We start from the raw sequence: 57,443 nt of genomic DNA on the forward strand, positions 1-57,443 counted from the left end.
ACTTCGTCGCCGGGGCTCCTCGTAATGACAGCGGGGGCAAGTTCATCAGGAGGAGACCCAGCGACGCGGCAATCTGGGGCTTTGGGAGCAGAAGATTACTTCGTCGCTTAGGCTCCTCGTAATGACAGCGAGGACAAGTTCATCAGGAGGAGCCTCAGCGACGCGGCAATCTCGGGGTTGGGAGTAGAGATTACTTCGTCGCCCGGGCTCCTCGTAATGACAGCGGGGGCAAGCTCTTCAGGAGGAATCTCGGCGACGTGGCAATCTCAGGGTTGGGAGTAGAAATTACCACGTCGCTCAGGCTCTTCATAATGGACCGGCAGGAGCGAGTTGTTCATCAACAGAAGAACGGGCCAGCACCCATTATTCCAGGTGGCGATCAGGGCAGCTTGCCTCGCTCGCTGAGATAGGCCGCCTCGGCTTCCGTGAGTTCCACCTCGTCATAGCCGTCCAACATGGGTCGCAAGTGGTGCCAGAAGGAGCCACCGATGGTAAGCAGGTAGGCGTGCACCACCACGAAGGCGAGTATGGCGTAGGCGGCGAGCAGGTGAATTGCTGCCACCCAGCCGAGGGCGTCGGCATTACTGGCCGGATCGGCCCAGAGGTTATAAGTGAGATAGGCAACCCCGGTGATCCAGACCGCGGGGAAGAGCACCAGCTTCAGGGCCAGGTAGGCGAGCGCCTGAAGCGGATTGTGTTTGCGCCAGAACGCCTTGCGGTAGGGGTGACGCTCGCCCTTGAAGATCCCGTAGGCATAAAAGCGAGCCACCGCCCACAGACCCTGTGTGGTGGGCAGGTAGTGGCGCCAGGCACCGGTCGTAAAATGCCAGAAGATGGCCAGCAGCCACAAGACAATGAGCGCGATGGCGGACCAGGAGTGTAAACCCGCCGCGGCTTCGAAGGTGATCGTGTGGTGGAGACCGTGGACGGCCAGTCCGGTGAACAACAGGGTCATGATCAGCAGCATCTGCGTCCAATGCCAGAAGCGCTCGAAGCGGCTAAAGACCATTACGCGGCGTCGGGTCATGTTGCCCTCCTCCGGGCAGCCGAAATGAGGCGCAGCAAAGTGTGCAGTAGAACAGCGGCCAGTGACCCTCCCACGAGCAACAGACCAATCCAGTCCGTCCAGCGCCCGTCACGGCCCGGCAGATAGAAGCCGCCCAGGTCGGCCAGGCGGCCGTTGTCACTGTGGCACGCGGCGCAAGCGAGGGCCTCCTCCTTCGGAGCCACCATGTGGGTTGTGGGCCAGTACGAATAGGTCTCGATAAAACCGTGCTCGCCGCTGTAGGGGATGTCGTTCTTTTCCATGCCGCGGGCGATGGCCCGGCCGAAATCGTAGTTACCCCAGAAGGCGTCCGGGTCATCTCCCCAGAGGTGCATGTAGACCAGCGTATTCTTGCCTTTGTCGTACGGCTGCACGCTGTGCATTCGTTTGAAGGGCCAGATGCGCGCCCCGGGGTCGTTGGCCGCACCCTCGAAGCGATTGATGGGAATGGGGGCGTCATCCGGGTCGAAGCGGGTATCGATGGTGGTATAGATCATGCGCCCATCGAACCAGGCGTAGCGGGGAACGATGTTTTCATCGTACTCGAAGCTCCCCTTGATGGTTTTGTAGGTGGCGCGGTGTTCGCCATTGCCCTGGGTATAGTTCTTCTCCTTGTAAGCCACCCCATCGCGGGTGCGACCGGCGGTGCGCCAGTCCCAGAAGGTCATGGTTGCGACCCCGCCACGGGCCATGGCGGGGATGTGACACGTCTGGCACGCCACCCGATCCACATGGTCGTTGAGCTTGAGCCCTGCGGCCTCGGTGTTGGCATGGGGCGCCGTGCCGTGGCACGACTCACAAGTAGCCACATCACGGCGCATACCGGGCTTGCCGGTCCCTCCGGTGTCACGTGCCACCACGTTATAGCGGCTACCGGCCCAGAGATGCTTTTCAGTCACATGGCATTGGGTGCAGGGGAAATTGAGCCCTTCGGCGTCCATGTGCACGTCCAGGGCGCGGGGCGGTGCGCCGAGGGAGGAGTCGAGGTCGCCATGCTTGACGCCATCACCACCACCACCGAAGAAGTGACAGACACCGCAATTCTCGCGCCCCGGCTGGCCCACGTCCTGTGCCACGCGAGCCCAGTCGAAAGGCTCCTTCCCTTCGAACATGATGGAGCAGGCCTCGTTGCCCTTGGTGGGCGGAGGCCGGTAGTAGCTGCCGGTGCGATCATGGCAGATGAGGCAATCGATGTTTTCGGCGCGGGTAAAGTCGAATTGGTTGTTCTCCCAGTTGTAACCGGTGTGACACTGGGCACACATCCCTTCATTGCCGCGTGCGTTGGTGCAGAAATTGTTCACCAGATGCCGCTTGCCCAGCAGCTGGTCGGTCTCGGGATGGCGGTACTCCCAGGTCCAGTGGATGGACTCCATGAACTGATCATCCGCCTCGGTATGGCATTCGAGACAGGCGCGGGTCACATCGGGACCGCTTGTGAACGGCCCCTGCAATTGCTCGAATTTGCTGTGGTCGGCCGTAGAACCGGCATCGGTGCGTCGGGAGGCGGAGAGTGAACCTTCGCTATGGAAGGTCATGTCAGAGTCGACACCACTTTCTTCATCGGTAGTAGCAGACAGCGGGAGCGGTAAAAATGCCAGTAGTAACACCGGCCACAGGGCAAGGCACGGCAACTTGCCTGGTGATTGCGAAGCAAAAAATGCTGAGAAATCTATCCGGAAAACCTGCACCGGTTGGGCCTCTCTTCCTGTAATTAATTACCTTAACTTGGAAATAGTTTTAACTGCACTCCATTGCTTCTATTATCGCACATCCGAACAGTCTGGGATCCACGTTGCGATACTCAGTGATTGCCAAGCAGGCGCTTTTCTGCAGAAACGGCCAGTTGGGCAAGCCGGGCGAGGATCCGCTGGCGGATAGCTTGTGTGCGGGAGAGGGCCATGCCGGCCACATCCAGCAACCCGTAGGGATCGGCCTCATCGAAATCACCGTTAATGGCGTGTTTTGCCATATTGTCCTCCACAACCGGCACACCGAAGGGCCAGGGGGCTTCCCTCAGGTTGAGCCGGATGGCCATCAAGAGCTGACTCACATCTCTGACACGTTCGTCGATGCGATCTTTGAGGGCATTATTACGTGATGAACCATAGCTGAGCAGCAGCTCGAGAATCGTTGAATGCATATGCAGTGACCGGAGCTTGGGCAGGACTTCGTCCGTGCGACGGAGTGCAACGCGCAGCCGGCCGACCTCCTCCTGGAACTGACCAGGCGTACTTATGCTCAGGTAAGCAAGACCGATTGCCAGTCTCTGTGAAGGTGCATGGACCGACTGCTGCAGCTTCCTGGCTGTCTTCTCCTCTTCACTCTCGAGTTCCCGGCACTCCCTGTGAATACTTTCGAGATCAACCTTTCCTTCAGGCAGGGGGATTTTCGCACTTACCAGAACCTCACGGGCATTGGCCTCGATCAGCTGTCGTTCGATCTCGAAGTAGTGCTGCAAGCTAACGCGATTGCCGACCTGCTCCTCTTTTGAGCGCACCGCTGCATCCCGGAGCTTCTCCCGCAGCATTGCTGCGCTTCCCTCGGGAAGGAGCTGGTGGAGCGGTACGGGTGCTCGATGAAGGTCCAGAAAGTAACTACGAAGCAGGCGTTCGGCGTTGGTCGGTTCGGCAACGATGGGCGTGAGCCGGTCAGGGGTTATCGGCGTAAGCAGCGTACTGCGATAATGCAAATAGCTGGTCCTCCGGCTCAGGCCTTCGAAGCCCGAGACGAGTTGGCGTGCTGGCCGTTCATCGGTGTAACGGGCCTTTTGAGGGTTCTTCTCGATCCGTTCGATCCGTTTGAGGTCAGTAGGGCGGGAACTGTCCACGCCGGCCGGTCCATCCTTTAACACCTTGCGAATTTTCGTCTGAAACTGCTCCGCCTGCTCACGGGCCAGTGACAGCGCGGCGACCGGCAAGCGTTCCGTCAGCTCTCGCTTGTCGATCCAGTTGCGCTCCTCTTGCTCCGCGGCCGCATCGAGGGCCATTTCCAACAGATGCTGCATGGATAGAGTGCTGCGGAACACTTCGCTGCCGCTAAGCCGCGCCTGAATCCTGTCCGAACGAAACTGCAGTAACTCGAGGGGACCGGAAGAGACGGCGGTGACTATTCTCAGAAGGCCGCGGTGGAGATCACGGGAGAGGGCGAGAAGCTTCCACCCGATATGACCAAGCAGGGCGGCAGGTCCCGAGTGCTTTTTCAGCTTTTCCATCAGATGGTCCAGCTCATCCTTGCCGAAGACCGCCTGTCGGAGGCGCTGATCGCTGGCGCGAACGAACTGGGTGCGCCGAGCCGCCTGATTCCGGCCCAGATATCCAAGCTCGCGCCCAAGCACCCCGGCTAATTGCCGGACGGTAAGTCCTCCGATGAGGGTGAGTCCCAACTGGAGCGTGGGTCGCCTTGCCGGGATCTCCGGAAGGGCCCCGAAGTTCAACGTAATTCTGGCACTGCAGTCGACGGCGATGTTTGGGGGTACAGGCGCGTCAATCTGCCTACAGACCTCACTCAAGAGTTCATCCAGATGAGGCGCTTGGCCCGGCTTCAGGGTTATCGCCGAGACCGTGCGGCCACCGGGCAGCAATGGCTTGATGAGTAGCGCAATGAACGCAGCGCCGATCAATCCCGGCAGTGTATGGAACAGCAGCCCCGCCAGGCCATACGTCCCGTAGAAATCGAGATTGAAAACCAGATGGTAAATCAGGGCAGCGGATAGCGACGCCAATACCAACAAATGGACCAGCCACAGAGTGCCCACCAACAGTGCCGCACCCGTGATGTTCATGCGATAGCGGAATCCGGCCGGTTTCGAAATCGCGCTGTCGGGCGCCTTTTGTTCTTTTTCCAACGTGGAGTTTCGAGGCCGGGATTCGAGCTTGGCAACGGCGCCTGTTGTGGCGATAGCCGCTAACAACCGTTGACCATCCTCGAGCCTCTCGACGGTCTTCAGCACACGAGGCTTCCCGGAAAACAGTGTCTCGATGTCCGTCGCGGAGCGGCGAAACAGCCGGGACAGGCGGATCTTTACCTCATCGGGATCCTTGCCGTCGCTGATTTGACCGTCGAACAGTACTCTGTAGCTTTCTGCCACCATGGCCCTTCGTCTGGTTGGCGTTCGCCGACCTGCAAACATATGACGCCCGGAAACCGGGGAAATGAAACTGGGTCACAGTTTCTCTATTTTTTACGATCTTTTTGTGAGGGGCCCAATTGGGTCCCTGCGGCATTGTAGGTGACATCAAATTCCGCCACTGCTGCTTCAAAATCGCCCTCGGCACCGATGCGGTCCCAAAAGTCCCGAAAATCCTGTTGGGCATTTTCAAGACGGAACCGCATCTTGTTGGCCTTGCCGGCAAGGAACAGCTCAATGTTGGCAGTGACGGTTTCCACATAGTCGAGCGCAACATCAAGGGCCCGGCTCTCGATGTCCTCGGGCAGGTAGAGATAAATGCCGTGGGCGTAGGCGGACATGATCAGGCCCGGATCGAGCCGCCCGGCGTAACTGCGGGCGACCGCACGCTGATCGCGCTGCAGGTGGACGTAAAAGACGTCGCGTGGGTAATCCCGCTCCAGGCGCCCCAGAAACCAGGCCAGCCGGTTGTCCGACTCGATGTGCCTGGGTGGGTAGTTCAGGCGTTCCGGGCCGAAACAGGCGACCCGGGTCTCATGGCCGCTGCTGTAATTCGTAATGTGCCGGCAGGCCCGCTCGAAGGTGGTCGAGCCGCAGCGGCCGGTACTGAGTACAAAGACGTTCACGTAGCCACCTCCTCGCCGCGATGTTCGGGGAACGACCCATGATGATGGTGACGCAGAAGCGATTCCCAGGCAGCCCGATCACGAACGTAGCTGACGATCTCCCTCTTAATGGCGTCCAGCCGTTGACGGCGGTGCTTCTTTGATGCAATCAATGCATGGCCGTCCGCACCCGGCCCGAAATTGTGTTCGATATTGTCAAAGAAGCGCCGGAACTGCCGTCTCGCCGCCGCCAGTTCACTCCTGCTGTGCCACCAGTTGCCCGCATCGTCGAACCGGGCCCGTGCCTCGGCAAGCCTCGCCTGGATAGCCCGGCGTTTGTCGGCATAAAACCGTTGCATGCGCTCCTCGACGGACGCGATCACCTCCCCTACTTTTCGGTCCGACAGAGGCGTTCCGGGATAGCCGAGTGCAATCAGCTCACTCACCGTAAAAAGCAAGACGTCACCAAAGAATTGCCTCTCGAACTCCCCGGACAGATCGACACAGCCCTGCCCCCGTTCGACCCCGGGCCGAAACTCCGACTGCTCATCGACGGTGCGGGTGTGCAAAAGGGGCAGATTGGTGGCCACAAACTGGTTACCAAGCTCGGCCTGGAGCAGCCGGCCCAGGGTAGGGCCTGCCATGCGCAGCTTGAGATCGGCAAACGGAATGAAATACCTGAGCGCTTCAGTGGTCAGCACGTAGTTACCGGTGTAGACGGTCCGGGCGGGTGCCGCCGTCGCCACGGCATCCGAATAGCCGAAGTCAGTCGAGCGCGTGGGGTGCTCACCATCGAAGAAACGATCCAGTCGACCGGCAAACTCGGCCAGGCCGGCGAGGTGATCATGGACTCCCTCGAGGGCACACCGATAGGCATAGGCGCCCTCCTCACCCTGAAAACCGAACAGCCCGGCCATGTCATGGTAGGCCGCGTCTCCGCCATTTTGCGCAGCCGCATGAAAACCACAGGACCGGTCGGGGTCTGCCGAGGCCATGCCGTTCAGAAAGGCGATGATGTCGACGAGAAAATTGCCGGCCATCACCGCCGGGGAGACCGGCGGGTCGCCGACCACCTTGCCGGTGGCAACCTGGATATCGCATTCCGTGAACAGGCGATCCAGGGCATGAAAGTAATTGAGAGCCGGGAGGTCCTCGTCTCCCCCCGGGCGCGTGACCCGTATCCTGAATTGTTCATCACTGTCCACGAAGAGGAACAGCGCCTGGTCGGGCCCGGACCTGCCGGCGGCAAACAGACAGGCCAGATTGCGCGTAACGGAGGCGCCCTTGTGGTGCATGCCGGTCCGGAAGGGCTCCCCCAGGATGGAGACGAGCCGGGTCCGCTCGGACACTGAAAGAGTGCCGAGGAGCCGTCGCTGCTCATCGGCACCGAAGTAGATTCCTTTGAGTCCCCGATGCGCGATTGCTTCTACGATTTCCCGGTTGCGGTCGATGATGGATGCATCTTTGGAGTCATCAGCCACCACTGCGACGATCTTCTTGAAGCGTCCGTCAAAGCCTCCGTAGCCGAACGCCCGGCACTGGGACAACAGGCTTTCGAGCACATTGTGAAGGTGCCGGGGCCGGTCAGCGACCGGGATGATCACGAAAAACCGATGCCGGCGGTCGACTCCGCGCTGCTCGATCAGTCTCTCCAGTTCGCGAAAGGCGTGTTGATAGTTTCCCAGCGTTTCGTGGTCCGGTCCGTCGGACCAGATCGCTCGCTCGATCAAAGGCAGACTGGATTCGTACAGTGTGATGAGGGCCCCGGGATCCGGCCAGCCTTCCGTCTCGGCGTGCAACCGCTGCCACCGCTCCCCCAGCTTCCGAATAGCGGGGTCGCTAACGAACTGATCAAGCAGAGTGCCAAGTGCCCGAGGAGTCCGCATCAGCCATCAACGCCTCGAGCTGTAGGCGGGAAAGGCGTCCCGATCAATGATGATTTCAATGAGATTGATCCCTGCATCGAAGTCCAGGGCGCCGAACGCCTCATCGATATCCGCCTCGCGGCGAATGCACTGATAGGCTACGCCGAAAGCCGCCGCCAGTTGCGCGTAGTCGGGATTGGTGAAATCGCAGTCGATGAAGCGATCTTCATACCGCTGGTGCTGGTTCTTGCGGATCAAGCCGAGGGTGCCGTTATTAAACAAGATCACGGTCAGCGGGATACGGTAGTTGACCGCCGTCATCAGCTCCATGCAACACATCTGGAAACCCCCATCTCCGAGGATGGCGAAGGTCTGCCGTTGTGAGGCAAGCCGGGCGCCGATCGCGGCGGGGATGGCGTGGCCGAGCGACGAAATCCCGGAATTGGGGTGATAGCTGGTGGTACGGGAGGCATCCAGCAGGTTCTGAGCAAAGATGATGTTGTCGTCGAAGATCTGGTTTTCGTCCGTGAAGCGTTCGTTAAAGCGGCTGAAAAACTGTTCCACCAGGGGGAATTGGTCACCGAAAAGAGTGGACATCGCATTGCTGTGAATCTCATTTGGCCGCCGACCCGGTGCCGATAAGGCCGGGGACGTGCGGCCCCGCAGCCGGGCCAGGATACCCTCGAGCGAGTCCCCGATATCCCCGACCACCGCGACATCGGCCCGAAACACCTTCTCAATCTGCTCGGGATTGCGGTCGACCTGAACGATCTTCCGGTTGTCCAGCAACTGTCCATCCCAGAGATAACTGGTGCGTTCGTTGAAGGTGGCACCGAGCACCAGAAGCAGGTCGGCGTGCTCGACGATGTACTCGTAGGCCCGGCCGCTGGAGGTGACGCCGAGCGTACCGAGCGACCATTCGGAATGTTCATCGATAATGCCCTTGCCCTTGAGCGTGGTCGCCACCGGGATAGAGAGCGCCTGACTGAGTTGCGCAACGGCCTCATGCGAACCGGCCTGAATGCAGCCGTAGCCGGCTACGACCACCGGATTGCGGGCAGCAAGCAGCCGCTGGACCACATCATCCAGCAGTGGATCATCGCGACGCCTGGGCGAGGTGTGCCTTGTGGTCCGTATGGTGTCCAGCAGTTCCAGGTCGATAAACTCCTGCTGCACATTGAACGGGAAACTCAGAAGGACCGGTCCAGGACAGTCGGAGAGCAAGGCGTTGCTCGCCTGATTGAGGACACTGGGCAGATAATCGACCCGCTCCACCAGCCGGTGGTATCGGGTAATACCGCGGAACAGCGTCCCCTGATCGATGGCCCCGCCCTCGCCGGAACTCTCCTGGAGCCCCCCCTTGCCGAAGACCTCGGTAGAGGACTCGCCGGTAATGATCAACACCGGCTGGCGGTCGGCATAGGCATTGGCGATCCCGGTCACCAGATTGGTGGCGCCCGGGCCTGCTGTGGTGATACAGGCACCCATGCCGCCGGAGACGCGGGCATAGCCACCGGCCATGAAGGCGGCACCCTGCTCGTGTTTGGCAAGGATGCTCTTGATGGAGGAGTCGTACAGGCAGTCGTAGACCGGCAGAATATGGGCGCCCGGCATGCCGAAGACGCATTCGATGCCGAGCCGTTCCATGTACCGTACGATGAATTCGCTGACCTGAACTTTCATAGGAAAAAGGAGACGTTGGTATATCCGGAGGAGATACAGAAGGTTTCTGAGGTTTGGGGCCCCTTTTTGCCATTGCACGCCCAAAACTACAAGCGAAAACGACACCACAACGTCGGGGTTCCTAGAAAAACCATGCACTCGGGGTGGTTCTTTACCGGTCCTGACGGACGCGATTCACGGAACTACAGCCGGATGGCTTGGTCCAACAAGCTGCCGCGGCCATTACGACCTGTCAAGCATTCTGTTCGGCGCCTCTTCTGACCTTCATACCGGACAGGACACTGAATGCTTTCCGTGAGTATCGGCCCCTTCGCTACCTCCTTCGATCGTCTCCTGCCCGTGGTAGCCGTGCTCGTCGCTTTGACGGTCGGTGCTCTGCTGGGCCGTCGCCGCGGTGTCGCGACTGGCGGTACGCTGCTCAACCTGGTGTGGATCGGGATAGTGGTGGCGCGGATTGGTTTCGTGTTGCGCTACATGGATGAATACCGCGACGATTGGCTGGGCGCACTGGATATCCGTGACGGCGGCTTCGACGTCGCCAGCGGCCTGGTCGCGGCACTTGCTGCTGCCGCATGGATCCTCTGGCGGACACCGGCTGTTCGGAAACCGCTCGGGGCCGCATTGCTGGCCGGCGGGCTGAGCTGGGGCTCCATCGCAGGCGTGGTAACGCTGATCGAGACCCAGTCGCGCGCGATGCCGCAGGTGACACTGCAGACCCTGGGCGGTGCGCGCACTGATCTGCAGGCGCTCTCCGCAAACTCTGGTCAGCCCATGGTGGTTAATCTATGGGCAACCTGGTGCCCCCCCTGCCGGCGTGAGATGCCGGTTCTGGAGGCTGCGCAACAAGAACACCCCGACATCAACTTCGTGTTCGCCAACCAGGGTGAAGGAGCGGCACAGATCCAGCAGTTCATCGACGAGTCCTCACTGACGCTCGACAACGTCGTGCTCGATCGAGGGGGCGCTCTGGGCCAGACCGTCGGCTCGATGGCATTGCCGACGACCCTCTTCTACGATGCCGACGGGCGGCTCGTCAACAGCCATACCGGCGAACTGTCGCGAGCGACCCTGGCCAGAGGCCTCCGGCGATTCGACAACCAATGAGCGAACTATTTTGCTAAATGGCGCGATGCCACCGGACCCACTCGGGTATGTCGCGGGTACCCGCTGATATCTATGCCTTGATGTAGTGCCAGCCATTCTGCAGCCGGTCCACAATGTGATCCACCGCAGAAGAAGCGCGCACTATCCCCTCTATCAGTTGGACCCGCTCTCCCTGCCGCTCAATACGGGCAATGGTATTACCGCAAGCAAACAGTCGCAGATCGGGATGCGCACTGATGAGTTCGCGCACACGGCCGGCATCAGCGGAGCGGTCGGAGCGCAGTAGGTCCAGGGCCTCGGAGTGGGCCACCAGCTCCACCCGGTGATAGCCCTCCGCCAGCAGGTTTTCCACCCGGTCCAGCGCAGCTCGCTGACGCGCCGGATCGGCATCCATGATATGAACAATGACCTGGTCAGATTGGCCCTGGCTGGTTTCGGCAGAGGACGGAACACCCACCACCGTTTCAGGGCCCATGACTCGACCGGCAAAAAAACCCACCATCAGCAGAATCATGGCCGCGGCTACTGCGAATCGGCGACGTCGCCTTTGGGGCGGGTACTTCTCCCTGTAGGGTGGCTCGGCGTCATCCCAGGCGTGGGCGACCAGGTCGCGGGTGATCGCCAGACGCGAGTGCGCGCCACGCAACTCGGGCTCGTTTGCCAACCGTTCCAGCAGGATGGCGCGCTCATCACCGTCCAACTCCCCGTCCAGCAGGGCATTGATGCTGATCTCGTCGAGTTCGCTCAGGCTCTTCATTTCACACTCCGTAGACGGGCGGATTCCGTCGTCTCCTGGTGCAGGTTTAAAAGTCGGGACTGCAGGGCGCGACGGGCACGACAGAGTCGACTCATCACCGTTCCCACCGGGACAGACAGCACACCGGCCACTTCCGCATAGCTCAGTCCTTCCAGGTCCACCAGCGACACGACCTGGCGCTGACCGTCAGGAAGATCAGCTACGGCCGCACGCACCAGCGCGCTGATCTGGCCGCTGTTACGCAACTGCGCAGGACCCGGATCTCCCGCAGGAAGTCGGTGCTTCTCCTCTTCATCCAGCTGCTCCGGTCGCCGGCGGCGCAAGTGTTCGCGCCAGCAGCTGTGCAGCACGGCAAACAGCCACCCGTTGAAGCGCTCCGGATCCCGGACCTGATGCGCCTTCTGCAACGCCCGGGTCAGGGTTTCCTGGGCCAGGTCATCGGCGAGCGCGGGGTCCCCGGTCCAGGCCAGCGCCATGCGATAAAGCCGCTGCCGGCTCTCCGCCAGCTGTTGCTGCGCCTGCCTGGCCCCGCAGAACCAGTCGAACACACTCATCTTGCTGTTTCTCCTCCTTTGCGGACGCCTGGGACGCCTCGTCACAGCCCCGTTTGGCAGGGGCTTGCGGGAAAGATGCACGAACGAGGGAATAAATTCCATGGCGGTGGCATCTCCCTGCCTGAGGCCGTCACCAGGACGGCCCGCCAACCAAAGGAGCAATACCCATGAAAATCCTGAGCACGGTACTTATCGCCGCCGCCCTCATCACCCTTGCCGGCCCCGCCGCCGCCGAACGCTATGGTGAGCAAAAAGTGGTCTATCACGTCAACGACTTCGCCAGAGCCAACGCCGCCCTGCGTAATATCGGCAATCATCTGGATGCCACCGGCGATGACCGCACCGATATTGTCGTAGTCACCCACAGCGGGGGTATCAATTTCCTCCTGGACAATGCCCAGGACAAGAAAGGAAACACCTTCGAAATGGATGTTCTCAATTTGTCCAAACGTGGTGTCGAATTCCGCGTTTGTGCCAACACCCTGAGCGCCCGCAATCTGGACGAGGGCGACTACTCGATGCTCGAAGAGGTCATCGAGGTGGTTCCCTCCGGTGTTGCCGAAGTGGCACATCTTCAGCAACAGGGCTATGTCCTTCTAAAACCATAGCTCGGCCAACTGGGCCACCTTCCAACGGAGACGTCGAAGTACCTGGCCTCGGGCACCTGTCGGCCGAGCCATTTCGGCCGATAAGCTGAATGGCTCGGCTGCCGACATCTACGGCTTGCTGACAGGATCGCCCAGCAGCGGATTGTAACGTGTGTCGAAGGTCCCGCCCTGACTGATGTGGCCGTCGACGTTTTCCGGTTGCGCCACGGCATCGACCGGCTCGCCCTCTTCATTGACCAACTCACCATCGCGATTCACGCTTGCAATGCCCGTTGGCGTGATCCCGACGCCATCCAGTCCCCAGGGGCGACTCTGAATGATCTCTCCTACGGGGATCGGGTCGCCATTGGCGTCTTTCACCCGCCCGTCGGAGCGGAATGTGAAGGGGGCCGCGTCCGGCCCGATACCGAACGTATTCTTGCCAAGGTTAAAGCTCTGATCGAGCACGATACGTCGGTAGGCGGCGATGTTGTCGTGCATGGTCTCCGGCATCGGGTACCAGATGCTTCCCTTGATATAGTCTTCGCCCGATTCGGCATCGCGATAGAGGTAGGCCCGGCGATCGGCATAATGGCGCATGATGCGCGTCCGGTCAGCCAGGATCGCCCGGCGCTCGCTGGCTGCGATCTCCTTGAGGCGTTCATCATCGAAGATAAGGTCCAGAGGTGATCCCAGGGCAAGCTCCTTCTCCAGCTTTTCGTTGCGGGCATAAGCGAGAAGCTCCTTCTTGATCTCCGCCGGCATGACGCCAAACAGATCGGCACCGACTACCGACCAGTAGAAATACTCCAGCTCACCCTTGTCGAGGTTGATGTTGCGATAGTCGCGCAGCCGCGTGCGCTCCGGGTGGGCGGATGCATAATCGCCGTAATCCATCTCGCCCCAACCCTCGGCGCCGGGCAGCTTGCGCTGGAAAGACCAGACGCTGTCAATCGTATTGCCGACGGCCGAGTGGCAGCCGAGACACTGCAGGAGCTCTTCGGTGCTTTGCGGGCGCAGCTCGCCCTCACGATCTTCAATATAGGCGGCCAGAATCCAGCCCGACTTGTTGTCGATCCAGCCTTGCCACTGTTGTCCCAGGATGCGACCGGCCGATTCCTCCTTGGGGCCGATATCATCCAGGCCCACTTCCTTCCATTTGTAAAGGTAACGAACCTCCTTGACCCGCTTGGAACGGGTACCGGGAAATTCGTAGTCCACCTTCGATGTCCGTACCCCGTCAAGACGGTCACCCACTTCACCATCAGCGGCCAGATCGACGTAGTGCAGGGGGTGGGCGAACTCGGTCTCCACGGGATAGAAGCCACGCCGGATCGGCACTGCCGAGGCATCGCCGAGATATCGCTCGCGCTTGAGTTCCCGGTTTTTGATGTTGCGCTCCAGCAGATCCAGGTTGCGGCGCAGGACTTCGATATCGACCTTTTCACCCCTGGTCATGAAGATGCGCGGCAACCGGATATAGATGCCGCTAACGGAGCCGCCCAGGGGCGTAAAGATGGCATAGGGAAAGAAATCGACGGCGCGCCAGCCTGTATAGCCGTGTTTCTCATCACGCACAAAGCCTTCGGCATCGATATAGCCGTGGCGGCCCTCTTCGCTCGGGTCATCACCCCGGGCCGGATAGAGGTGGTCCGGATTCAGTGCGGGCAACAGGCGCAGCGGGCTATCCGGATTGCTGCGATTGTTCCAACTGTCATCACCGTTCGGGCGCGCCGCACGGTAACCCGCCCGCCAGTTATCGGAGCGCACATAGCGCAGGTTATCGCCAGCGCCCGATCGCGGAATCGAAATCTCGTCGTCCCGCAAACGCGCAACCAGACGATCGGGAAAAATCACATTATCCCACAGGACCTTATTGAGATTGGGCGAAGGAAAGCTGTAGAGCACCTGTGTCTCGATACTCTCGCCCAGCGGCCAGGCATTTCCGTGGTTGCGCCGTGCCAAGTCGGTGGTGTGGCAGTATTTGCAGGCGTTCTGTGTGCCGTAACTCGTTTCGATCCAGCATTGCGGGGGAATCGACGGCTCTTCGTTATGGCTCGGCTTGTAACGGGTTCCGGTAAATCTCTCGAAACCGGCCGGCGACTTTCCCTCTTTCAGCGCGGTCTCGTACTCGATCACCTGCGGTATCAACCCGGTGGTCTTCCGCAGGCGATCAAATCCATCATCCGCAACGGCTACTGCAGACACAACCAAGCCAACGACTCCGATCACTACCGCCCATCGCCAGTACATCCGGATCCCTCCCATCATCTCCCCGTCACCACCTACTATAGCCTCCGCAGAACACCGCATCGGCCGGGAGGCCGGGAGGCCGGCCTAGAGGCGGGCAGCGAACGAGGTGTTTGGGGCCGGGCTATTAACGGCTATCCGGATGCAAAAACGGCGGGATAACCCGCCGTTTTCGTAGTCTTTTGCTCTGAGTGTGGATCAGCTCAGAAGCGGAAGCCCAGCTTCGCACCGTAGGTGGTAGCGTCACCGGTCTTGTCTCCCTCGACCACGAAGTTCATCAGGCCAAGGTTGAAATTCATTCCGACGAAAACCTTACTCTCGCTGAAATCCTCTTTCCCGAGCTCGAGTCCTTCAACACCGATGATGTCGTTCGGGGTGCTGGTTACCCAAACCTGACCGATACCCGCATAGGGAGTCGCCATCGTGAAGCCCTTGGAGACGGTCAGTTCCAGTCCCTTGGTCTCCAGATCGAGCTGGTCGACGCCAACCAGGCTGGAGTAGGTACCACGCACGGCCACTGCCGGGGTGGCAATACCGCCCTCAAGGAGGGCGTAGCGAACTTCGGCGCCCAACAGTTTGATATTGGTACTCGGCACCGCTGCATAAGAGGCGCCCACATCGATACCGAAGGGGAGCCCCTTGTGGGCATGCAATTTGGCAATCGGCAGCGTGTCGAAGTCATCGTTACCGCTCATCGCCGACTCAAATACTTCCGGATTTTCCAGCTTGGTCGCGGTCACTTCCATGCCGACATCGAAACCGGTGGTGCCGGTGGATTCAGCAGGGGTCAGCGCTTTGTAACTCAGCGCCGCGCCCAGGTCTTCCGACATTTTCCGGAAATCGTCCTGGGCTAGCTCCTGTAACTGGTCGAGATCGTCAGCGCCTGCCGAGCCAGCCACAGCCAGCAGGGACACGGCAAACAGTGTCGCTTTGTTCATTTCAAGATTCCTCCAAAAAACCCCAAGCCCCGCGGCTTCGCGGGAATACAGCGGATTGTCGGCGCAGGGTGGAAAATGGCACTTCGCAGAGAAGCAGGCGTGCAAGCCTTTCATCTTCCCACAAGATGAAAGGCTTGCGCCGATATTATCCCCGGTCGCATACGACACTAACAAGAAAAATGAGAAAACTGAGAACCAGTATACAGTTCTCAGGGAAAGGGCGGTTGTCAATCACCTGAAAACTCACTGCGAAGCAGCCTGGAACAGCGCAACTCCCTGGCTAACAGTTTCCCGCCGTAGACAAACTTCATTGCTTGGTAACCCGACTGTCAGCTCAGCGTAACACTAACTCGAAATACTGCGTGCGGCTTTCGATAAGCGCTTATCAGCGTTTTAACCAGGAGAAAAAACCATGCAGAAGTCTTTACACAACGGCCTGATCGCCGCCGCCGTCGCCTTTGGTCTCAGCGGGACCGCTGCTGCCGAAATGACCGTCTACGGGAAAATCCATGTCTCTGCCGGCGCCATCTCGGAAGATGACGGCATCAGCGACAGCGATTCCACTGCGGTTACCTCCCACGCCTCGCGTCTCGGTGTCAAAGCGAGCAAACCGCTGGACAACGGCATGACCATGAAGGGCCAGATGGAGTTCCAGGTGGATACCGTCGGTGACAGTGCCAAATCCTCCGAGGACCTGATCAAGGCACGCAACACCTACGTCGGCCTGCAGGGCGGCTTCGGCGAGGTGCGTGTCGGCTATCACGACACTCCACACAAGATGGCCACCAGCAAGTTGGACCCGCTCGGCGACACCTACGCCGACTACAACAACGTAGTTGAAACCGATACCCGGGCTAAGAACAGCATTCTGTATCTCAACAGCTTCAACGGCTTCTCTGTCGGCCTGGCCTATGCCGGCGGTGACGATGCTGTGGAGGAAGAGAACGAGAATGACCGCGTCTCCGCCATGCTCAGCTACAAGGGCGGTCCCCTCTATCTGACTGCGGCCGTGGAGGATATCAACGACGTGGACGTCGTAACCGACCCCGACGCTACGGAGACTTCTACCAAGTTCGGCGCCGGCTTCACCTTCGGTGCAGCCAAGCTGGGGCTGGTCTACGACCTTGAAGAGCGCGCAGGCGGCGATGAGGACAGCGCCATGTTTGTCAGCGGCCAGTTGAAGGTGAACGAAAAAGGGAGCATCAAGGCCTCCTACGGCATTCTCGACTACGAGGATAACGCCAAAGAGGACCCCACCTTCTACGCCGTGGCCTACGACCACAAGATGGACAAGGCCGCCAGTCTTTATCTGCTCTTGACCAGCGGCGATGATGGTGGCTTGGCCAAAAAGGGCAAGCTGGAAGGCGACGGCAGCGCTGCCGTGATCGGCGCAGTCTACAAATTCTAGACCGCGCCCGTCTCACCTGAGGAGCATGCACCCCGTCCCGGGGGGCATACGGCACGGCGGCAGGGAAGCTGCTTCCGCTTTATGCTTTTTCCCGCATCGAACGAATCGTCCAATAATCAGAAGCGGCCACGGTAACCGGCATAGACATACCGTACACCGGGGTCCGACGTCGCGCCATGGGACACCATGTTGTCGGGCACATCACGATCCAGAATATTATCGACACCCATGAAGAGGGTGTGCGATGCCGCAAGCCGATAATCAAGTCGCAGGTCCACAGTCGCAAAATCACTGTAGTAGGGTTCATCGGCGTTATCGCCACTGTGCAGGTAGTCATCGATGTACTTGCCACGCAGCCGCCATATGGCCGCGCCGGTGCGCAGGTTGCCGGTCACTTTCACCGTCCGCTCGGCGCGGCCGGTGAGTGACTCGTGGGTATCGGCATCCTCGGCATCCACATATTCCATGGAACCATCCATCCACCAGAAGGTCGCGGGCCGCACATTCCAGGTCAGTTCCGCGCCGCGGATGCGGGCACTATTAATGTTGGTATAGGACTCGATCCACTCGTCGACCACTTCTCCCCTCGGAGTCGTCGTATAGGTCTTCAACACATCATAACTCTGGATCAGGTCATCGGCATCGGTCTGGTAGAGCGCCAGCTCCACATTGCCTCGCCGGAAACTGCGGGCCACCGCCATCTCGACACTCCGGGAGGTCTCCGCATCCAGGTCCGGATTACCCACCCGGGTCTTTTTCTGCAGCAGCAAATCCGCATAGAGTTCCATCATGGTCGGGGCGCGGAATGCTTCGCCGTAACCGGCACGCAGGGTCCACGGACCGGGACGCCAGGCGAGCGTAACATTGGGGCTGGTAGCGCTGCCGAAGTCGCTATAGTCATCCTGGCGGGCACCCATCGTCAGCCCCACCTCATTGGTCAGCATCCACTGGTCCTGCAGGAAGACACTGTGCACATCCCGCGTCTCTTCGCCGCCGATAGCGGTGGAGTCGAAACTTTCCCCAAGGAAGCCGTAACCCACATTGAAGGTGTGCGCGGCGTGCGGCCAGAAGGTGTACTGGGCCTGCGCTTCATCCTTGGTCGAGGTGGTATCGTCCCAATCGGTTGCGCTCTTTTGCGAGGTGGAATCGGCCACGCCATGGCCCACGTTCAGTGCGGCAATCCCGCTGCCCACCAGCCCATCGTAGCCGGCGGTGAGATGATAGCGCTCCTCGGTCTCTATGCGGGCCAATTCGATGTCTTGCTTGGCGTCATAACCGACCCCCTCGTCATCCTGTTCTGCGTACTCCGCGCCCCAGGTGAGCTCATCGGCATCATTGAGGGCGTAACGGCCGCGATAAGCGAGGTTATTGCGCTCCTCCTCCCGCATATCAGTCTCGATGCTCTCCGGGTCGGTGCGGAAGTCGCCGCGGGAACGACTCTCGAAACTGACGCGGTGCCCGGTGGTGTCGCCACCCCAATTAATGAAACCGCCGGCGATGCCGGTTTCGCGTTGCCCGTCGTCGGTCTGTCCCACGGTGAGATCCATACCCGAGCGGGTACCCTCCTGCGGCTTGGCAGTGATGATGTTGATCACACCCCCCATGGCTTCGGAGCCGTAGAGGGCCGACATTGGCCCGCGTACGATCTCGATACGCTCGATATCCTCCACCTGGATGTTGGTGATCACGCTACCGCTCGCCTTGTCGGTGCGCCGCAGCCCATCCACCAGGATCAGGGTTTGGCCAGAGCTCATGCCCCGCACCGAGATCTGCGTCTCGTTGCCGCGCTCCATCACTTCCACGCCAGTGGCGTATTTCAAAACCTCGGTGACACTGTTGCCGGAATAGGACTCGATCTCCTCACGGTCGATCACCTCTACCGAGGCGTTGACGTCCTCGATGGGTTGCTCGGTGCGGGTCGCTGTTACGACGATACGCGGCACATCCTCGTCAGCCGCAACGGGTGAACCGTAACCGGTCACCAGTAATACCGGTGAAATAAGCAACAGATGCCGACATTTCATGCTCTTCCTCTCCCTTTTTATTTTTCATATTGGTATCCAGGGCATCGCCCGGCCTGCATTTCACCGGACCTTGAAAGGCGCGTCAATTTGTGGCATCTCACCTGTTTCGACCGGTTATTTCGCATAGATCCCGGAAGGAAACACACGTCATCCAAATCTCATCATTTCGGGAAGAAGAAAGGACGGCAGGCTGCCTTGTTGAGCCAAAAGTAAGGGTTCAAACCCTCATGAACCAATGGTGCACCTTCTGACTGTCAGCCATCCACACACCATCTGCTGTGGCAAATGCCTCTCCGGCCCGGCTTGCACAGGTGATGCAATACATCCCGTTCATGCAGGCCCGCAGGTTACGATGAGCACCCGCGCCCGCTTCCGTCCCAGGGAGCACAGACGGTGCGGGATTTCCGCCCTGTACCATGCCGCGTCACCTGCCGACAGGTCGTCGACCCGGTCCGCCATCCACAGGCGGACCCGACCGGAGAGGACATAGAGCAGTTCATCGCCACTGTGTGTCGCCGTCGGTGGCTCATCCCCGTCTACTCCCGAGAGCAGTGGCGGGTGGGTGACGAAAGCCGACAGGCCGGTGCGGCTCCCCTCCGGGCTTCCGGTAAGGAACTCAACGACCGCGGCATCAGTCGCCGAAGAGAGAGGTTGGCTTGAGCCGGCCCGGACAATGCGAAGACCGCTGTCCGATACCGTATCGCCCAGCAGTTCCCCGATTCCCATCCCGAACGCTGCCGCCAGACGCGAGGCGCTGGAGATAGAGGGCTCGCAAAGGCCGCGCTCCAGCTTTGAAAGGTAGCTCTTGGTCAGGCCCGAGAGCTCGGCCAACCGGTCGAGGCTCATCCCGGACGCGCCCCTCAGACCCGCCAGTCGGGCAGCGAGCTGCCCTGCCTCGGGAGTGCTATGGACAAGGTGTTTTGTCTTTGGCTTCATATCCAATCCAGGGCAACCGCCTACTTTGAAGCGAGCGGTGTAAGTCTTTGACAGCAGGTCGTCGGCAGCACGCCGCCAGGGATGGCGGTGTTAGACAGTGCCGGAGCACACTTGTCGAGGGATGCTGCCGTCGAGCGCAGTGTATGACACAACGTGTCCTATAGGATATCATTCTTACATTCCCCACTCGACATGGAGCACGCCGGGATGAACGCATCTTCTGGACCGCCGCAGGTGGCGGTCGTCCGCCACATGGCCTTCGAGGATCCGGGTCTCTTTGCGGAGGTCTTGGCCGCCCGCGGGTTTGCCTCTTTCACCATGGATGCGGGAGTCGACGATCTGGCCGCACTGGAAGAGGCCGATCTCGCCGTGGTGTTGGGCGGCCCCATCGGGGTCAATGAAACCGAACGCTATCCTTTTTTGAAACAGGAGCTGCAGCTGTTAAAGAAGCGCCTGGCCGCGGGGCGTCCGACGCTCGGGGTCTGCCTCGGTGCACAGCTCATCGTCCGTGCACTGGGAGCGCGGGTATATCCCGGCGGCAGCAAGGAGATCGGCTGGGGGAGTGTGCAACTGACGGAAGCGGGAAAGGACTCCTGCCTGGCGGTACTCGAGACACAACCGGTGCTGCACTGGCATGGCGATACCTTTGACTGCCCGGCCGGCGCGCAGCTACTGGCAGGCACCGACACCTATCCCAACCAGGCATTTTCCTATGGCCGCAATGTCCTGGCCCTGCAGTTCCACGCAGAGGCCGACAGCCGCCGCATCGAACAGTGGCTGATCGGGCACACCAACGAGCTCTCCGCAGCCGGCATCGATATCCCGGCGTTACGGGAGGCGAGCCGAACACACGGCGAGGGGCTGCGCAAGACCGGGCGCAGGATGCTCTCGGACTGGCTGGATCAGATCGAATGGTAAACGAAAGTTCCGTACTGCCGTCCGTACGCCTGCTCGGCCTGCGTATCGGCCGCACCGAATCCTTTGGCCCACGGGGTGAGCCAAGCGCCATCCGCAAGCAGCCCGTCCGTGCCCGTATACCGGTCACCCGGCTCGGGCTGGCGGGTGACGAACAGGGGGACCGGCGCCATCACGGTGGACTCGACAAGGCCGTGCATCACTACCCCGCCGAGCACTATGCCACCTGGCAGATGGAGCTTCCCGAGCTGGCTCCGCGCATGGAAACGGGTGGATTTGGCGAGAATCTTTCCACTTCGGGACTGGACGAGCAGAACATCTGTGTGGGTGATATCTTCCGCCTGGGCCATGCCACGCTTCAGGTCTCGCAGGCCAGGCAACCCTGCTGGAAGCTCAACGTCCGCTTCGGCCTGTCAGACATGGCGCGGCGGGTGCAGGATAGCGGGCGCACCGGCTGGTACTACCGGGTACTCGAGAAAGGAGAGGCAGGACCGGACGACAGCCTGGTCCTCATCGAGCGGCTGCACCCCGATTGGACACTCGCGCGGATACTGCGAACGCTTCACCATGACGGTCTCGACCGGGAGGCCCTCGCCTCGCTGGTCGGGCTTGAAGCCCTCGCGCCCGGCTGGCGGGCCCTGGCGAAAAAGCGCCTGAACACCGGCGCGGTCGAAGACGGGTCGCGACGGCTGAATACGCCCACCTGAGCCGTCAGCCGGCGGTGCCAATCAGCGACGACTACTCCTTCAACTCGATCCGCAACTCCCCCTCTTCCACCTCGATCTCCTCCACCCCATCGGCAAAGGCCTGCCAGAATCCGCGCTCCGTGCCGAATTCCTGCACCAGGTCGATGTTCTTCATGTTACCGAGCCAGGCGTTGGGTACGGGCACGCCCCAGACACTGACGCCCTTCAGGATAATCACCGGGCGGTCCCGGGCATAGCGCATCTCCATACCGGCCGTAACCTTGAGGGTTCTCCCGCCAAGAAGGGGGAATTCGGGGTCGAGCGGCACCAGCAACTCGGCGGTGGCGAGGTCGTCGGCCAGATCGATGGCGAGGCGATGGGCAAGATCGGTGTTTCTGGCCAGCAAGCCATTGAGTTCCTTTTCCGTCAGGACAATCTCGCGGCTGGCACCCTCCTCCGAATAGGGTTCGGGGGGGAGCGGGGCCTGGCTGTCGCGGGTGGTGTTCGTGGCGGGGTCGAGGCGTTGAAGCTTCTGCTCCAGGACCCGCTCCTCTTCCTGGTCAAGGGTGACCGGCTGGAATTCGCTGGGGAAGAGTACGGCAACGACCAGCCACAGGGTGATGCCCACCGAGAGCAGCACGGTAAGGAGAACCAGGCCCACAATCCTCCATGTCGAAGTCGTTTTGACCCGGGTGGGTTCCTGGTTGTCGGTGGCCATGATTTTTTCCTCTGGATTCCTCGGTGATTCCATATTGACGACCAACGCGGTTCATCCATGTTCCGGAACACCGAAGGCGCGACCCCTATGGCCGACGCTCAACAAACTGGTCCCCTTTACTGTACCCATCAGCACTGTAATCCGTCCACGGTTTCCGTTCAGCTGCCGTTCAGGCTCCCTCGCATAACCTGAACGTCAACCTGGAAAGAACGACAAGCGTGAGTGCTTTTGTTCTGACAGGGCAACCGGGGCAAACACCCCATAGCCTGAGAAGGAGACTGACCATGAACAACAAGACCTGGATTTCCGCCCTTGCTATCGGCGTCGTTCTCAGTACCTCCCTGGTCCTGCCCGCCACCGCTTCGGCGCGCGAGATGGGCAAAGAGACATCAGCGAAGGTCGTCAAGATCGCCGGGCGCCATGGTGATATGGACCGCGGCCAAGTAGAGCGCCGCAAGGTGGACAGCCGCTGGGCTCCACTGCGCCACACGTCCAAGCATCGTTCCAAACACAACAAACGCGATAACGATTACAGGAGTCACCACCGCAAACACCGCCAGGAGGGCCGGGACCACCGCCAGGTGAAACAACACCGCGGTTACGGTCACACGAAGGGGCACCACAAACATCGTTACGAGCGCCGCGATTACCGTCCGGTGAAACAGCACCGCGATTACCGCCACCGCCGTGACGATGGCGTACGAGTGCATATCGATTACGACTTCCGGTTATAAGTCGTACGGCGCCGGGAGCCTGACTCCCGGCCCATTCGCATCCGCTGGATAAGGCCCGGCCACTACCGTATTCTCATTTCCTGTGTTAAACCCGGTAAACCTTGCGATGAAACGACTCACTGCCGCACTGCTTCTGTTCCTTGCCCTCGGCGCCCATACCTCGCTGGCGGCGCCCAGCGGGTATAACCAGAGCAACCTCACCATGGCCCAGGCCTCGGGCATGGCGCTCGACCAGGCAGCGGCACAGGTGCGCAGGGAGACCGGGGGGCGCATCCTCTCCGCCGAAACGGTGCGCGAGAAGGGCCGCAAGGTCCACCGCATCAAGGTGCTGACCCCGGACCGCAAAGTGCGCATCGTCCGTATCGAGGCCAACGGAAGATAAAACTGCCATGCGCATCCTGGTAATCGAGGACGAGATGACGCTGCTGGAGCAAATCCGTCAGCGGCTGGAGGCAGCTGGCCATGCCGTGGACACCAGCAGCGATGGCAAGGAGGGACTGTTCCTTGCCAGCGAGTACCCGGTGGATCTCGCAGTAGTAGACCTGGGCCTGCCCGGCATGCCGGGGCTGGAGATCATCCGCGCCCTGCGCGCCCGCGGCTACGACCTGCCCATCCTCATTCTCACCGCCCGCGCAAAATGGGAGGAGAAGGTCACCGGCCTGGAGGCCGGGGCCGATGACTACCTCGTCAAACCCTTTCACATGGAAGAGCTGCTGGCACGCGTCAAGGCGCTGCTGCGCCGCGCCACCGGCTCCGGTCGGGACGAACTGGCCTTCGGTCCGCTGCGGCTGGACACCAGCGGCCAGAGTGTCAGCCTCGGTACTGCACCGTTGGAGCTGACCGCCTACGAATACCGCCTGCTGGAGTACCTGGCACGGCACTACGGCAAGGTGATCCCCAAGGCGGAACTGGCCGACTACCTTTACCCCCACGACGATGACCGCGACAGCAATGTGATTGAGGTATTGATCGGCCGGCTGCGACGCAAGATCGACCCGGATAGCCGCACAAAGCCCATTGAAACCCTGCGTGGGCGCGGTTACCGCTTCAACCTGGAACCGGCGTGATCTCCCTCTCGAACCGCGTAAGCCTGAGTGCCGCCGTTGTGCTGGCAGTCTTTATCGCCGCCACCGCCGTGGCGCTGGAGCGCGCCTTCGAGGACAGCGCCCGCTCGGCGACGCGTGAACGGCTTTTGGCACGGCTTTATCTGATCATGGCCGCCACCGAGGTAGACAACGAAGGGAAGTTGCAAATGCCCGAGCGGCTGGGTGAACCGCGCCTCAACCTGCCCGGTTCCGGCCTCTATGCCCGGATCGACCGGACTGAGGGAGAGGTATTGTGGCACTCCGTTTCCGCCCTGGGACTGGAGCTGCCCGCCCCGCCCGCCACAGTGAAGGGCGCCGACCAGTTCTCCCATCGGTCTCGCAATGGTGAAGAGTATTTCCTCGCTACGCTGAATATCGAATGGGAGGCCAAGGTCGGCAGCATACCGTTGACTTTCAGCGTGCTGGAGGACCCTGACGCCTTTAACCAGCAGATGACTCGCTATCGCCACAGCCTTTGGGGCTGGTTGGGGGCAATGGCGTTTCTGCTGTTGCTGGCACTGGCCGGTGCGCTGGTCTGGGGGTTGCGGCCACTGCGTACCGTCGCCGGCGAGGTGCGGGCTATCGAATCGGGGAAACAGCGGAGCCTGCAGCGGGATTACCCAAAGGAGATCCGTCGTCTCACCGACAACATCAACGCCCTGCTCCACCACGAACGGGCGCAGCAATCACGCCACAAAAACGCCTTGGCTGACCTCGCCCACAGCCTCAAGACCCCGCTCGCGGTACTACGCGGCCTGGGCGGAAATGAGCGTTCACCGGTGATCGACGAGCAGATCGCGAGCATGGACAACATCGTCCAGTATCAGCTGCAGCGCGCTGCCACCGCCGGCCGTTCGGCACTGGCGACACCCGTTGCCGTGGCGCCGCTGGCCGAACGGCTGCTGGCCAGTCTCCAGAAGGTCTATCGCGACAAGGCTATCGAGGTGGAAAAACAACTCGATAGCGAGTGTCGCTTTCGCGGTGACGAGGGCGATCTGATGGAGCTGCTGGGAAACCTGCTGGATAACGCCTGGAAGTGGGCCCGGCGAGGGATCTGGCTACGGGTGGATGGAGGTAGCGAGCACGATTCGCTGCTCACCATGACCGTGGAGGATGACGGCCCCGGCATCGACGTAAACCGTGCCGAACAGGTGCTGGCTCGCGGCATGCGCCTGGACGAGGCCACGCCCGGGCATGGCATCGGCCTGCCGATGGTGTGGGATATCGTCGAGGCCTATGAGGGAACACTGGCCATTGAACGCTCCAGCCACGGCGGAGCACGCATCGTGGTCCGGCTGCCGCAGTAGGCAGACTTAGCGTTCCGCTTCCCCTTTCTGCCGCGCCGCGGCGAGCTCCTTGAAAGTCACCGGCCGGGCGTCATTATCCCACGCGGTGCGTGTGTAGTTGATCAAATCGAGCAATTCGCTGTCATTGACACGCCCTATATAGCCGATGGGCGGCATTCTGCCCGAATACACCTGGCGGTCGACTATCAGACCACCGTGATAGCCGAAGATGACCCGACTTAGATAGACCTGTACCTTCTCCGGGTCATCACTATTGACAAGCGGGTGGCCCGCCACAGGTGGAATGATCCCCGGAATGCCCTTGCCATCAGGCTGGTGACATACCGCGCAATGCTCAAAATAGAGCGCTTCGCCCGACTCGTTGGCGGCCATCGCTGCCGTCACCCCCAACAGGAGCCCTAACCCGACCAACCAGGCATGAGCCAATCGTGCCATTTAACATCCCTCGCAAACCTGATTCAGCAGCCATTCTGCATCTACATACTAGCAGAACCAAAGAGAACACCACCCTTGCGCACAGGAGTTGGCGTCACCCGCCATTTAGCGTTGGACTGATCATCTCAAGGTACTGAGTACAAGCCGCAAAGGTGGATGGGAAGGAGATTCTTGAACGGATAGCGCGGTACAAAAATGATAACGGCTCTCGATAGCGAATGTCGCTTTCGCGGTGACGAGGGCCAGGGCAACCGCATACTTTGAAGCGAGCGGTGTAAGTCCTTGATAGCAGGTCGTCGGCAGCAGGGATGCTGCCGTCGAGCGTACACGGATGTATTTACAGCGTACCTGCTATCAAGGACTTATATCGCTCGCCGACATCAAAAGTGAGTATGCGTTTACCCTGTGACGAGGGCGATCTGATGGAGTCACTTTTCATGTTAGTCTTTCCGACTTTGTCGCCAACATGCAAACCATAATGCCAAATCACAGGCGATCTGTTCAGATTATTCTCTTCTGTTTTGCCCTGGCTGCTCTGCTGCTCGGCAACGGCTGTGCCATGGCTCCTGGCCGCGATGACACCGTAACGGCTAATGGCCCGCCCAACCAGTCCAACCCTTTCTTGCGCGCCGCAAAATCGGCCTTTTACGATTACGGCACTTGGCCGCTGCTGCTCGGTGCGGCCCTTTTCGGTGTCAGCGATTACGATACCGAGGTTGCCGACTACGCAATGGAACACAGGCCGCTATTCTCGACCAATGACAGTGCGGAACGAACCACCGACACGTTGAGGCGTCTTAGTTACGTCTTCACCTACGGTACCGCACTGGCCGTCGACGAGGGATGGAGAAATAAGGGCGAAAGGGTGTTGACGGAGAGTACGGCGCTTTTCACAACACGCCTTGTCACGAAGCAAATGAACCTGCAGGTCGACCGCGAATATCCAAATGGAAGCGGCAATGATTCCTTTGGCTCTCACCATGCTGCAAGCCCCTTCGCCGCCGCAGCACTTACGCGCAGGAACATCACCAATATCGATATGCCACGCTGGTCGGCAATCAGCATTAACGCCAGCGCCTATACCGCTGCCACCGTCAGTGCCTGGGGGCGTATCGAGATGGGACTCCACTATCCATCCGATCAGCTGGCCAGCGCAGCCGTCGGCAATTTCGTCGCCATCTTCTTCCACGATGCCTTTCTCTCGCAGAAGACAATGGTCGATCTCTCATTGCTGCCCGGTGGGGGTTATCTCGCTCTGCACGTCCCCTTTTAGCCTGCTGAGCAAGTTTGTTGGTACAGACAAAAAGATCATGCCGACAGGTTCATTCTCACCAGTAATCCATGTCAGTCAGGCCGTTATTGCCGCCGCATCCATGTCCGCCGCTTCCGTGCATGTACCGGACTTTGAAGATATTGGCGCCGGTAGAGGACTGCACCTCCAAATCATCCCGCCATCACCGCAGCAACCGGAACAGCGCCAGTTACGGCACTACGCCTGGTGCACAAAGAAAAAACGGGATTAATGTCGGCCATTTTTTGGCGTACTACGGTCTGGCGGGTCTCTTCGCCAAAGATTCGATGTAACTGCTCGCCCGGGTGATCGCGCACGGCCCAGGAAGTCCGTCATCCCCTGTCACCTCCGCGTAGGCGGGGGTGACAGGGAATGACGGAGGGGGTGAGTAGCTACGATTCAATTCGCCTGCTCGCCTACGCGAGAGGCACAAACAGTGCGCCGCCTTGAACTCCGATAATCGGCCATCGAGATGTCTGCTAACGATTCCAGGCGGATCGCTTCAATAGGTAGGGAGGTAGAGCGGGTAGAGGGTTGCCTCCTCCCGTTCGATCCGATCCACCAGCACCTTGCCGATTGCCTCGAAGTCTCGGATGAAAGCCGTGGCAATGTCGATATCGACACCGATGGTCTCGTACTTTTTGAGAAAGTTCATTACGTCTTTTCCGATGCCGTCCATTTCCCGGCGGAAACCATGGATCAGGTCGGAATTGGTGTCATCACCGGCGAGTTGGCGGTCGAGGTAGATATAGAGCCGGACGTTTTCAGTCAATAGATGGCCCTGCAATACGGCGCGAAACTCGTTCAGGCGCGCCGATACGGTCTCATAATCGCCAGCATCAAACGCCTCCTTGATCGCAGTGTAGATCCTCAACAGTTTCTGATGGTCCTGCTCGAGACTGTTTACCAGCGCCGGATCGTAACGGATCTGGGTTCCGGGTGCCGGTGCATACTCCTGCCTACCAGCTAAGGTGGTGTCATTGTCTTTCGCTTTTCCTTTAAACAGGCCAAACATCGGACCTTCTCCTTATATTTTCCCTTCGAGAGATAAATGTTATACACCCTTATTAATCAACGATGCAAAATCCCTCGCGATGGTTCCCATCGGCGAAGGTATGGCAGGACACGCCGGCAGATACATTCTTGGCCTTCAAGATATAACAATAGCGTGACGAATCCTGCAGGCTCTTAGCGGATCAGCCCAATCAGCCCGACGGCAATCAGGTAGGCTGCGACGACGAATCTGAACAGGCGCGGGACAACCAGACTGAGGATGCCAGCGACAAGCGCCAAAACGGGAAGAAGCTGAAGGTGAATGGTCATGAAGCATTTTCCTTGTTATCAGTGTGCCGAACCATATGCCCGCTGAGGTCGACCTCGGCGGCAGCGCATTACAGTACACCACGTATCCCTCCACGTTTGCCGTGAAGATCCTCTCGAAATTGCGCTCCTGAATGTAGTTAGGAGGCGCAACACTCCCTCATGGACACCCATTTCATGAGCACCAGGCGGCTCGGGCCTCGGCCGCGCAAGCACGTCAGAAAAAGAATTGCATGCCGATGTGGGAATGACTGTCCAGCTCATAGTCGAACGAGTTTTCGAGACGAATTTCGACATGTCGGTATCCGGCGTAGACAAACGCGTGGGGGAGCAGCTGGTAATCGACACGAAGCGCGTACTCGTGCATCCGTTCACCATCCATGAAGGTGGTGATATCCGGTGCGTACCAGATGTCGGCGCCGAGCCCGACACGCGTGAGGGGCGAGAAGCGCATCCTGCCACCGAATGCGAATGCCCCCGCCTCGTGGGAATCCATGTCGGCCAGGATCAGCCGGGAGCCCAGTCCGATACGAAAAGTCTGATGGCCATTCCGGCTCTGACCGGAGACCAGAAAGCCTGCATGCGCGAGGAGGTCGGAGTTCTCCGAGTTCTCTGTATAGAGAACGCCGAGTTCCCCATCCATTCCCCGAGCCTCGTCTCCAATAGGCGAGCCATAGACCACTCGAACAGCATCGTCATGGAAGTTGAGATCTAGCGAGTCGGCGTATGTCGCTGTACCTGCCAACAGTAGCAGCATGGCGGTGAGGGCTATTTTTATCATGATTGCATTTGTTTCTGGTTAAAAAATGTGAGCGGAAATAGTACCGGTAAACTGCGAAAATTTCCCGGACTCACTGCCTGTATGTGGTCATTTTTTGACAGGCGCCTTCCAAATTCTGCACTCTTGCAGGGGAGCTTCGAAGCGCGCTTCCCTCCTCCCATCCCCATGGCGGGTCGGCATAGCCTTCCGCGATTAGCCTTCGTTGCCTGGATCAGCTAGCGGCAAGTGCCAATCACCCCTCATGATCAATGGGTTGCCGCGTCAGGATAAGTAACTCACAAGAACGCTTTCCGTACCGTACAGATTGTTGGCGCCTTTATTGCTTCCAGATTGATCCAGGAGCCTGTCCGAGAATAGCGGCCGTCACAGGGCGAGACGGATTGAGTTAGATTTCGGTCATTTGAGGCGAATACGACTGCATGGATGCAGTCGTCAGAGCGACGCATGCCGCCATGGATGGCGGTAGTAGAGAAGGTCTGGAACCTATTCTCGAGGATGCCCAAGCCGACGAGTGCAGGGAAGCACTCGGTAGAGCGAAGCAGGATGCCCGAGCCGAGTAGGTCGGCCTATTCGCGGACAGGCTCCTAGGCCAAGCCTGAAACAAACGAAAGTTGAACACACCGCCCACGCGAGAGGCAGCGCATGGTCTCATGCTCGGATCCCAGGTATCGAGCCAATTCATTGGAGGGGGCAGAGTGAGTAATATGAAACAGCGGATCCTGGTGATTGACGATAACATCGAACTGATCTATGCCCTGCGGCGTACTCTGGAGCAGGAGGGCTATCTTGTCAGCACCATCACCGAGCCCACAGCCAGCATTGAACCGGAAGTAGAGGCCACCGACCTGCTGATTGTGGATATCAACCTGGGAAAGGCCTCAGGGCTGGACATGCTAATCTCCCTGCGAGAGCAGGGCTATGAACAACCCGTCATCATCATCACTGCACATGCCACGCCCCACAACGTTATTACCGCCACCCGCCACGGTGCCATCGATGTACTGCAGAAGCCGTTCGAAGTGGAACAGCTGGTCGATGCGGTGAAACGTTCCTTTCCGTCCAGCGAAGGCAACAGCCTCAATCTGGCGGTGGATGGTCAGCCGGTAATCGGTACCTCAGCCAGCATGCTGAAAGTGTGCAAGACCGCCGGACTGGCCTCGTCGAACAACCTGAATGTTCTGTTAACCGGTGAAACCGGCGTCGGCAAAGAAGTGATCGCCAAGGCCATCCACCAGTATTCGGACCGGGCCAAGCAGCGCATGGTGGCCATCAACTGCAGCGCTATCCCCGAGTCCCTGCTGGAGGCAGAGCTTTTCGGGTATGCCCGTGGTGCCTTCACCGGCGCGGCGCGGGAGACACCGGGCAAGATCGAGGCGGCAGAAGGAGGCACCCTGTTTCTCGACGAAATCGGCGACATTCCGCCACCCTTTCAGGCTAAACTGCTGCGCTTTCTCGAGGACCAAACCTTCTACCGCCTCGGTGAGACACGCCTGAAGCAGGCCGATGTGCGGGTGGTCTGCGCGACCAATCGCAACCTGGACGAAATGGTGTTGAATGGCAGTTTCCGCGATGATCTCTATTTTCGCCTGTCGCAACTGACCATCGCTATTCCGCCGGTACGTGAGCGAAAAGAAGATATCAAACCGCTGATCGAGCTCTTCATCCACCAGGCCAATAGCGAACTGGGCTGCCGCGTACATCGCATCGATGCTGAAGTGCTCAAAGCCGCACAGGTTCACCACTGGCCGGGCAACATCCGGGAGTTGAAGAACGTCGTATTTCGCGCTGCCCTCAGCGCCAGCAACGGCGTATTGAGCACCCTGCCCTACAACAGTGCCCAGCAGGCCAGTGCCAATGCCGGCATCAAGGAGTGCGTAGACCGCTATCTGGAAAAAGAGGGCACCGGGTCGGCAACGGAACTCGCACGGATCTTTGAAGCTGCCCTGCTGAGTGCCCTGGCCAGAGATCTCAACGGCAACAAGACCTACATGTGCGAAGCGCTCAACATCTCCCGCAATACCCTCAAGGTGCGCCTCAAGGAGCATGGTCTGGATTTCTGACAGCCAGGAACAATCTCCAGCAGAGCCTGCACTATTCACTACAAGACGTTAACCACAGAGGGCACCGGGAAGACAAAGTAAAAAACCTTTCGTTTTCTCTGTCCCTCCGTGTCCCTGTGGCTATTGGGTATATCCATCACATCACTGCACGGCACGCCCCATCTCCAACCGACAGTAACACGCAGCTGTAGGTCGGCCTTCAGCCATCCAGAATCAGCCACTGAAAGCACAACGATTACCGGGATAGAGGGGCACGACTTACGCAATCCTCCCTCAGTGTTCTCTGTGTCCCTCTGTGGTGGTCTTTTGTCTGTTGCATAAAAAAACCCGCCAGAGCGGCGGGTCAAAAATGGTACAGGGAGGATAATGAAATAATGATTGTAAGCTGCCGGAAGAGGGAGGGGACACCCTCCCTCTCACGCAGCCTTTAGTTTAGCTTGGCCTCGATATCGGCCCCGCTGCCTTCCATGCCCAGAGTGACGGGGAAGGTCACGTGGTGCCAGCGATGGACGGTGTTTTCCTGATGGGCGGCGAATGCGAAGCTGTAGCTCTCTGCACCAGGATTCAAAACATGATCATCAGGGTTGCCAGTGTCGCGGGCACGTTCGAAGATCACGGTCCAGGTGCCGTCCTCCCATGCACTATAGGCATTGACGTCGGTTCGGCTGTTGTCTTGCGGCGTCAGTATGCGGCGCGGGATGATGTCGCCTTCGTTGACCTCTGCGGCATCGAACGCCACGGCATTCGCGTTGGGACCTTCGAGGACCAGTGTCGGGGCGTTTTGCTCCAGGGCCTCCCACAGATCGTCGGAGATGGCACTGACGTTCGTTTCACCCTCATAGTCCGGGGCGTGCTCCGCAATGAAGTCGGCCATCCAGGCAGGATCGTACATCCACTCCAGTTCGCCTGTAACTTCATCAGGGTCTTGCGTAGCGTAAAAATTGCTCCCGTCGTCGTTGGCTCGACTATCCATGACGTAACCATCGGTGACCGTGTTGATGATCGCCGAGCGGGCGCCGCGGAAGTGCCACATATCCGGGAAGCTGGCCGTAGTGCCGGCCAGTACATCAGCATTGCTCTCGCTGGAGGTGTCGTAGGTACCATTGGCGGACGTGCCACTCAGCAAGTACTTTGCGGTAGCCGGCTCATCCACAGGCCATTCGGGCATGTCGTCCATGTCTTCATGGCAAGTGGCGAAGCAGCCGGCTTCATGGAACGAGGCGCCCACGGAAACATCCTGGGACGCGGGCATGAACATGGCGGCAAAACGGTCCTCGGCACTGAAACGTTCGCCGGCCGCCTCATCGGGCTCATTTCCCGGCTCGTTGTAGACCGAGACCTTATTCCAGGCTGCGCCGTCGTACCTCCAGATGTCATGGGTGATACCGGGGCGCTCCGTCTCCCAGGAGGCCTTGAGATAGAAGTTATCCGCATCGTAGGCCGCCTGCACCGTAATGGGGACCGTTTCCTTCGACGGGGTCAGCTCCTCCTCGTCACGCTCGGCACCCACCTGCGAGGGGTTGTTGGCATTGGTATCATGACAATCACCACATGAACCAAATCCTGCAAATGCGCCGGCCCCTGTGTGGGTGTCGGAATCAGCCAGGTACTCGTAGCTCGCCTGCGCGGGACGAAAGGCGGTGATGGTTTCGACCTCACCCCAGGTCACGGTGGGGGCGCCCGCCATGAAGTCGACCTTGAAGCTGCTCTCGACAACCGGATCGTCAACCGGGTCGTCAACCGGATCCGCAATCGTGTCATCGGAACTCCCGGATGACAGACAGCCTGCGGTGAGGAATGTAGACGCGATCAGTGCGGCCAGCAGCGGCAGCCGCCGCTGAAAGTTGAAGGTTTCGGTTTCAGGCCCCTGTTCGTAGTCGGGTTTTTTATTGACCATCATGTTGTCCTCTCTCTCCTCTGGATTCGTATGGCATCGGCGAAGAATCGCCTGTACCACTTCACTGCCCCTGGTCGTCAGAAACGATACGCAAGGGAAAGTCCGATCGACTGCGCCTGGTATTCGGTATCGTCCTGTCCCAGGGTGATGATGTTGCCTCCTGCGGTGACAATGTTTCCTGTGGTCGACCAGTCGTCCGAGTCGTAGTCCTCGAACCGGTAGCGCAAGCGCAGACCAAGCTCCCGGTTGACCTGGTAGCCGGCGTAAAGGTCGATACGCTTGACACGGGTGGTGACGTCCGGAAGGCGTCCGTCGCTGTCCACATCCAACTCCGCCAGTGATTCGACCCAGCTGAAGTCACCGCCCAGTTCAAGCTGCTCGTTCATCCTCTGCGTCTTGCCCCCCACTCCCACGGCCAGCACCTGTTCACGACGGTCGCCGACCCAGGTCTCTCCGGCCTGTGTGCTGTCCGACTCTTCATAACTGACGAAACCGTGCAGACTGCTCAAGGCACTGATCGCCAGATAGCTGTCGAGGGAGGTGATGTGACGATCGGCCTCGGTCAGTCCCAGGTCGGATTCATCGTATCGATCGCGCAGCAGATCACTGGTCAGGCTCAGGCTCAGGATCTCGGTAGGAAAGTACTGGGCGAATACACCCCCACGAGTACGGTCCCGGTCTGCCCAGGCGTAGTTGCGCAATTCGTCAGGCCCCGTCTCCCGCGTGTAGGTGGAGCCGCGGCGGTTCTCCTGCCCCAGACTCAGACCACCCGACAGCCGTGGTCCGATACCGGTACGAAGGCGCGCCCGCACGCTGTTTTCCTCGGAGCTCTCACTGTGGGCGGGATCACGCTCGGTGTCGGTATACCGGTAATCCAGATTGAGCCGGGTGGCTGAAGCCAGGCGGTAGTTGCCCCCCAGGTCGAAGCGGTGGCGGGTGTAGTTGTAGGAAGGGTCGATCACCAGGGTGTTATCGCGCACCACCTGGCCGGTATCGTTGTCGCGCCGATCCATCTGGTAGCCCGACGTCAGGCGCAGTTTGGCGGTTGGCCTGCCGGTAATCTGGAGCCCCAGGCTGGAGGTGTCCACTGCCGCATCGAGGGAATCGCGCGACATTGCGGCAACGCCGACGAACCGCGCATCCTGCAGACTGCGTCCGACACTGGCACTGGCCGACAGATGGGTCTGTTCGCCGAGACGGTGGTTACCCGAGGCGTACACCTCGTGATGCTCGTTGTCTGGCGCCCGGGCTTTCTCCTCCCCCTCACCTGCCCAGTCGACATCATGGGCATTATCCCAGCGCAGGACGTCGTACTCATTGTTGAACTGGACAGTACGGTAGCCGAACGCCAGGTGGCTGTCCTCGCCTCGCCAGGCTGCGGCGATGTCGTAGCGTTTGGTGGTCTCATCGACCGGCAACGGAGCGATAATCGACTCTCCCACCGCCCAGTGACTGCCCAGGCCGATGGTCCCGGTCCCTTCACGGGTTGTCTGGGAGAAGGAGCTTCGCAGGCTCCAGCTGGACGACAGATGAACCTCGCCCCCCAGTTCCGCCTGCTGCCGGTCCAGACCGATCTCCACCGGACGCAGATGCTCCTCGATGGTTGCCTGGCTACCCTCCTCCGGAAGGCGCAGATTACCGCCCGTCTCCCGAAACGGGGTCAGGGTATCATCGGCCTTGCGGGTGGGAATCTCCGTATAATCGAAGAAGATCCGGTAGCGGCCCTGCTCGCCATACTCGGTTTCCAGCTGACGGGAACGCAACCCGAGGTTGCGGGCTCGCAGTGACCAGTGGCGTGCGCGATCACTATCGTGAGGATCACGATGCCGCAGGTCGGCATCCAGGATGAGGTAGGCGCCGCTGTCGTCCAGGCCCGTGAAGTGACCAAAGCGGTAGGCATTGCCGTCCATCTCATCGACATAGCCAAGACCGACCTCAACCTCACTGCTGATTTCAGTCAGCTCGGCCCACTTTTCCTCGTCCCGCTCGACTGTCTCGCCGAGGTCCATATCAAATGCATGGGCCGTACCGGCACACAGGCCAGTGGCAATCATCGCCGCCATGAGTTTGTTGTATCGCATATCACGCCTCCATCGTTCGCGCAGGTCAGCGCGTCAGTCTCTGGCCCTGTGGATGATTGCTGCCATGTACCTGCACGTGGCAGTTCAGACAGTTCTTGCCGGCCATGAAGGGGGTATCGAGACTGTCACCCCCAAAGGCGGCACTGGAATGAGTGCCGAGGTGGCACTGCTGGCAGAGCTGCGGTCCGCGTACTTTCAGCATGGGCTGATGGATCGAACCGTGTGGCTGATGGCAGGTGGTGCACTCCTCTGTCACCGGGGCGTGCTCCCACAGTACCGGGCCCCGTTTTTCCGCGTGACAGTCGTAGCAGGTCTCATTGACGTTGCTGCGACGCAGCAGCGATTCATTCAATGTGCCATGGGGATTGTGACAATCACTGCACGACATGGCCCCATCCTGCACAGGGTGTGCCGATGGCCGAAGGGCCTCACTCTTCTGACGCGCATGGCAGCTGGTGCACACCTCGGTCTGCTTCCGCTCGTCGAGGATCGGGTCGCGAGGAACATGCACCGTGTGACAGGAGACGCAGGCCAACTCTTCGAAGTTATGCATACTCCCGCGCCAGTGCATCCGCGCCCCACTGTCATGACAGCCAAGGCAGGTCTCGTTCTGCTTCGCCACACTGGTGTGTTCCTCACCAAAGGTTACCGGCGGAGGTGTCCTTTCCTCGTCGTCGGCAGGCGCCTTCATGTGCTCGCCACCATCACCATGACACCCCTCACAGGCATTGGGCGCGAAAGGGGTACGCTCGTCGGCCATGACGGCATGCGGCGTTTGCAGGATGTTCAGTACCGGAGACTCCCACGTCTCATCGTGACAACGGGTGCAGCTCTCCATGTCGCGCGCCAGCACGCCGCCTGCGGAGATCAGCAGGAGCAGTAAGGCCACGAGGAAAGCACTGCAAAGGGATCGCTGTCTGGTGGCGTTCATGATTGGTCTACCTCTTGCTGGCCTGCAGATCAGCGTCGCCGCCATTCAGTGATACGCTGTGGTCCAGTGAGACGTAGTGAGCGCGGCCCGTTGCATGGCCATCGTGCAGGGCGAAACCCACCATCAGCTTTTTGGCCTCGCTGAGGGTTTTGTAACCGTCACCGGGTGCCGTCAGGTCACGGCTCAGTACAACTACCCAGCGATCCTCCTCCCGGCTGACGTCGACATCGACTTTGCTGTCAAACGTCTCGTGGCGTTCATCGAGGATGTAGCCATGCACGGATTTGGCTTCGCCATCGACACCCACACGGGCCTGCCAGTACTCCATGAAGTGATTGCCGGCCAGCAGCTTGGCGATTTCGTCATCGGTCTTGACGTTGTCACCGCCGCCGCTTCGCGACATCTTGTTGCGTGAGGCAGAAAGATACTTGACACGCTCTTCACCGTTGGCGCTCGCCATGCGGTTGGCGTCATCGTGACAGGTACCCCAACAGCCGGCTCTGGTGGCCTCCCCGACACCACCGTTATCGAGCATCATGGTGACGCGCAGGGCATTGTCCTTGTCCATTGGCTCAACAGGCTTGTAACCGGTGTCCGGCCACGCGAGGCGCACATGGAGGCGTTCGCCGTCGTTGACCATCTTCACGTCCAGTTTCACACTGCCCGGCTTGCCATCAATCGGCGTCGGTTCAAGTTTCTCCCCGGCTACGATGAGCTTGCCGATATCCCCCTCTTCGCCTTTATGACAGTAGGAACAATTACGTCCCTGGCGGAAACGCTCGTTACCGCTGTGATCGCTTTGTGTCAGTGCCCACTCCCAGGAGGCCTGCCCGGGGTAGAACAGTGTGACCTCGTTTCCTTCCACACCGTCCCAGTCAACGGCTTCGGCACTGACATACACCGGCGCCACGAGCAGGGCAGCGGCGAGCATTGCCGGCCGAAGCGTCAAAGGTGAATGCAAGGTTTCTTTCTTTGTAACTCGATTTTTCAGCATGGGTCTTCTCCTGCCAGTCGCTGGTATTTGGAACTAGAATGCCAAGTCGAAATCTGCGTTTTCTGTTTCGTCAGACTCGGGCACAGGTTCTGTGTGCGTAATGCCCTTGTGGCAATCGATGCACGTCTCACCTTGTTCCTGCGCCTCCTGGTGCTGCCGGCGCGCGCGCAAGGCCTGAACCTCGTAATTCATCGAACCCCAGGCATGGCAACTCCGACAGGTGGCGGAGTCAGACTGCTTCATGCTGTGCCATACCCGCTCCGCCATTTGCAGTCGTCTCTCTTTGAACTTTTCCTCGCTGTCTATCGTCCCCAGCATCTCGTGCCAAACGTCCTTGGCCGCCATAACCTTGGCGCGCATCTTTGGCCAGAAGGACTTGGGCACATGACAGTCCGGGCAACCTGCAGAGACACCACTGCGATTCTTGAGGTGACCGCTCGCGGTATATTCCTGATAGGGGACATCCTTCATGCTGTGACAGGAGATACAGAATTCCGTGGTGTTGGTTGAGTCCACGGCGACGGTAAAGGCAGAAGTAGCCAGTACGCCTGCCACCAGGCCCACCGCCACCAGCGTGCCAACGGCGAAGCGGCGGCTGGGTCTGCCAAGTTTTGAGATGAATGCCTTGATAAAGCCCACGTCTCGAATCCTCACGATAATTGGTTAGCGTCGCTAACAGAGACCATCGCAAGTTCCGGGCCATGTTCTTTTAAACCGCCAAGTCAAGGAATTTGTTGGGTATTTGATAAAAAAGAGAGACTAAAAGCGGTCAAGGCCTATCAAGAGTTGATTGCAAGGGGTCGGTTTTTGACCGTTTGCCGCGGTTTCAGATCGGTGTATAACCGTTGATGGAGAAAGGGGGGAAGTATGCGAATACTCATACGCTGCCTTGGCGCATGGCTCTTCTTGGTACTATCAACCACAGCGCCAGCCTTGCATCTATCGGACAACAGCGTACGTTTTGGTTTTACCGCGGTAGTATCGCGCTCGGACATCGACACTATCACTCAACTGCTGGGTTACATTTCCCAACGCCTGGACAGGGATATCTGGCCGGTGTTCACCAGCTCGCAGGATGAAATGAATCGCCTGGTCCTCAGTGGCGCAGTGGATTTGGCCTGGATTGACCCGGCGGGGTTTGCCACTGAAAGACCGATGCCGATTGTGGCGGTGCCCAGTCGAAAGGAAGGTCCGTTCTACTATTCCTATATTATCGTGCGCAGCGATCGTGACTTCACGGGGCTGGCTGACCTGCAAGGCAGGCCTTTTGCATTTTCAAACCTGCAATCATTTTCCGGCGCACTGGCACCCTCCTATGAAATGGCACTCAACGGGCAGTTGGCAAACCGTTTTTTTCGCCCACTCATCTACACGGATGATCATGACAATACCATCAAGGCGGTGACCGGTGGTTTCGTCGACGGAGGCAGCATCAGCAGTCTGGTATTCCATCAACTGGAGTCCAGGGCCAGCGGTCTATTGGAGAGACTTCGCGTCTTGAAACGGTTCGGTCCCTATCCTGCCCCACCCATTGTCGCCTCTCCCGGTCTTCAGAAAGATGTCCTCAGCGCGATGCGGCTTATCCTGCTATCGATGCACGATGACGACGAAGGGCGCGCCATTCTGAATCGGCTCGCCATACGTCATTTCGAATCGGTCGATCGGGATCATTACACCTCGATAAAAGATATCCTTGATACGTCAGCAGCCCATGAAAATAAAGCCAGGTAGCTCCCGGTCCCTGCGGCTCGGGCATAAACTTATTCTCGTTATCGTGTTTGTCGTTGCCTTGTCATCCATGGCGACCACGGTGCTTTTTTTCATGTATGGCCAGGACGTTGTCAGAGAAAGCATCTGGACGGACATGAAGAAATTGCTGCTTAACAAGGATGAGCAACTCCTCTCCCATGTCACTCGCCGGGACTACTGGTCGCTTTTTCGAATTGTGCAAGGTTTATCATCAAGTCACATTGTTGACTCGGCCTGGATCATGGACAAGGACGGATACATGCTGGCGCACTCGGATCCCGGCACCTACCCCGTGCTGAGCAAATCCACGGAAGCGTTGCACGCGGATATCTCACACCAGATAAGTGGCGTTTCCGGCTCCCTTGGAACCCTGTATATGGAAGTCAACGGTGCAGCCATCGCTTCGAGTTTGGCACCACTGAAAAAACTCGTTTACCTGGGCAATTTTCTCGTACTGACTATCAGCGTCGGGTTCGCCTGTTTTTTTTCACGCCATATCACCCGACGCTTTAATCGCATTTTTCATGAAGTTCAGAAGGCGGCACGTGGTCACCCCGGGGACGTGGATGAAGTGCGATTTTCGGAAAAAGACGAGATACAAACGCTGGCCAGTGAACTGAGACATGCCTTCCATGGCCTGGCCGACTCATTGGAAAACACGCGCTTTGCACAGGAGTTCTATAATTCCGTGTTGAGCACGGTACCGGATATCGTCCTGGTCGTGGAAGCCGATGGCACGATCATCTACGCCAATGCACAGCACGAGCAACTGGGCTATCAACTTCATCAGTTGCTGGGTATCCGCTGGCAAAGCCTTTTCAAGCAGACACCAACGCTGCAGCCCCATGGGGACACCTCATCGGGATGGTTGACGGGTGAGGGCGTCATATTGGTGAATGGGAGAAAGTTTCCCGCCCTTATTACCCTCTCCACCCTATCCAGCTACGACATCGTTGCGATCCAGAACATCGAGACGGTAAAGGCGCTGGAGCGACAGATACACTACGCCAACACCTTCTCTGCGCTAGGGAAACTCAGTGCCAACTTCGCGCATGAGATCAAGAACACCATTTCACCGATACGACTGCTCTATCGCATCAATCATCACACTGAACAGGACATCGCCATCATGGAACAATCCATCAAACAGGTTGATGCGTTGGTCACCAAATATCTCAACTTTGCACGTACCGATGCGGCCATATCGGACTTTTCAGTACGCATGGATCGCATCGCCATGGAGCTTCTCGCCCTGCACGACTGTCAGGTACAGGAAAAACAACTCACCATCAAGACACAACTCGAACCCGCCCCTCTGTACTACAACGAAGAGGCACTGCGCAGCATCATCAAGAACCTGCTGCTCAACGCGATCGATGCCTCACCACATGGCGCCTGTATCTGGCTGACACTGCATACGAGGGATGAGCAGGTAGTACTTACCATGGCCGATATGGGAGAGGGGATCTCCGATGATGACAAAGAGCGGATCTTCGAGCCTTTTTTTACCACGAAGCCCAGCGGTTCGGGAATCGGACTGGCCACCGTCAATCATCATGTCCAATCCATGTCCGGGCACATGATCGTTCGGAACCGTCCCGATGGCGGTGCATTCTTTACCGTGATTTTGCCCAAAAATCGACAGCACACATTCAACACGGAAAAACTGCAACCACTCCCCGAAAGCTGAAATTCCAGCCCCCGTTCCCGGTCATTGCTTAGCCGATGTGTAATGGATGCGCACGCGCGCTATCTCCGACGAGCGGCTCTGCAAGGGCAGGCGGAAGGTAAGTCGTTGGCGGTTGGGACTGTGGTGAAGAATGCGGCGTGGCGTGTAGATTGCCTCATGGCGCTCCAGTACTGCTCCACCAGCATCAAGGATATCGATGTGAACCGGCACGCGGGCGTTGGCATAGGCCGGATGGTGGTGGATCCATTCAGCGCGCAATTCGAATCCTTCGTCACGCTCGACCAGCTGGACGCAACTGACACCGATAGGGGGACGGCCCTGCTCTTCAAGAACCAGCGCTGCCGCCGGAGCGATGCCGGTCAACCAGAAACCGATCGCGATCAGTCTGCCCCTCATTGAAGCGCGCATCCTGTTCCTCCTGCCAGGGTAAACGCATACTCACATTTTTGATGCCTGCAAGCGATATAAGTCCTTGATAGCAGGTACGCTGTGAATACATCCGTGTACGCTCGACGGCAGCATCCCTGCTGCCGACGACCTGCTATCAAGGACTTACACCGCTCGCTTTGAAGTATGCGGTTGCCCTGTTCCTCCTGCCCGATCCCTTCAGTCACAGGATAGATCGTGCCAGGGGGCTCCGTTGCCGAATAAGAAGCCCATACGGCAGCCCTTTCCCATCACCCCTAAACAGGGGCAGGCAGTCGGGTATTACCGGTTTCCCGGGATCGCAGGCGCGATTCAGCCCTTTTTAGCAGCCGCGGTGGTTCGGCGCCTGGCCGGCGCCTTCCTGGCAGCCGTCGGTGCAGCCGGGGCGCCGGCTTTGTCAGCGCTAATGTGTACCGTCCGCTGCGGGAAAGGAATCGTGAAGCCGTTGACCTCCAGTGCCTTCTTTCCCTCTCGGTGGAGGAAGAAGAATACCGCCCAGTAATCATCCTTATCGACCCAGCAGCGCATATTGACGTTGACCGAGCTGTCGGCCAGCGCATTGATCATGGTTTCGGCCGGCGCGTCGGTCAGGATCCGCGGGTCGCTCTTCAGTAGATCGAGCAAAACAGCCATCGCTTTTTCCAGGTCATCTTCATAGGCGATGCCAATAGCCACATCGATGCGCCGGGTCGGGTTGCGCGAGTAGTTGAGAATGGAGCGATTCCAGATATTGGAATTCGGTACCGATCGATAAACCCCGTCAAAGGTCTTCAACTCGGTGGTGAACAGGCCGATCTCCAGGACGGTGCCCGCAAGTCCCTCGGCATCGATATACTCGCCCACCCTGATAGGCCGTAGGATCAACAACATCATTCCGGCGGCGATGTTCGACAATGTGCCCTGCAAGGCCAGACCGATGGCCAGGCCAGCGGCACCCAAAACGGCAATCAGCGAGGCCGTTTGGATCCCGAATTGCGCCAGCACCATGATGCCGAGGAAAACATACAGGGTATAACCGATCGCGGCGGCGAATACCGGACGCAAGGTGTCATCCATCCACTCAAACCGCATCAAGGCTCCCGGCAGCATTTTGGACACCCATTTAATGAGCACGACCCCGACCACCAACAGAATAATGGCACCGGCGAAACTCACCACATAAGGCCACACACTGCCCCCGACCGCAGCCGTGCCAGTACCGAAATCTTCCATTGCGCCTCTCCTTTAGTACGGATTGAGATGAAACCAGTATACGGAAAATAGACGGCCGGTTCTTTCACATCCGGTCACTGCCCAAGGTAAATGCATATTCCCATTTTTGATGCCGGCGAGCAAACTAAGTCCTTGATAGCAGGTACGCTGTGAATACGACCTACAGGGATGTAGGAAGTGAAGATTTGCCGACGACCCGCTATCAAGGAGTGACACCGCTCGCTTCAAAGTAGCCGGTTGCCCTCCCGGTGCCACCGGTCAGGCTGGGGACTACGCCCGTTCCGAGACGGTCGATCCGGAATCTTCTCCCTCGCCTCCTCCATCCGCCAAGGTACGGACCACGTGGGCGTAGAGCGTTTCGACGGTTTGCAGATCACGCTCCTGGTGACCGGCCCGTCGGGTCTGTTCCGCAATCCATCCGGCATGATGGGCCAAGGCCGCGCCGTCCTCCGGGCGACGGACGCGTCGGCCGTTGGTTTCGATACTCTCCAGCAGACGCAGCATGACCGACAGATGCCCGGCACCCAGTTGCCGGATCTGGTTGAAGGCGACGTCAGCCAGTTCGGCAAAGCTCAGGGCGGGGGCGATAACCCTTAGCCTGCCTGTTTGATCGAGGCGAAAGGGAGAAGGGATTTTCCTTTCGGCCAACCGCCCCAGGCCGTTTCCAATCCAATCGATGCAGGTAACCGCCGTCAACGGGTCGTTGATGCCCGGCGAAAGCGCCCGCACGGCGATAGACACCAGCTGTTGCATCGGATACTTCACGTCCTGGGTCGGTGTGCGCTGCCGTCCGATGATGAACATCGCGGCGATCGCCTCGGCCACCTCCTCGCTACAGCGTTCGGCCGGCCAGGCGGCCAGCAGCACAGTGCCGTCCCTGGCGAAGTCCCCCGGTGTACAGTGCACACAGAGGATGAGATCGTATCGTTCGGCGGTCGCCATCAGATTTTCATTTTCGATCGCCTGCAGATAGCCGCTATGCCTTGTTACTACCGCCTTCAGCTCATCGCCAGCAGCCTCCGGGACCGAAAATTCGCTATGCGTGTCCGGTTCAAGAGCTGTTCCCAGTCTCTCGGGGAACAGGTTATCGATCCCCTCGGCAAGCTCGGTGGCTATACCGGAGGCGAGGTTTTCCACTTGCAGTGACATCGATACGTGGTGGATGAAGTAGATGAGAACAGCGAGACTTGCGACGGCAAGGGCAACCGCCACGGTCACCGAGAAGTGCGGAATAAAGACCGTGTCGTTGGCTCCACCAACCGCGCGAAGCACCAGCAGGCAGTAAAGGAAAGTGGCGATGAAGGTGCCGAGAACGACCTGATTGCCCGGGTCACGCATGAAATTACGTAACAGCCGCGGCCCGAACTGGTTGGCCGCCAGCGTAAGTGCAACCACGGTAATCGAGAACACCATCCCTGCGACCGTAATCATGGAGGCGGCAATGGTGGTGAGCATGTCACGTGCGCCCTGGGGCTCCCCCGACCAGAACCAGCTGGTTTCCTGTGGCAACAAGCCGGGCGCTGCATCGAGCGTCAGGGTCACCAACGAGAGCAAGGCGGCAAGCAGCGCCATCAGTACCGGCACGAACCAGAAGCTGGCCCGAAGCTCCTGCCAAGCGTTGGCTATACGGCTTTTCACGTAGCTCCCGGCATCGAGCGCTGATAAATGGAATTACTAGCAAATATAGGGGACTTATCTATTAATCCAACATGGATTCTGTTGGGTTCAGGGCCATTTTGAAGGATGGTCCCTGGCACTGGCTCCGTTCATCCTCCGGAAAACTACCAGAGGAAAATCCCTTCGAGTTTTCTAGTCTCATGGCAGGAAGTTCACGAAAAGGAGCACCGCTATGGGCATGCAACTTTATGCGATTCGCCGCCGAAACGTCTCTTCGGACCCGAACGAGATGAAGCAGGTGGGAAAGCGTTCATCGGAAGTCGGAGAGGAGATGACGGGCCGTATCCGCTGGATACGGTCCTACGTGGTCAAAGAAGAAAACGGCAGATTGGGCACCATCTGTATCTATCAAGCCGTGGATGAGGAAGCGATTCGGGAACATGCCAGTCGGGCGGGAATGCCGGCGGATGAGATCAATCCGGTGCTCGATACGCTGGTGATGCGTGACGACCCGAAGTCGGCGAGCGAAGCGGCTTCATAAGGACAACAACCGCCAAGCGCAGCCCCCGAGCTCTTGATCGATCAGAGGGTGCGGTACTCAAGACTCATCCGCATTAATCCCGTGACGCTTGATCTTGCGCCACAGGGAAACCCTATCGATTCCGAGGATCCGGGCGGCCTGGGTCCGATTGCCAACGGTTTTTTCAAGCACCAGTCGGATGTACTGTGCTTCCCGCTCCTCCAGGGTCAGAGGGGGAGCCGAAGGCGTCCGGAAAAAAGCGGCATGGGTTTCCCGCAGGTTCCCCGGCAGGTGGTCCGCCCTCAGTTCGTCGCCGTTGGTCATGGCAACGCCAAATTCGATCGCATTTTCAAGCTCCCGAATGTTACCGGGATAGCCGTAACCGGTCAGTAAGGTCATCGCCTCCGGCGTAATGTCTCGCACGGATTTTTCGGCGATCGCGGCATGTTTTTTGAGAAAGTGGTAAGCCAACAGCGGCACATCACCGGAACGATGCGCCAGCGCCGGCAACTGCAACCGGACCACATTCAACCGGTAATACAGATCCTGGCGAAAGCTGCCTTCTGCCACGGCCGCCTCCAGATCGCGGTTGGTGGCCGCAATGTAACGAACATCGGTCTTGATCGGGCGAACCCCACCCAGGCGAAGCAGTTCCCGCTCCTGGATCACCCGCAACAGCTTCACCTGCATCGAGGGGGTCATCTCGGCAATTTCATCCAGCAACAGGGTACCGCCCTCGGCCGTCTCGATCAGACCCCGCTTGACCGTGTCCGCTCCGGTAAACGCCCCCTTCTCGTGACCGAACAGTTCGTTCGCCAGCAACTCCTCCTGAAAAGCGCCGCAGTTGACCGCCACAAACGGTGCTTCGACACGGGGACTGTGGGCGTGCAAGTAGCGCGCCAGCAATTCCTTGCCGGTCCCGCTTTCGCCGGTAACCAGGACGCTGCAGCCGCTGTCTGCGATCTGGTGGGCGGTCTCAAGCACCCTTAGCACCGCCTGGTCCTGGGTAATGAATTTGACCTGGCCCTGGTAGCTGTCCACCTGCCGCCGCAAGTTCCTGTTCTCATGCCGCAGACGCACCATTTCGACAGCGCCCCGGACCACTTCCCGGACCTCGTCCAGGCGGAAGGGCTTGGCGATGTAATGAAAGGCGCCCTCACGCAGCGCAGTGACCGCAGAGCTGAGCGTGGCATATCCGGTGATGACGATCACCGCGCTGTCGGGGTGGAGTTCCCTGCAGCGGTGCAGAATCTCCATTCCATCCACCTCCTCCATTCGCAGATCCGTCAACACGATGTCAAAGGGCCGTTCCTCTATCGCCCGAAGTCCACCCGGTCCGCTCTGCCGGGTGGTAATCGCGTAGCCCGCCTTCTTGAAGACGTGGGCGAGATTCTTCACCGCAATCGGTTCGTCGTCGATAATCAACAGAGAGATATCGGACTGATTCATCGGTTGGATTCCACTGCCGGTAATCGGATACTGAAGGTGCAACCCACTCCTTCTCGGCTACGTATCGCTATGCAGCCGTCGTGTTCACGGATAATTTCCTCGACGATGTAAAGCCCGAGCCCCATGCCGTGGCCCGTCTCCCGGGTGGTAAAGAAGGGGTCAAAGACCTTCGGAAGAATCGCCGCCTCGATACCGGGTCCATCGTCCTCGACCCGGATGATTGCCACCTTTTCGTCACCGCCGGGGCAGAGATCATTGCCGAAGACATACGCATCCTCTGCCGGAGCCGCCTCCCGCCCGGTGCGATACTCGGCACGGACACGCACCCGGGTGCCGGGACCTCCGGCGTCGGTGGCGTTCTTGATCAGGTTAATGAAGACCTGCTGCATGCGCTGCGAATCGACCCGAATCAGGAACTCTGGCGGGACGTCCGTATCCACCACCACATTCTTCAACTCCTTATGCAGCAGCAGCAGGACCTTCTCCAGTAGCGGCGACAGCAGCACCGGCTCCGTCGCAAACGGGCGATTTCGGGAGAAATCGAGCAGCGCGAGCACTATGCCGCGCGCCCGTTGTGTCTGCTCGTCGATCTGCTCCAGCCACTCCTGCATCAGCTCCCGGTCGCCGTCCTTTTGCTCTTCCAGCAACAACTGGCAGGAAGAGGAGATATTCGAGAGCGGGTTGTTCAGTTCATGCGCCACCCCCGAGACCAATACCCCCAACGAGGCGAGCTTCTCGGAGTGCAACAGTTGACGCCGTCGCGCCTCCAGTTCTCCCAGCATGCGGTTGAAGGCCCGGGTAAAAGAGACGATCTCGCGATCATCCGAGTGGGCGGTGAGGGCCCGGAAACGGCCCCGGGCGATCGGCTCCAGATTCGACTCCAACTGGCGTAGCGACCGGACTACCGCCTGCGACAGCAGCCGTCCGATCAGGACCCCGACCGCCCCCACCACCAGAACCGAGATCACCACAGCGATGCGTGAGTTGCGCAGGTATTGCAGCACCGTCGCACGTTCGCGCTCCGAGATGACGTCGGCGGCAATGGAAATGTCCCGCCCCACCTCACGAATGGGCGGTACCGGCTGACCATCCCGATTGTCGGAATAGATCTCGAGCAGGGCCCGGTAGCGTTCCAGGCGACGATCCAGCGTCACCAGCTCCTCCTGCGGTGCGAGCCCGGCAAACAGCTCGTCGTGGGTCACCAGGATCTCGCCGGCAGCCCCGTTGTGCTCGAACGCGGCCGAAAGGTCATCATTGCTGTGGTAGAGCAGATAGTTTTTCTCGAAACGCCGCATCTCCAATACGTGTTCGCTGAAGCGCGACACGGCTACCCCACTCTCCACCTGGTCTTCAAGGAAACGCAGGTCGAGATAGACCACGGCGGAGAGCGCCGCTACTACCGTAGCGAGGGCATAGGAACCCAGACGAATCTTGCCTTGCAGGCTGGCCATATACGTTTCAGTGTGAAACAGGGTGTTGCTATTTGTAACACCCACCATTTATCCAAGGCAAGTGGGGCGTGATGCAGCCAATGCTTCCTACAGCTGTTGCGAATCGCAACACAAACGCCATTCCCGGCTCCGCACCTTTCAAACAACTCAACGACTTAGAACAGGAAGCAGGTTGGCACGAGGAGTGCACTACACAGGGCTTACTCCACGACTTTCACGCTATGAAACGGATTACGGAAGACCTTCGGCGCGCATTGGAGGCAATGGCCTGCTCCGACGCGGGGGAATTCCTCTCGCCTCGACAGAAGAGAAAAGTGCTCGATTCGCGCAAGCGTTCACCGGCCGCTGCGACCGTTGACCGGTCGCACGTGGGCGGGCGTCGGCTTGCCCTGGCCACTGGCGCAACCGGATCCCGCCGCGCCTTCGATTATGCGCTGCAGTGCTGTTGTCAGCTGGAGGCGGCCCTCGACGTCATCTCGCTCAAAGGTTTCATCTATGAGATGGACCCGGGCCGGAGCGCAGAGCTGCAGGCGCATGGGATCCGCTGGCGCAGCCTGGCACTCGAAGGAGAGCCTCTCACCGCCCTGGCGGGATATCTGCGAACCAATACCCAGCCGCTTTTTCTGGTCGCCGACGAAACCGGATTCCCGGCAACGGAGCTGTTGACCGGAACAGTGAAAAAGGCCCTTTGGCCATCTCACATACCGCTGGTCGTCATCGCCGCCGGAGCACCGAATCCGTAACAACCCGGTTTAACAGAACAAAAAGGAGAACAGCACTACCATGTCCACCATTCCATCCCATGCAGACCCGGCCGAGCAGGAAGACACTGTCGAACCGGAGTCTAAGACATCGAAGAAAAAAGCAATTGCCGCAGCGGTGTTCGCCGCCGTCGCATTCGGCCTCAGCAGCATCGTCCCCAGCGTGGAAATCGCCTGGGTAACGGCCATTCTGCTGCTGACCATCTATCTGTTTGCCTTCGAGGTGGTGGAGGTGGACGTGGCCGCCATCACCATCATGGTCCTGCTTGGCGTAACCTCGCTGCTGGCACCGCTGATGGGCATCGAACAGGGGCTGGTGTCGACGCAGCAGCTTTTTGACGGCTTCTCGAGCAACGCGGTGATATCCATCATCGCCGTGATGATCATTGGGGCCGGACTGGACAAGACGGGACTGATGACCCGCGTGGCGGGCGTGATTCTCAAGGTCGGCGGTTCCACCGAGACCCGCATCATCCCCATCATCTCCGGAACCGCCGGCATCATCTCGAGCTTCATGCAAAATGTCGGCGCCGCCGCCCTGTTCCTGCCGGTGGTCAGCCGTATCTCGGCGCGGACCGGACTTCCCATGTCCCGCCTGCTGATGCCCATGGGCTTTTGCGCTATTCTCGGTGGCACGGTGACGATGGTCGGCTCCAGCCCACTGATCCTGCTGAATGACCTGATCCTGACCTCCAACCAGGCGCTACCTGAAACCCAACAGATGGGGACCTTCGGCCTGTTTGACGTCACCCCGATCGGGCTTGTCCTGATGGCCGCAGGTATCGTTTACTTCATCATTGCCGGTCGTTTCGTGCTGCCCGTCAACAAGTCCGAGGGGATCAGTGCCACCAGCACCATGGACTTCTTCCGCCAGACCTACGGCATCGACTACGAACTTTGGGAAGTGGTGGTGCCGCAAGGTAGCCCGCTGGTAGGCAAACTGCTCGATGATGTCGAGCACCGGTTTCGCATCCGCGTCATCGCAGCGCAGCGCGGCAACGATGTCCGGATAGGCCCCGGCGGACTGGCGCGCGATGTAGGCATCGAGGCGGGGAGTGTACTGGGGGTACTGGCCTCGCCCGAACATCTGCACGGGTTTACCTCGCATTTCCAGCTGGAGGAACGCGACGACCTGGAGACCTTTACCGACGCCCTGGCTTCGAACAGGGCCGGAATCGCCGAGTTGGTCATCCCACCGGGCTCCAACCTGGTGGGCAAGAGCGCCCGTGACGTCTGGATGCGCAAGACCTACGGCCTCTCCATGGTGGCGTTGAACCGGGGCGGCGAGACCTTGCGGGAAGGGGACGGCATCCGCGACAAGCCGCTGCAGCCGGGCGATACCCTGGTAGTGCACACCCCCTGGGACGCTTTGGCCCGTCTGGAGAAGGACCACAATTTCGTCGTAGTCACCTCCGAATACCCGCGCGAAGAGATGCGCCCCCAGAAGGTGGGCTTTGCCCTTTTGTTCTTCGGCATCGCCCTTGCGCTGGTGCTGTTCTCGGACCTGCGCCTGTCCGTCGCGCTACTGACCGGCGCACTCGGCATGATCCTCTCCGGCGTGCTCAATATCGACGAGGCCTACGAGGCGGTGAGCTGGAAGACCGTGTTCCTGCTGGCCAGCCTCATACCGCTCGGACTCGCCGTCGAGACCTCGGGCACGGCGAAGTGGATTGCCGAGCAGACCCTGGTACTGATGGGCGATGCCCCCATCTGGGTCATCCAGGCTGCCATCGCCGTGCTCGCCACCTTCTTCACCCTGGTGATGTCCAATGTCGGCGCCACGGTTCTCCTGGTCCCGCTGGCGGTAAACATAGCGCTTGGTGTCGGCGCCAATCCCGCTGTGTTTGCCCTAACTGTGGCCATTGCCACCTCGAACTCCTTCCTAATCCCGACCCACCAGGTCAACGCACTGATCATGGGACCGGGCGGCTACCGCGTGCCGGACTACATTCGGGCAGGCGGCGTCATGACCGTACTGTTCCTGGTCGTAATGCTGCTGATGATGAACCTGATTTTCTGAGAGAAATGCGCAATATGAAAGCGATTTTGAGATTGGCCGGGGGCGTCCTGCTCCCGGCCCTGCTGGCCCCCGGGCTGGCGTTTGCTGAAAACGGTGCCGATCGACTGGACCTCACCCAGCACTGGGTGGGCTTCACAGCTCTCGGGATATTCGCCGTCGCCTATCTGTTCGTAATGGCCGAGGAGTTTACCCACCTCCGCAAGTCCAAGCCGGTAATCCTGGCAGCGGGCATCATCTGGGGCCTGATCGCCGCGGTCTACGTCGCAAAGGGCGGCGTGAGTCACGATGTGGAGCAGGCGGTCCGTCACAACCTGCTGGAATATGCGGAACTGATGCTGTTCCTGCTGGTGGCGATGACCTACATCAATGCCATGGACGAGCGACTGGTATTCGACGCCCTGCGCTCCTGGTTGATCCGGAAGGGTTTCAGCCTCCGTCAGCTATTCTGGCTCACCGGTATTCTCGCCTTCTTCATCTCGCCGGTGGCAGACAACCTGACCACGGCGCTGCTAATGTGCGCGGTGGTCCTGGCCGTCGGCGGCGACAACGGCCGTTTCGTCTCCATCGCCTGCGTCAACATTGTGGTTGCGGCAAACGCCGGCGGTGCCTTCAGTCCGTTCGGCGACATCACTACGCTGATGGTCTGGCAGAAGGGAATCGTGGAGTTCTGGTCGTTTTTCGGACTGTTCATTCCGGCAGCGGTGAACTTTCTGGTTCCGGCGGCACTGATGCACTTCGCCATTCCTGACGAACAGCCCACCGTTTCGGATGAGCGGGTCGACACCAAGCGGGGGGCCAAGCGGATCATCGTCCTGTTCCTGCTCACCATCACCACCGCAGTCGGTTTCCACAACTTCCTGCACCTGCCGCCGGTGGTGGGCATGCTGACCGGCCTCGCCTACCTCCAGCTGTTCGGCTTCTTCCTGAAAAAGACCGCGCATCTGGATGCCGAGCGTGAAGGACAGATCGGCGACGTGGTGCCGTTCGATATCTTCAGCAGAGTCGCCCGTGCCGAGTGGGACACCCTGTTCTTCTTCTATGGGGTGGTGCTGTGCGTGGGCGGACTCGGCTTCATCGGCTATCTCGCCCTGACTTCCGAGGTGATGTACCTGCAATGGGGTGCAACATCGGCCAACGTCACGGTCGGCGTGCTATCCGCCATCGTCGACAACATCCCGGTAATGTTCGCCGTGCTGAGCATGGAACCCGACATGTCCCTCGGCCAGTGGCTGCTGGTCACACTGACCGCCGGCGTCGGCGGCAGTCTGCTGTCCATCGGCTCGGCCGCCGGAGTTGCGCTGATGGGACAGGCGCGCGGCTACTACACCTTCTTCTCTCATCTCAAATGGACGCCGGCCATCGCCGCCGGTTACGGCGCCAGCATCCTGGTCCATTTCTGGATCAACGCGAGGCTTTTCTGATGAGCCAGCACAGATTCCTGACGCGGGCCCGATCGATCCTGGCGCGCATGGGCAAAGGTCTCGAGCATGCCCATTACGGCGAACTCCGGCCGCACCACGAAAAGCTGGAACAGCTCTATGGCTATCGCGGCGAGTCGCGGGTGGTGGTCGCTCTGGACGCGTCGCCCCGGCGCGAAGCGCTCGAGTACGCCGTCGACCTGGCGCGCCGCGAGGGGATGCTGTTGGATGTGCTCCACGTCAGCGCCTCGGCAGGGCTTGAGTTACCCCCAAAGGGATTGATCCCGGCCCTGCTCGCCGCCGGCATCGACTTCCGGCTAACCCGTCGGGAGGGAGAACTCGCCAGCGTCCTGCTGGACTACTCCCGGTTCCGCCCCGATATCTTCTGTATCGTCTCCGCAACCCGCACCGAGTTTGTCGGCAGACTGCAGCGGCAGGGAATACCACAAGTGGTCACCGTCAACGATCACCTCAAGGCCTGAGCGCTGAGGTTCATCTATCCGGGATTCGATCTATCGGGAATGGCAACAGTCGGGGTGTGGGAGTGGCGATTGCAATGAATCGAAATCCCCTTGTCCCTGCGTTTTATTTCTTTGGTGTGGTGTAGAAAATCCCGGGCAGAATCCGCTTCATGATCACGGTCTCATTTAGCTCCCCCTGGGCGTTTTTGAAGAACCGGAAGAAGGTCCGGCCGATCCGGATCGTGTCACCTTCCACCAGGAGGTGCGCACTGACGCGTTCACCATTGACGAAGGTGCCGTTGGTGCTGGAGCAATCCCTCAGGACGTATTCCGTGCTCCCGCTCTGTTCGCCGGTAACCTTTTCGACAATGGCATGTTCACGGCTTGCCAGGTCGTCATCGAGGCTTAGCTCATTCATGTCCCCGCGGCCGATACAAAACGGCATCGGGTCCATGTTGATCTTCACGCTCGGGCTGTTGTTCTTGTAGTGAACTAAAATGCCCATTTCTGTGATCTCCGTTGCCTTTTCAGGCTAACGTAAAATATACGGAAAATTCCCACTCGGCGCGCCAAACCGGGAACTCCGTCACAGAACCTCCCCGAATCCCGCAGAAAAAACCCAAGTCCGACCTGATGGCAGCCTACCTCGGTGCCGGGGCTGGAGCGATTTGAGGGATGGCATTTGTCGCCGGGCCTTTTCAATCACTTCACGGCCCTGCGGATCCAGGCGACCCGCTGATCGGTCAAGGGATGGGTAGAGAGATAACCCTGCCACTCGGCGGCCTCGCAGGTGCTGCCGGTCTCCCGACAGGCACCCTGCTCCAGACGGTTCAGGATGGCGACGAAGTATTCGTGGGAGACGCCCTCGCGCTCGAGGGAGCGAATGGCGTAGGCGTCGGCCTCGCGTTCGAACGATCGGGAGTAGCCGAGCTCGGTCAGTACCAGCGGCAGGGAACCAACCAGCGACGACACCGCCGAGATATCCCCCAGGATCGACACCGCCATTAGTGTGAGCCCCGAGACCTGAAGCCCGCGGCGCAGGCCGTGCCGGCGCACCACGTGTCCCAGTTCATGGACGAAGATGCCAATCAGTTGTTCATCGTTGTCGGCCAACTCCACCAATTGGTCAGTGAAAATGATGGTGCCCGATGGCAGCGCGAGCGCATTGGGACCGATCGAGTGCTCTGCATCCCGGAAAACAATACGCACGGGTGTCTCGGGGGCCAGCCGGGTGGCACTGAGCTGGAAGCGCACCTTCAACCGCTCTCGGACCTCTGCCCCCAAACGACTCGGGTGGAAAAACTGCTCGTCCAGGACCGTCCATACTCCGCGGTCGATCTCCCGACTAACCGAGGACGGCAGCGCAAAGGCCACCTCCTCTGCCAGTGCCGGAATGCCGTAGCGAACCACACCAAAAACCATGGTGACCACCATCACCAGAGAGAGAGCGATGGCCCGCCAGTGGCTCTCGAGCCCATGGAGAAGAGCTACGGCTGCATTGGGTAACAGCGCGTCGATGGCGGCGTTTTCGTCGGTTTCGAATTTGGCCCCGGAGGGGAAGGTGAGGAACCGAGGCGTATTGCCGAGCCGATCGGAGACTTGCACGCGGGCGGCAGGGAGCAGCGGCTCCCGCTGCTCCCCACTGGTCCGGACCGAAACGGCCCCACCTGCGCCGTGCAGCTCGGCCGGCTCCCGCCGCGAACTGCCGGCGGGGTAATACCAGCCGCTAACGACGGTCACAGGCCGAGTTCGACGTCGAACAGGTCACCCACCTCCTGTCCGATGGCGCTCACCTGTTCGCTCTGCTGATCCACGAAACCGTCCAGGTCACCAACGCCGACCAACTCCGTGTGCTCCGCGGCGTATCGGGCCGTGCGCACCTTGGCCCAGGGATAGAACAGCCCCAGGGTCAAGACCATGCCGAGCGTGTTCAGCGCTACCAGTTTCATGTAGGAGCCGAGCGCATAGCTGGCGGCGAAACCGTGGTCGTCGAGCCGCGTGTTGTTGTATTTCAGATTAACACTCCTGACCGTAAACCAGGCGAACAGTACCAGGTATACGGGTAGCAACAGCAGGGCGGGCAGAATGGGAGACACCGAGCCCATGGGGACAGAGACGACCATTGCGGCCACGACGACCCCGACCAGGGTCACAAACAGCATGTAATAAGGCCGCGGCCCGAGCTCCAGCCGGAAGGCGGTCGCCCCGAAGCGGTGATGGTCGACGATGAATCGCTGCTGCTTGAAAAACGCCAACGGCATCAGCAGCCCCAAGGTAATCCCCCCCAGCATTGGCCAGCCCACGAATGCGGCCAGTGCCCCTTTCACACTGCCGTCGAAGCCGAAACGGACATTGCGCCACGCACTGTTTCGTGCCCGAAAACGCAGCGACTGCACCACGATCCACGGCATCAAAACGAACAGCAGCAGAGTACCGATCACCCCGACAACGGGCGCGACTTCACCCCCCACTGCAATGAGCGCGAACAGCGCCAGGCCGATCAGCCGGCCCTTGAGGATCTGCAGCGGTTCGGCCAGGTATTCAAAGCTGCTGCCGTGCAGGCGGGTGTTGCCGTAGAAATAGCGCTGCGTCCGCACCTTCGCCCAAGCGGAATAGATGCCGATGGTGACAATCGTCAGGGCGATGTTGACGATCCAGATGCGGAAGAATTCGGCGCCGGTACCGGCGAAGGTGAAAGGTTCATTAGACGATTCCCGGTCGACCACGACATCTCGCTCCGGCGAGACGGGCTCAGCTGGCACAGCCCCGACGGACGAGGCAGCGGGCGCCGGCGCCGAACGCCGCACGTTCGTCTTGAGGCCAGCATTCTCGAGCAGCACCCGGTACTCCTCTGCCTTGTCGGCGTTGAGGTTGCGGCGAAGAACGACCTGGGGATGGGAGAACAGGGCTTCAAGCTTTTCGCCCGTGAGATCAAATATTGCGGCGATCCGCTCCTTGACGCTTTGCGCCTCGAAGCCATCCAGAATCTCACCGCTGAAGACGATTTCGTAGTTCTGTGCGTCAGTCATAATTTAAAATCCCTTAGTTGATGCGAGGCTCCCCCCGCAAGTTCCGTCAATCATCACGGACCTAACATTACGGGAGCCTTCACCAGGCTGCAAGAACGGGTGCGGAAGATGAAAACAGAGGAAAAGGCCGGTCCGTTTCCGGCTGGACCGCATCTGCTTGAGTAGGCAGGCGGGTGCAGATCCCAAAGGAGAAGCTCGCAGACCGCAGTTTGCCGATGCCGGAGTGCGCTTGACGCTATGCGCTGCTCCAGGAATATCGCCGCGTGATCAGGGTTCTTCCACAGCCGGGTCGGATGTACCCGGTTCATGGGTGCCCGCCGGGTATTCGGCAAGGGGTGCCCGCCCCGCCTCCCAGGCGCGGATAATCGGCTCGACGATGCGCCAGGCCTCTTCCGCTTCGTCGCCGCGGATGGCAAGGGTGCAGTCCCCTTGCAGGGCATCGAGCAGCAGCCGACTGTAGGCGTCCGATGCCGGTGCGTTGAGCGGACTGTCCAGCACAGTCTCGCGCAGCTCGAATCGTTCGCCAGGGCCGGTGATATTGAGCGCCAGTGCAATCCGTTCCGGTTCGAAATTCAGACGCAAAACGTTCGGGACAGCGGCGTTCTCCTCGAAGGCGAGGTGCGGGACCGGCCGGAAGTGGATGGCGATCTCACAGCGGTCGCGGGCCAGGGCCTTGCCGCTACGCAGGACGAACGGTACCCCGGCCCAGCGCCAGTTATCGACGAACAGCGTCACCTCCGCAAAGGTCTCCGTGCCGCGTTGTGGGTCCACTCCGGGCTCGTGGGTGTAGGCCCCTACGGGACGTCCCCCTATTTCCCCGGCCCCGTAGCGGGCACGCCGGGTGTAGTAGTCCACTTCATTGGGTCCGAATCGGCGTACCGCCCGCAGCACATCCACTTTGCGGTCGCGCAAGTCCCGCGCGTTCAGGCTCTGAGGCGGCTCCATGGCTACCAGGCCGAGCAACTGCAGCAGATGATTCTGTATCATGTCGAGTAGCGCGCCGGTGGCGTCGTAATAGCCGGCACGTCCTTCCAGGGCGAGGGTCTCGTCCCAGACGATCTCGACCCGCTCCACGTGGACCGCATTCCACAACGTTTCGAACACCCGGTTGGCGAAGCGCAGGCCGAGTATGTTCTGTACCGTCTGCATTCCCAGAAAATGATCGATACGGAACACCGTCTGCTCGCCAAGGCGCTCGGCAATCAAATGGTTGAGAGCTTGGGCGGATTCGAGGTCCCGGCCGAAAGGCTTCTCGATCACCAGTCGGCTGCCCGGGGCGAGCCCCGCATCGCATAGTGCCTCGATGGTCGGTGCATAAATGGCGGGAGGCAGGGCCAGGTAGGCCAGCAGGGATTCATCCGCCGATCGCAGCAGCCGCGCCATCTGCTTCGCATCGGTCACATCGGCTTGACCATAGACCAGGCGCGCCACGAGCTGATTTCGGGTCGATGGACTCACATCCGGGGCATGGCGGACGAGCCGTTCAGTCATCCGGGTGCGGAAATCCTCATTACCAGCCGGTTCGCGGCCGACCCCAAGAACCGAAAAGCCGGGTGGCAGACGTTCTGCTTCAAGCAGGCGGGCAAGCGCCGGCAACAGATAGCGCGCCGTCAGGTCGCCCCCGGCACCCAGTATCACCAGCTTCTCAATCATCTCTGTTCCCCTGGAGAGCCCGCGCCAGATTGCGGCCGCTGGCGATGAGGCCCACATGACTGAAGGCCTGGGGAAAATTGCCCAGGAAGGCACCGGTCGCCGGGTCGATCTGCTCCGGCAGCAGACCCAGATCATTCGTGCGATTGCACAGGGCATCGTAAAGGGCTGTCGCCTCGTCCAGGCGACCCTGGCCGGTGAGGTTGTTGAGCAGCCAGAAACTGCACAGAAGGAACGCCCCCTCATGACCGGGCAGTCCGTCCGGCGATTCCTCGGGAATGTAACGGTAGAGCAGGCCGTCCCCGGCCCCGAGTCGCTGCCGAACCGCTTCCACGGTGGCTATCATCCGGGGGTGATCGAACGGCACCACCCGCCTCAGCGGCAGGGTCAACAGGCTCGCGTCGAGCCAGCCGCCGCCCAGATGCTCCGTCAGGGTGTTTCGCTTCGAATTCCAGGCCTCGTTCAGAATGGTTTCCCGAATAACCGCGGCGTCTGCACGCCAGCCCCTGATATCGCCGGGAAGGCCCAGTCGCTCGGCGATGCGGGCGCCGCGATCCAGGGCCACTTGGCACAGCGCGGCGGAATAGGTGAACGGGTGGCCAGAGGTGCGCACTTCCCAGATACCGTGATCGGGTTTCCGCCATTCCACGCGGGCCTGCTCGACAAATGTGTGCAGACATGACCAGAGGTGAGGGGTTACCCGACCGCCCCGATTGGCCCACTGATAGGCACTGTCAAGTATTTCACCGAAGACATCGTGCTGACGCTGTTCCACTGCGGCGTTACCCCACCGCACCGGCGCTGAACCGCGATATCCCTCCAGCTCCCCATCTTCCCACTCCTGCGGCGGCACACCTCCGTCCAGGTCATAGA

The 57,443-nt window shown here is 59.7% G+C and carries 50 protein-coding genes (1 of these 50 running past the window's edge); 18 read left to right on the forward strand and 32 right to left on the reverse strand.

All coding sequences use genetic code 11. The annotated features are described in order from the left end of the window. Positions 1 to 379: 379 nt before the first annotated feature. The 6 genes from Q7L05_RS01970 to Q7L05_RS01995 form a co-directional block, all read right to left on the reverse strand. Complete coding sequence (locus tag Q7L05_RS01970) at positions 380 to 1,027, reverse strand: cytochrome b/b6 domain-containing protein (RefSeq protein ID WP_303901190.1); 648 nt, start codon at positions 1,025 to 1,027, stop codon at positions 380 to 382. Further along, positions 1,024 to 2,580, reverse strand: a complete 1,557-nt coding sequence (locus Q7L05_RS01975; protein ID WP_303901192.1) for a tetrathionate reductase family octaheme c-type cytochrome — start codon at positions 2,578 to 2,580, stop codon at positions 1,024 to 1,026. The genes Q7L05_RS01970 and Q7L05_RS01975 overlap by 4 nt, the downstream gene beginning before the upstream one ends. A gap of 266 nt (positions 2,581 to 2,846) precedes the next feature. Further along, complete coding sequence (locus Q7L05_RS01980; RefSeq protein ID WP_303901194.1) at positions 2,847 to 5,135, reverse strand: hypothetical protein; 2,289 nt, start codon at positions 5,133 to 5,135, stop codon at positions 2,847 to 2,849. Positions 5,136 to 5,218: 83 nt separating this feature from the next. Next, entirely contained in the window at positions 5,219 to 5,797 is a 579-nt protein-coding gene (locus Q7L05_RS01985) for a hypothetical protein (protein WP_303901196.1), read from the reverse strand. After that, positions 5,794 to 7,662 (reverse strand): glycosyltransferase family A protein, encoded by a 1,869-nt coding sequence (locus tag Q7L05_RS01990; RefSeq protein ID WP_303901198.1) that lies wholly within the window; start codon positions 7,660 to 7,662, stop codon positions 5,794 to 5,796. The genes Q7L05_RS01985 and Q7L05_RS01990 overlap by 4 nt, the downstream gene beginning before the upstream one ends. A gap of 6 nt (positions 7,663 to 7,668) precedes the next feature. Next, positions 7,669 to 9,324, reverse strand: coding sequence for a thiamine pyrophosphate-binding protein (locus Q7L05_RS01995; RefSeq protein ID WP_303901200.1), 1,656 nt, complete (start codon positions 9,322 to 9,324; stop codon positions 7,669 to 7,671). A 285-nt stretch (positions 9,325 to 9,609) separates the two neighbouring features. Between Q7L05_RS01995 and Q7L05_RS02000 the strand changes: the two genes are divergently transcribed. Continuing rightward, on the forward strand, positions 9,610 to 10,428 hold the full coding sequence (locus Q7L05_RS02000; protein ID WP_303901202.1) for a TlpA disulfide reductase family protein: 819 nt from the start codon (positions 9,610 to 9,612) through the stop codon (positions 10,426 to 10,428). A 70-nt stretch (positions 10,429 to 10,498) separates the two neighbouring features. Here the strand turns inward: Q7L05_RS02000 and Q7L05_RS02005 are convergent, their stop codons facing one another. Then, entirely contained in the window at positions 10,499 to 11,185 is a 687-nt protein-coding gene (locus Q7L05_RS02005; RefSeq protein ID WP_303901204.1) for a hypothetical protein, read from the reverse strand. Then, the gene (locus Q7L05_RS02010) at positions 11,182 to 11,739 is read right to left on the reverse strand and encodes an RNA polymerase sigma factor (RefSeq protein WP_303901206.1); all 558 of its coding nucleotides are present in this window, start codon (positions 11,737 to 11,739) and stop codon (positions 11,182 to 11,184) included. Before Q7L05_RS02010 ends, Q7L05_RS02005 begins: the two co-directional genes overlap by 4 nt. Positions 11,740 to 11,906: 167 nt before the next feature. Here Q7L05_RS02010 and Q7L05_RS02015 point away from each other — a divergent pair, with 167 nt between their 5' ends. Further along, a complete protein-coding gene (locus Q7L05_RS02015) occupies positions 11,907 to 12,347 on the forward strand; it encodes a DsrE family protein (RefSeq protein ID WP_303901208.1) in 441 nt (146 codons plus the stop codon). Positions 12,348 to 12,455: 108 nt separating this feature from the next. On the opposite strand, the gene Q7L05_RS02020 is transcribed toward Q7L05_RS02015, so the two are convergent. Together Q7L05_RS02020 and Q7L05_RS02025 are read right to left on the reverse strand one after the other, a co-directional pair. After that, positions 12,456 to 14,579 carry a hypothetical protein gene (locus Q7L05_RS02020; protein ID WP_303901210.1) on the reverse strand — a complete coding sequence of 708 codons (2,124 nt, stop codon included), beginning with the start codon at positions 14,577 to 14,579 and terminating at the stop codon, positions 12,456 to 12,458. Between the two features lie 200 nt (positions 14,580 to 14,779). Beyond that, positions 14,780 to 15,514, reverse strand: a complete 735-nt coding sequence (locus tag Q7L05_RS02025; protein WP_303901212.1) for a hypothetical protein — start codon at positions 15,512 to 15,514, stop codon at positions 14,780 to 14,782. 412 nt (positions 15,515 to 15,926) lie between these two features. On the opposite strand from Q7L05_RS02025, the gene Q7L05_RS02030 reads away from it, so the two are divergent. Beyond that, entirely contained in the window at positions 15,927 to 16,922 is a 996-nt protein-coding gene (locus Q7L05_RS02030; RefSeq protein ID WP_303901214.1) for a porin, read from the forward strand. A 116-nt stretch (positions 16,923 to 17,038) separates the two neighbouring features. Here Q7L05_RS02030 and Q7L05_RS02035 read toward each other — a convergent pair whose 3' ends face one another. Both Q7L05_RS02035 and Q7L05_RS02040 read right to left on the reverse strand, forming a co-directional pair. Beyond that, on the reverse strand, positions 17,039 to 18,946 hold the full coding sequence (locus Q7L05_RS02035; protein WP_303901216.1) for a TonB-dependent receptor plug domain-containing protein: 1,908 nt from the start codon (positions 18,944 to 18,946) through the stop codon (positions 17,039 to 17,041). Positions 18,947 to 19,276: 330 nt separating this feature from the next. Continuing rightward, positions 19,277 to 19,882 (reverse strand): helix-turn-helix domain-containing protein, encoded by a 606-nt coding sequence (locus tag Q7L05_RS02040; RefSeq protein WP_303901218.1) that lies wholly within the window; start codon positions 19,880 to 19,882, stop codon positions 19,277 to 19,279. 207 nt (positions 19,883 to 20,089) lie between these two features. On the opposite strand from Q7L05_RS02040, the gene Q7L05_RS02045 reads away from it, so the two are divergent. Further along, entirely contained in the window at positions 20,090 to 20,800 is a 711-nt protein-coding gene (locus Q7L05_RS02045; protein WP_303901221.1) for a glutamine amidotransferase, read from the forward strand. Beyond that, the gene (locus tag Q7L05_RS02050; protein WP_303901223.1) at positions 20,794 to 21,504 is read left to right on the forward strand and encodes an MOSC domain-containing protein; all 711 of its coding nucleotides are present in this window, start codon (positions 20,794 to 20,796) and stop codon (positions 21,502 to 21,504) included. The genes Q7L05_RS02045 and Q7L05_RS02050 overlap by 7 nt, the downstream gene beginning before the upstream one ends. Positions 21,505 to 21,535: 31 nt before the next feature. Here the strand turns inward: Q7L05_RS02050 and Q7L05_RS02055 are convergent, their stop codons facing one another. Continuing rightward, positions 21,536 to 22,201 (reverse strand): hypothetical protein, encoded by a 666-nt coding sequence (locus tag Q7L05_RS02055; protein WP_303901224.1) that lies wholly within the window; start codon positions 22,199 to 22,201, stop codon positions 21,536 to 21,538. A gap of 284 nt (positions 22,202 to 22,485) precedes the next feature. On the opposite strand from Q7L05_RS02055, the gene Q7L05_RS02060 reads away from it, so the two are divergent. From Q7L05_RS02060 to Q7L05_RS02075, 4 genes are all read left to right on the forward strand, one after another. Next, positions 22,486 to 22,935, forward strand: a complete 450-nt coding sequence (locus Q7L05_RS02060; protein WP_303901226.1) for a hypothetical protein — start codon at positions 22,486 to 22,488, stop codon at positions 22,933 to 22,935. A 106-nt stretch (positions 22,936 to 23,041) separates the two neighbouring features. Beyond that, entirely contained in the window at positions 23,042 to 23,317 is a 276-nt protein-coding gene (locus Q7L05_RS02065) for a PepSY domain-containing protein (protein ID WP_303901228.1), read from the forward strand. Positions 23,318 to 23,324: 7 nt separating this feature from the next. Next, positions 23,325 to 24,002 (forward strand): response regulator transcription factor, encoded by a 678-nt coding sequence (locus Q7L05_RS02070; protein WP_303901230.1) that lies wholly within the window; start codon positions 23,325 to 23,327, stop codon positions 24,000 to 24,002. Continuing rightward, the gene (locus tag Q7L05_RS02075) at positions 23,999 to 25,327 is read left to right on the forward strand and encodes an ATP-binding protein (RefSeq protein ID WP_303901232.1); all 1,329 of its coding nucleotides are present in this window, start codon (positions 23,999 to 24,001) and stop codon (positions 25,325 to 25,327) included. Before Q7L05_RS02070 ends, Q7L05_RS02075 begins: the two co-directional genes overlap by 4 nt. 6 nt (positions 25,328 to 25,333) lie before the next feature. Here Q7L05_RS02075 and Q7L05_RS02080 read toward each other — a convergent pair whose 3' ends face one another. Then, positions 25,334 to 25,762 (reverse strand): c-type cytochrome, encoded by a 429-nt coding sequence (locus Q7L05_RS02080; RefSeq protein ID WP_303901234.1) that lies wholly within the window; start codon positions 25,760 to 25,762, stop codon positions 25,334 to 25,336. A gap of 478 nt (positions 25,763 to 26,240) precedes the next feature. Between Q7L05_RS02080 and Q7L05_RS02085 the strand changes: the two genes are divergently transcribed. Further along, positions 26,241 to 27,035 carry a phosphatase PAP2 family protein gene (locus Q7L05_RS02085; RefSeq protein ID WP_303901236.1) on the forward strand — a complete coding sequence of 265 codons (795 nt, stop codon included), beginning with the start codon at positions 26,241 to 26,243 and terminating at the stop codon, positions 27,033 to 27,035. 520 nt (positions 27,036 to 27,555) lie between these two features. On the opposite strand, the gene Q7L05_RS02090 is transcribed toward Q7L05_RS02085, so the two are convergent. From Q7L05_RS02090 to Q7L05_RS02100, 3 genes are all read right to left on the reverse strand, one after another. Continuing rightward, entirely contained in the window at positions 27,556 to 28,068 is a 513-nt protein-coding gene (locus Q7L05_RS02090; protein WP_303901238.1) for a hemerythrin domain-containing protein, read from the reverse strand. A gap of 173 nt (positions 28,069 to 28,241) precedes the next feature. After that, positions 28,242 to 28,376 (reverse strand): DUF3096 domain-containing protein, encoded by a 135-nt coding sequence (locus tag Q7L05_RS02095; protein ID WP_303901240.1) that lies wholly within the window; start codon positions 28,374 to 28,376, stop codon positions 28,242 to 28,244. Positions 28,377 to 28,590: 214 nt separating this feature from the next. Further along, complete coding sequence (locus Q7L05_RS02100; RefSeq protein WP_303901242.1) at positions 28,591 to 29,154, reverse strand: YfaZ family outer membrane protein; 564 nt, start codon at positions 29,152 to 29,154, stop codon at positions 28,591 to 28,593. Positions 29,155 to 29,858: 704 nt separating this feature from the next. Here Q7L05_RS02100 and Q7L05_RS02105 point away from each other — a divergent pair. Next, positions 29,859 to 31,214, forward strand: a complete 1,356-nt coding sequence (locus Q7L05_RS02105; protein WP_303901244.1) for a sigma-54-dependent transcriptional regulator — start codon at positions 29,859 to 29,861, stop codon at positions 31,212 to 31,214. Positions 31,215 to 31,641: 427 nt separating this feature from the next. Here the strand turns inward: Q7L05_RS02105 and Q7L05_RS02110 are convergent, their stop codons facing one another. From Q7L05_RS02110 to Q7L05_RS02130, 5 genes are all read right to left on the reverse strand, one after another. After that, the gene (locus tag Q7L05_RS02110; RefSeq protein ID WP_303901246.1) at positions 31,642 to 33,114 is read right to left on the reverse strand and encodes an ethylbenzene dehydrogenase-related protein; all 1,473 of its coding nucleotides are present in this window, start codon (positions 33,112 to 33,114) and stop codon (positions 31,642 to 31,644) included. Positions 33,115 to 33,188: 74 nt separating this feature from the next. Beyond that, a complete protein-coding gene (locus Q7L05_RS02115) occupies positions 33,189 to 35,192 on the reverse strand; it encodes an MtrB/PioB family decaheme-associated outer membrane protein (protein ID WP_303901249.1) in 2,004 nt (667 codons plus the stop codon). 25 nt (positions 35,193 to 35,217) lie between these two features. Beyond that, entirely contained in the window at positions 35,218 to 36,123 is a 906-nt protein-coding gene (locus Q7L05_RS02120) for a DmsE family decaheme c-type cytochrome (protein ID WP_303901251.1), read from the reverse strand. 7 nt (positions 36,124 to 36,130) lie between these two features. Further along, positions 36,131 to 37,117, reverse strand: coding sequence for an ethylbenzene dehydrogenase-related protein (locus Q7L05_RS02125; protein ID WP_303901253.1), 987 nt, complete (start codon positions 37,115 to 37,117; stop codon positions 36,131 to 36,133). A 33-nt stretch (positions 37,118 to 37,150) separates the two neighbouring features. Beyond that, the gene (locus tag Q7L05_RS02130; protein WP_303901255.1) at positions 37,151 to 37,756 is read right to left on the reverse strand and encodes a NapC/NirT family cytochrome c; all 606 of its coding nucleotides are present in this window, start codon (positions 37,754 to 37,756) and stop codon (positions 37,151 to 37,153) included. Between the two features lie 228 nt (positions 37,757 to 37,984). Between Q7L05_RS02130 and Q7L05_RS02135 the strand changes: the two genes are divergently transcribed. Together Q7L05_RS02135 and Q7L05_RS02140 are read left to right on the forward strand one after the other, a co-directional pair. Then, positions 37,985 to 38,848, forward strand: coding sequence for a PhnD/SsuA/transferrin family substrate-binding protein (locus tag Q7L05_RS02135; RefSeq protein WP_303901257.1), 864 nt, complete (start codon positions 37,985 to 37,987; stop codon positions 38,846 to 38,848). Further along, entirely contained in the window at positions 38,829 to 40,556 is a 1,728-nt protein-coding gene (locus Q7L05_RS02140; RefSeq protein ID WP_303901259.1) for a sensor histidine kinase, read from the forward strand. Before Q7L05_RS02135 ends, Q7L05_RS02140 begins: the two co-directional genes overlap by 20 nt. Positions 40,557 to 40,577: 21 nt before the next feature. Here the strand turns inward: Q7L05_RS02140 and Q7L05_RS02145 are convergent, their stop codons facing one another. The 3 genes from Q7L05_RS02145 to Q7L05_RS02155 all read right to left on the reverse strand — a co-directional run bounded on the left by Q7L05_RS02145 (position 40,578) and on the right by Q7L05_RS02155 (position 43,832). Next, complete coding sequence (locus tag Q7L05_RS02145; RefSeq protein WP_303901261.1) at positions 40,578 to 40,952, reverse strand: hypothetical protein; 375 nt, start codon at positions 40,950 to 40,952, stop codon at positions 40,578 to 40,580. A 342-nt stretch (positions 40,953 to 41,294) separates the two neighbouring features. Then, positions 41,295 to 42,194, reverse strand: a complete 900-nt coding sequence (locus tag Q7L05_RS02150) for a mechanosensitive ion channel family protein (RefSeq protein WP_303901263.1) — start codon at positions 42,192 to 42,194, stop codon at positions 41,295 to 41,297. Positions 42,195 to 42,464: 270 nt separating this feature from the next. Next, entirely contained in the window at positions 42,465 to 43,832 is a 1,368-nt protein-coding gene (locus Q7L05_RS02155; protein ID WP_303901265.1) for a DUF2254 domain-containing protein, read from the reverse strand. A 211-nt stretch (positions 43,833 to 44,043) separates the two neighbouring features. On the opposite strand from Q7L05_RS02155, the gene Q7L05_RS02160 reads away from it, so the two are divergent. Further along, complete coding sequence (locus Q7L05_RS02160) at positions 44,044 to 44,352, forward strand: DUF4242 domain-containing protein (protein WP_303901267.1); 309 nt, start codon at positions 44,044 to 44,046, stop codon at positions 44,350 to 44,352. A 57-nt stretch (positions 44,353 to 44,409) separates the two neighbouring features. Here Q7L05_RS02160 and Q7L05_RS02165 read toward each other — a convergent pair whose 3' ends face one another. Next, positions 44,410 to 45,780, reverse strand: a complete 1,371-nt coding sequence (locus Q7L05_RS02165) for a sigma-54-dependent transcriptional regulator (RefSeq protein WP_303901269.1) — start codon at positions 45,778 to 45,780, stop codon at positions 44,410 to 44,412. Beyond that, positions 45,777 to 47,231 carry a sensor histidine kinase gene (locus Q7L05_RS02170; RefSeq protein WP_303901271.1) on the reverse strand — a complete coding sequence of 485 codons (1,455 nt, stop codon included), beginning with the start codon at positions 47,229 to 47,231 and terminating at the stop codon, positions 45,777 to 45,779. Before Q7L05_RS02170 ends, Q7L05_RS02165 begins: the two co-directional genes overlap by 4 nt. Positions 47,232 to 47,452: 221 nt before the next feature. On the opposite strand from Q7L05_RS02170, the gene Q7L05_RS02175 reads away from it, so the two are divergent. The 4 genes from Q7L05_RS02175 to Q7L05_RS02190 are packed head-to-tail and all read left to right on the forward strand — an operon-like array spanning position 47,453 to position 51,912. After that, on the forward strand, positions 47,453 to 47,974 hold the full coding sequence (locus Q7L05_RS02175) for a hypothetical protein (protein ID WP_303901273.1): 522 nt from the start codon (positions 47,453 to 47,455) through the stop codon (positions 47,972 to 47,974). Between the two features lie 40 nt (positions 47,975 to 48,014). Next, positions 48,015 to 50,012 (forward strand): SLC13 family permease, encoded by a 1,998-nt coding sequence (locus Q7L05_RS02180; protein ID WP_303901275.1) that lies wholly within the window; start codon positions 48,015 to 48,017, stop codon positions 50,010 to 50,012. Between the two features lie 14 nt (positions 50,013 to 50,026). Continuing rightward, positions 50,027 to 51,433, forward strand: a complete 1,407-nt coding sequence (gene nhaD, locus Q7L05_RS02185; protein WP_303901277.1) for a sodium:proton antiporter NhaD — start codon at positions 50,027 to 50,029, stop codon at positions 51,431 to 51,433. Beyond that, complete coding sequence (locus Q7L05_RS02190) at positions 51,433 to 51,912, forward strand: universal stress protein (protein WP_303901279.1); 480 nt, start codon at positions 51,433 to 51,435, stop codon at positions 51,910 to 51,912. The genes nhaD and Q7L05_RS02190 overlap by 1 nt, the downstream gene beginning before the upstream one ends. 103 nt (positions 51,913 to 52,015) lie before the next feature. Here the strand turns inward: Q7L05_RS02190 and Q7L05_RS02195 are convergent, their stop codons facing one another. The 5 genes from Q7L05_RS02195 to Q7L05_RS02215 all read right to left on the reverse strand — a co-directional run. Beyond that, positions 52,016 to 52,396 carry an FHA domain-containing protein gene (locus Q7L05_RS02195; protein ID WP_303901281.1) on the reverse strand — a complete coding sequence of 127 codons (381 nt, stop codon included), beginning with the start codon at positions 52,394 to 52,396 and terminating at the stop codon, positions 52,016 to 52,018. 197 nt (positions 52,397 to 52,593) lie between these two features. After that, entirely contained in the window at positions 52,594 to 53,631 is a 1,038-nt protein-coding gene (locus Q7L05_RS02200; RefSeq protein WP_303901283.1) for a M48 family metallopeptidase, read from the reverse strand. Further along, positions 53,628 to 54,920: a YjgN family protein gene (locus Q7L05_RS02205; RefSeq protein WP_303901285.1), complete on the reverse strand. Its 1,293-nt coding sequence runs from the start codon at positions 54,918 to 54,920 to the stop codon at positions 53,628 to 53,630. The genes Q7L05_RS02200 and Q7L05_RS02205 overlap by 4 nt, the downstream gene beginning before the upstream one ends. A gap of 267 nt (positions 54,921 to 55,187) precedes the next feature. Next, on the reverse strand, positions 55,188 to 56,573 hold the full coding sequence (locus Q7L05_RS02210) for a glucose-6-phosphate dehydrogenase (RefSeq protein ID WP_303901287.1): 1,386 nt from the start codon (positions 56,571 to 56,573) through the stop codon (positions 55,188 to 55,190). Beyond that, positions 56,566 to 57,443 carry the 3' portion of a glycoside hydrolase family 15 protein gene (locus Q7L05_RS02215; RefSeq protein ID WP_303901289.1) on the reverse strand. 964 nt of this gene lie beyond the right edge of the window, so the window shows 878 of its 1,842 coding nt (coding positions 965-1,842); its start codon lies beyond the right edge, outside the window; its stop codon occupies positions 56,566 to 56,568. The genes Q7L05_RS02210 and Q7L05_RS02215 overlap by 8 nt, the downstream gene beginning before the upstream one ends.

The sequence above is a fragment of the Thiohalomonas denitrificans genome, from assembly GCF_016841685.1.
In the GTDB taxonomy this organism is placed as follows: domain Bacteria; phylum Pseudomonadota; class Gammaproteobacteria; order Thiohalomonadales; family Thiohalomonadaceae; genus Thiohalomonas; species Thiohalomonas denitrificans_A.

Excerpts from the sequence above, each read along its gene's own strand:
- Q7L05_RS01970 (WP_303901190.1), bottom strand. The coding sequence starts at position 1,027 with ATGACCCGACGCCGCGTAATGGTCTTTAGCCGCTTCGAGCGCTTCTGG.
- Q7L05_RS01975 (WP_303901192.1), bottom strand. The coding sequence starts at position 2,580 with ATGACCTTCCATAGCGAAGGTTCACTCTCCGCCTCCCGACGCACCGAT.
- Q7L05_RS01980 (WP_303901194.1), bottom strand. The coding sequence starts at position 5,135 with ATGGTGGCAGAAAGCTACAGAGTACTGTTCGACGGTCAAATCAGCGAC.
- Q7L05_RS01990 (WP_303901198.1), bottom strand. The coding sequence starts at position 7,662 with ATGCGGACTCCTCGGGCACTTGGCACTCTGCTTGATCAGTTCGTTAGC.
- Q7L05_RS01995 (WP_303901200.1), bottom strand. The coding sequence starts at position 9,324 with ATGAAAGTTCAGGTCAGCGAATTCATCGTACGGTACATGGAACGGCTC.
- Q7L05_RS02000 (WP_303901202.1), top strand. The coding sequence starts at position 9,610 with ATGCTTTCCGTGAGTATCGGCCCCTTCGCTACCTCCTTCGATCGTCTC.
- Q7L05_RS02005 (WP_303901204.1), bottom strand. The coding sequence starts at position 11,185 with ATGAAGAGCCTGAGCGAACTCGACGAGATCAGCATCAATGCCCTGCTG.
- Q7L05_RS02010 (WP_303901206.1), bottom strand. The coding sequence starts at position 11,739 with ATGAGTGTGTTCGACTGGTTCTGCGGGGCCAGGCAGGCGCAGCAACAG.
- Q7L05_RS02015 (WP_303901208.1), top strand. The coding sequence starts at position 11,907 with ATGAAAATCCTGAGCACGGTACTTATCGCCGCCGCCCTCATCACCCTT.
- Q7L05_RS02020 (WP_303901210.1), bottom strand. The coding sequence starts at position 14,579 with ATGTACTGGCGATGGGCGGTAGTGATCGGAGTCGTTGGCTTGGTTGTG.
- Q7L05_RS02025 (WP_303901212.1), bottom strand. The coding sequence starts at position 15,514 with ATGAACAAAGCGACACTGTTTGCCGTGTCCCTGCTGGCTGTGGCTGGC.
- Q7L05_RS02030 (WP_303901214.1), top strand. The coding sequence starts at position 15,927 with ATGCAGAAGTCTTTACACAACGGCCTGATCGCCGCCGCCGTCGCCTTT.
- Q7L05_RS02035 (WP_303901216.1), bottom strand. The coding sequence starts at position 18,946 with ATGAAATGTCGGCATCTGTTGCTTATTTCACCGGTATTACTGGTGACC.
- Q7L05_RS02040 (WP_303901218.1), bottom strand. The coding sequence starts at position 19,882 with ATGAAGCCAAAGACAAAACACCTTGTCCATAGCACTCCCGAGGCAGGG.
- Q7L05_RS02045 (WP_303901221.1), top strand. The coding sequence starts at position 20,090 with ATGAACGCATCTTCTGGACCGCCGCAGGTGGCGGTCGTCCGCCACATG.
- Q7L05_RS02050 (WP_303901223.1), top strand. The coding sequence starts at position 20,794 with ATGGTAAACGAAAGTTCCGTACTGCCGTCCGTACGCCTGCTCGGCCTG.
- Q7L05_RS02055 (WP_303901224.1), bottom strand. The coding sequence starts at position 22,201 with ATGGCCACCGACAACCAGGAACCCACCCGGGTCAAAACGACTTCGACA.
- Q7L05_RS02060 (WP_303901226.1), top strand. The coding sequence starts at position 22,486 with ATGAACAACAAGACCTGGATTTCCGCCCTTGCTATCGGCGTCGTTCTC.
- Q7L05_RS02065 (WP_303901228.1), top strand. The coding sequence starts at position 23,042 with ATGAAACGACTCACTGCCGCACTGCTTCTGTTCCTTGCCCTCGGCGCC.
- Q7L05_RS02070 (WP_303901230.1), top strand. The coding sequence starts at position 23,325 with ATGCGCATCCTGGTAATCGAGGACGAGATGACGCTGCTGGAGCAAATC.
- Q7L05_RS02080 (WP_303901234.1), bottom strand. The coding sequence starts at position 25,762 with ATGGCACGATTGGCTCATGCCTGGTTGGTCGGGTTAGGGCTCCTGTTG.
- Q7L05_RS02085 (WP_303901236.1), top strand. The coding sequence starts at position 26,241 with ATGCCAAATCACAGGCGATCTGTTCAGATTATTCTCTTCTGTTTTGCC.
- Q7L05_RS02090 (WP_303901238.1), bottom strand. The coding sequence starts at position 28,068 with ATGTTTGGCCTGTTTAAAGGAAAAGCGAAAGACAATGACACCACCTTA.
- Q7L05_RS02095 (WP_303901240.1), bottom strand. The coding sequence starts at position 28,376 with ATGACCATTCACCTTCAGCTTCTTCCCGTTTTGGCGCTTGTCGCTGGC.
- Q7L05_RS02100 (WP_303901242.1), bottom strand. The coding sequence starts at position 29,154 with ATGATAAAAATAGCCCTCACCGCCATGCTGCTACTGTTGGCAGGTACA.
- Q7L05_RS02105 (WP_303901244.1), top strand. The coding sequence starts at position 29,859 with ATGAAACAGCGGATCCTGGTGATTGACGATAACATCGAACTGATCTAT.
- Q7L05_RS02110 (WP_303901246.1), bottom strand. The coding sequence starts at position 33,114 with ATGATGGTCAATAAAAAACCCGACTACGAACAGGGGCCTGAAACCGAA.
- Q7L05_RS02115 (WP_303901249.1), bottom strand. The coding sequence starts at position 35,192 with ATGCGATACAACAAACTCATGGCGGCGATGATTGCCACTGGCCTGTGT.
- Q7L05_RS02120 (WP_303901251.1), bottom strand. The coding sequence starts at position 36,123 with ATGAACGCCACCAGACAGCGATCCCTTTGCAGTGCTTTCCTCGTGGCC.
- Q7L05_RS02125 (WP_303901253.1), bottom strand. The coding sequence starts at position 37,117 with ATGCTGAAAAATCGAGTTACAAAGAAAGAAACCTTGCATTCACCTTTG.
- Q7L05_RS02135 (WP_303901257.1), top strand. The coding sequence starts at position 37,985 with ATGCGAATACTCATACGCTGCCTTGGCGCATGGCTCTTCTTGGTACTA.
- Q7L05_RS02140 (WP_303901259.1), top strand. The coding sequence starts at position 38,829 with ATGAAAATAAAGCCAGGTAGCTCCCGGTCCCTGCGGCTCGGGCATAAA.
- Q7L05_RS02145 (WP_303901261.1), bottom strand. The coding sequence starts at position 40,952 with ATGAGGGGCAGACTGATCGCGATCGGTTTCTGGTTGACCGGCATCGCT.
- Q7L05_RS02150 (WP_303901263.1), bottom strand. The coding sequence starts at position 42,194 with ATGGAAGATTTCGGTACTGGCACGGCTGCGGTCGGGGGCAGTGTGTGG.
- Q7L05_RS02160 (WP_303901267.1), top strand. The coding sequence starts at position 44,044 with ATGGGCATGCAACTTTATGCGATTCGCCGCCGAAACGTCTCTTCGGAC.
- Q7L05_RS02165 (WP_303901269.1), bottom strand. The coding sequence starts at position 45,780 with ATGAATCAGTCCGATATCTCTCTGTTGATTATCGACGACGAACCGATT.
- Q7L05_RS02170 (WP_303901271.1), bottom strand. The coding sequence starts at position 47,231 with ATGGCCAGCCTGCAAGGCAAGATTCGTCTGGGTTCCTATGCCCTCGCT.
- Q7L05_RS02175 (WP_303901273.1), top strand. The coding sequence starts at position 47,453 with ATGAAACGGATTACGGAAGACCTTCGGCGCGCATTGGAGGCAATGGCC.
- Q7L05_RS02180 (WP_303901275.1), top strand. The coding sequence starts at position 48,015 with ATGTCCACCATTCCATCCCATGCAGACCCGGCCGAGCAGGAAGACACT.
- nhaD (WP_303901277.1), top strand. The coding sequence starts at position 50,027 with ATGAAAGCGATTTTGAGATTGGCCGGGGGCGTCCTGCTCCCGGCCCTG.
- Q7L05_RS02190 (WP_303901279.1), top strand. The coding sequence starts at position 51,433 with ATGAGCCAGCACAGATTCCTGACGCGGGCCCGATCGATCCTGGCGCGC.
- Q7L05_RS02195 (WP_303901281.1), bottom strand. The coding sequence starts at position 52,396 with ATGGGCATTTTAGTTCACTACAAGAACAACAGCCCGAGCGTGAAGATC.
- Q7L05_RS02205 (WP_303901285.1), bottom strand. The coding sequence starts at position 54,920 with ATGACTGACGCACAGAACTACGAAATCGTCTTCAGCGGTGAGATTCTG.
- Q7L05_RS02210 (WP_303901287.1), bottom strand. The coding sequence starts at position 56,573 with ATGATTGAGAAGCTGGTGATACTGGGTGCCGGGGGCGACCTGACGGCG.